We start from the raw sequence: 46,282 nt of genomic DNA on the forward strand, positions 1-46,282 counted from the left end.
CCCACCCGCCACCCCGGGAGCGAGGTGCACATCACCGGGGCCGGCCGGGCCACCCTCGCCGCCCCCGCGCCCCTGCCCCGGCCGACCCCCGAACAGCCCCCGCACCGCCGCCCCAACGCCCACTGATCCGGCCGGGCGGTGCACATCCGCCCGGCCGGCGCCTTCCCGAGCGCGCGCCGGTGGGGCGCGGGTTAACGTGACCTTGTTTCCGACTCTTGACTCTCCGGCTCTCCGACTTGCCGACCTCTCCGGCCCGCCGCCTCCCCGGCCCTCCGGCTCCCGCGCCTGGCCCGGGCCTCGGAACCCGGATCCCGGGCTCCGGCCACGGGCGGCAGGAGCCGAGGACCGAGCGGCCCGCGCGGAGCGGGGTGAGGGGTTGCACGATGGCCGACGGCGCGGACGCCCTGCTCGTCGGCGGCCGGCGGAACGAACCGACGGCGACGTCCGGCAGCACGGGCCGCCTGCGCGCCACCGGTCCGCTCGCGGCGGTGGCCGCCGCCTTCGTCCTCGCCCAACTCCTCCTCGTACCACTCTCGATGGGCCTCGGCTGGGACGAGACGGTGTACGTCAGCCAGGTCACCACCCACCACCCCGCCGCCTTCTTCAGCGCACCGCGCGCCCGCGGCGTCTCCCTGCTGGTGGCGCCCGTCGCCTCCTGGTCGGCCTCCACCGAACTGCTGCGCCTCTACCTCGCCGTACTGTCGGGACTCGGCCTGTATCTCGCGCTGCGCGCCTGGCAGGGCCTGCTGCCCGTCCGGGTCCTGGCCACCGCCGGAGGCTTCTTCGCCACCCTGTGGGTGACCCTCTTCTACGGTCCGCAGGCCATGCCCAACTACTGGGTCGCGATCGGCGCCCTGATCTGCGTGGGCTGCTTCCTGCGCGCCCTGCGGACGCGCCCCGGCCGGCGGGCGCTGTGGGGCGTGGCGGCGGGGGCCGCGCTGATGGCGCTGATGCGGCCCACCGACGCGGTCTGGGTGGCCCTGCCCCTGCTCGTCCTCGCCCCCGTACGCCGCCACTGGCCGCTGCTGGTCGCCCTCGCGGGAGGGCTGGCGGCCGGGGGAGCCGAGTGGGTGATCGAGGCCCACGCCTGGTACGGCGGCCTCGGCGAGCGCCTTGCCCGCGCCTCCGAGATCCAGGGCGGCCTCGGCTGGAACCTCGCCGTCGACGACCAGATGCGCAGCCTGGGCGGACGGGGGCTGTGCCGCCCGTGCACCGGGGCGATGCCGCACCCGGTGGTCACTCTCTGGTGGCTCGTCCTGCCCGTCGCCGCGAGCCTCGGAGTGGTCGTCGCGGTCCGGGCCCGGCGGGCCGCCTGTGCGGCGGTCCCCTTCGCGTGCGCCGTGACGGCCGCGGTGCCCTACCTCTTCATGATCGGCTATGCCGCGCCCCGCTTCCTGCAGCCCGTCTACGCCCTGCTCGCCGTCCCGGTCGCCGTCGCCCTGTGTCACCTCTTCCGCCTGGTCGGGGCGGTACGCGGCCGCCGGCGACCGGCCGTCGCGACGCTGATCGCGCTCGTGCTGGCCGGGCACCTGGCGGTCCAGTTCACCGTCCTGGCGGCCACCGCCGGCCGCACCGTCGACGACCGCCGGGACTGGACCCGCGTCGCCACCGAACTGCACCGGCTCGGCGTCCGCCCGCCCTGCCTGGTCACCGGGCACGAGTCCATCCCGATCGGCTACTACGCCGGCTGCTCCTCCGGGGCGACGGGCGGCAACAACGCGAACACCACCGCTGCCCAGATCGTGTCCACCGCCCGCCGCGTCCCGGTCGCCGACATCACCGGGCCGGACGGCACCCCGCCGGGCTTCGCCCGCGACTGGCGGCCGTACCGCATCACCGACCTGGAGATCCGCGTCGCACCCGCGGGATAGAGATGCCGCACCCGCGGGTTAGAGATCACGTATCTGGAAACGCGAACCGGACAGGGGGACGAGAGAGCCGACGCGAGCGCGAGAGGGAGGCAGCGATGGGCACGGACCCGATGGCCGACGACGCCTACCAGCCCACCGGTACCAACGAGGAGCAGGAGGACGCCGCGCCCCTCGACCTCCAGGACGCCGTCGACGAGCGGACCTACGACGACACCCTCGACGAGGGCTACTCCCCGCCGGAGAAGCCCCTCGGCGTGGACAAGCACGGCACCACGGCCGCCGAGCAGCACGAGGGCGAGACCCTGGACGAACGCCTCGCCGAGGAGAACCCCGACGTCACGGCACCCGACGGCGACGGTGTCGGCGACGAGCCCGACGGCGAGGGCGAACCCGTCGACCCGGAGGCGGGCACCGACCGCGCCGGCCGGCTGGTCGCCCCCGACGAGGGAGCGCACACCGACACGACCAAGGAGACCGTCGCGGAGGACGTCGGCATCGACGGCGGAGCCGCCGGTGCCGAGGAGGCCGCCGTGCACGTCGTGGAGGACGAGACGGAACTGCCGGACCCCCGGAACGGGTGACACCGGGACGACCGGCGGCCGAGGACCGGCGGTCGGCACCCCGCAGCACGGCAGCACGGCACACGGCACCGAGGCAGCGAACCGGATCCGAGGAGCACTGATCATGTCGACGTCACAGCCCGACGCCCCCCTCCCGTCCGACGGGTCGTCCGACGCCCGCGCGGGGGACGACCGCGCCACCCCGGACGACCTGCTCCATGCCCGTACCGGCACGGACGTGTCCCCCGAGGACCTGGTCCTGGCGGCCGGCCGGGACGTCACCCCCGACAACCTCGCATGGGCCAGGCGCAGACTGGCCGAGGACGGCCCCGCGGCCCTGGACAAATTGCTGCCCTGACCGCTGGGGGTGAACGGGTGGACTCCCGGACGGCACGTGCGCAGGAACGTCAACGCCCCGCCGGGGGCACGGGACGCAGGACGAGCATCGTGACGTCGTCCTGCACGTCCGGGCAGAACCGTACGAGATCCGCCCAGACCCGTGCCGGGAGCCCGCCGGTCTCCTCCTGCGCGAAGGCGGCCAGCCGCTCCGCCAGCGGATAGAACGCGCCGTCGGCGTCCCTGGCCTCGACCACCCCGTCGGACGCCAGGAAGAGCCGGTTGCCGGGGCGCAGCTCCACCGTGCACGCCTCGATCGCACCGGTGTCCGCCAGCCCGAGGCCCAGCGGCGTCCACGGCGCGACCTCCACCTCGGCCGCCCTGCCCGCCCGCAGCAGCAGGGGCGGCGGGTTGCCGCAGACGACTACACGTACCTCACGGGCGCCTGCGGAGAACTCCAGCAGCGCCGCTGTCGCGAACAGCTCGGCATGCCGGGCGTCGGCCGAGTCCACCAGGAGCCTGCGGTCCAGCCGCCCCGCCACCGACGCGAGGTCCGGCAGGTCGAGGACCGCCTCCCGGAACGCCCCCAGCAGCGAGGCCACCGTCGACACCGCCGACAGACCGTGCCCCTGCACGTCCCCCATGACGACCCGTACGCCGTAGGGACCGTCCCGCACGTCGAAGAAGTCGCCGCCGACCAGGGTCCCGCGCTGTGCCGCCCGGTACAGCCCGGCGCAGCGCACCGCCCCGACCCGCTCGGGCAGCGGGGGCACGACCGCCCGCTGCGCCGCCTCGGCGACCGTCCGCTCCAGCCCGAGCTGGGCGTCGCGACGGCTGCGCACGAAGGACACGAAGACGCTGAGCACGGCGACGAAGATCAGCGTCAGCAGGTCGGCGTCGCCCGGCCGGTCCAGCCCGAAGACCGGGACGGTCAGCAGCGCGACCACGGCACCGCACAGCACGGCCGTGGCCAGGGGGCCGTAGGACAGGACGGCCAGTGGCGGGATGGCGCCCAGCAGGAAGCCGATGTCGAGCCGGTCGTCGCTGACGAGCGTGGCCACGAGGATCGCCGCGGTGAGCGCCACAGGCAGCACCCGTACCCAGCGGGGCGGCGGAGCCCCCGTCAGCCAGCTCCGCCGGTCCTCGCCCAGATGCAGCAGCGAGCCGGACACCTTGCGCACACGTCCACGCTCCTACGCCGCCCCGCGCCCCGCACGCCGAACCGGTCGCGCGGGGCGGAACACGCACACGCGATCTAGAACGCGCCGAGCGTCAGCCGGAACCCGGTGGGCGCCGTGTCCTGGATGTAGGACGCGAAGTCGGCCACGTCGTCGAAGGCGAAGCCGTACGCCCTGCCGTCCTCGGTGGCCGCGTGCACGGCCTTCGCGTAGTGGTTGGTCAGGTCGGTCCCATAGAAGGACGCCGGGTCGGTCGTGGGCTGCTCGGCGCTGGAGACCAGCGTGGAGCGGTTGAAGCCCGCGCCGAGGACCGCGGCGACGGGGCCGGTCGTGCCGTCGTTGGGCGCGGCGAGGTTGCCGTCGCAGAACAGCACGTCCCGGGTGGACGGCTTGGCGAAGGAGACCTGGGCGGGCCCGTCGAAGGTCAGCCGGTCGCCGCGCACCCGGCCGGTGAAGGTGCCGGCGTTGGTGGTGATCCTGAGATCCTTGCCGGTGTAGGTGCTCCACACCTCGTCGATGTACGGCGCCAGGTAGTCCTTGGGGAACAGCCCCGCGTCCAGGCCGTGCCCGGGCGCGATCACCCGGGTGTCGTCCACGACCAGCGGGGCGAACTCCTCGACCTTGCGCAGCGCGTCGAAGACGGCGGCCCGGCCGCCCGCACGGATGGTGCCGGTCGTCTGGTCCTCGGAGCCGGTCAGGCGGATGCCCAGCGGCACGCTGAACATGTCGACCATGGTGGTGTTGCAGAACATGCCGGAGGAGTTGTACGTGAACTCCGCGCAGTCGTGCAGCACCCCGTAGTTGGGGTCCGACTCGACCCAGCCCGCCGGGTACTGCAGCGCCGCGTTGCCCGCGCCGTCCGCGACGACCTTGAACTTCAGCTTCTCGCCGAGGGACACGTAGATCCGGCCGGAGAGGTACGGCAGGTTCAGCTTGGTGTCGCCGCTGCCCGCGAGGCTGATGGCGTAGTCGGTGAAACCGTCGGCTCCGTTGTCGGAGAGGGCCACCGGGGCGACGGTGCCGTCGGGGGTGACCCGCACCTGTGTGCCGTCCTGGTTGCCCACGATGTAGACGTGGACGTCCGCGTTGCCGAAGGAACCGGTGTTGTTGACGATCGTCAGCGGCAAGGCACCGGCAGCCTTGGTCCCGGAGCCGGAGTCGTCCGAACCGACGCCCGCGAGCGCGTGCGGGGCGACGACGGCGGCGACCGGAGCGGCCACCACCATGCCGCCGAGGGCGACGAGCAGCTTGCGGCGGCCGAGCGGGCGCTGGTGACGAGGGGTCATGTGGGGAGTCTCCAAATGATCGGGGCATGACAGGGCAGAGCAGAACTCGGGAGGGGACCCTGAGAGCGCTCTCACGCCGTGCGGCGATCGTACGCAGCGGGGGTGCCCCGGCCAACCGCCACCAACCACCGCCAAACCCGTTGTACCAGCTGGGACTTGGGGTCACGGGCACTGGCCGGGGCACGCTTAACCGGTGTTTAAGGCGTGCTTAATCCGAGCCGCGCGGTCTCACCTCAACGGCCACGCTGACCGGCCCGCACACCGTGCCAGGTGCGTCGGCCGGACAGCCGGCACCGGACCGTACGCCCCGATCAGCAGCATGAGGGCGGGGACGGTTTGGCGGAGGTACTCGCCGAAGCGAGAGCCACGACGGATGACACGGTCGTCACCACGACTTGACGCGGCGTCATGCTGGTCGACTTGAGCATGTCCAGGCGCGGCGCCGCTCCCGGATGTTGTCGCAGCACTCGGTGTCTTCAACACCGTCCTGCTCGACGTACTGCTAGGCATGCGCCGTCGGGCGTGGTCGGAACTCGCTGAAGTGGGCGTCGGTCCTGTTTACGTCACGGCTCCCGAAGCGGGGTGTGGGCCGACAGGATGGTGGTGCGGTACTGGCTGGGCGGCACTCCCACCGCTGCGCGGAAGGCGCGGCTGAAGTCGGTGAGGCGGGGGAAGCCCCATCGGGCGGCGATGGCCTCGATGGTCAGGTGATGCAGCTCTGGGTCGGCCAGGTCGCGTCGGCATCGGTCCAGGCGCTGGCGTTTGATGTAGGCATTCACCGAGGTGCCGTGGAGCTGGAAGATCCGGTGCAGATAGCGCAGGGAGATCTGGTGGGCTGCGGCGATGGTGGCGGGCCGAAGTTCGGGGGCGGGCAGATGCTGGTTGATGAACGCGGTGATGCGCAGGAACAGCACGCGCTGCGGCGACTGGACCGGCAGAGTCATCTCGTCGTCGAGGTGGTGTCCCAGCACGGCGGTCGCCAGATCGACCGCGGTGTGCCCCAGTCGTGCGGCATCACGCGGAGTGCATTGGAGATGTTCCTCGATCAGGGAGTTCAGGAACTGCGCGTAGAGACGTCCGACGCCCTGTGTACCCGACAACGGCTCCGCCAGGAGGCGCGTGACCTTCTGCTCCGGCAGGGGCAGCATCCACTTCGGGAACTGCAGGACGATCGCCTCGGGGTCGGCCTGATCGGTGTATGTCACGGCATCGAAGGGGCGTGAGCTGTCGTAGAAGACCAGTTGCCCGGGGCCGAGGAGCGTGCGGGTGCGGTTCTGTTCGATGCCTTGGTGGCCGCGGCGGATCAAGGCCATCTGGTAGTGCTCGGGGTCCGACTGCCGGATCAATTTCGGTGTCCGCTGTGAGAACAGCGGGGTGTATGACATCACGGACATGTGCGGGGCCCCCAGAGGCATGGCCTGCAGCCCCGCCCGGCACTCGGCGGGGTTCAGGAACTTGATCCTCGTGGTGATCAGCGCGCGGGCCGTGAGTTCCGCCCAAGCCTCAGCCCGGTCGCCGACGGGCAACTGAGCACTGTCGAACACGTCTTCCAGGAGAGTCCCCATCGGGGCTAAGCGTCTCTCGCGCGCCGTCCGTCGCGGGAGTGCACAATGCGCCAACAACAGTGCACGGACCGCTCACGACAGCAGCCAGTACGACGGGCAGCCTGGACGAAGAACGTCGCGAGACCTGGTGAGCACGGCTTGCGATCGCCCTGAGTACGTGTCGCTGAGCTCCACGGAAGACGACGCGGGACCCGCGCGACTTCCGACACCAGGCCGTGCTCACTACAAGTCCAGCAACCATGCATCGAAAGGCGCTCCAATGAAACGAGTACTGGCCAGTGCGTTCGCCACCGTGGCCCTGGCAGGGGCCGGCCTGGCGACCTCCGCGTCGAGCGTGTCGGCGGCTCCCCAGGATGCGACCGCGCTGTCGTGCCGCGTGGTGTTCGACGACGGGAACACAGCGGGCGTCAGTTGTACGGGCGGAGCCTTCGTGGCTGCGGCGAAGTGCGCGAACGGACGCACTGCCCAAGGCGCGCTCGCGGCTTCCGGCACCACTTCGTACGCCTACTGCACTTCTCTCAACTCACGTCTGGCTACGCCTCGCGATATTCGCGGAATCGCCTGGAACGGTTGAGAACCCCGCCGAAGTGGTGGCCTTGCCTTGCCGTGCGTGGGTCCGGCCCGCGCACGGCAAGGAGTGCGGGCCGACCATGACGCGGGTCTACGGCGAAGGCTTACGGCAGACCTCCATGCCGGCACCTTGGTCGACTGGCGGCTTCATCCATGACTCCATAAGGGGGAAACACGTGTCACGCACAGTCAGGACGAGTTCGGGGACTTGTCATCTCGTCGTGGCCACCGCGCTCGTCTCGGCCCTGCTGGGAGGTGCGGCCGCGGCAGGAACGGGAGCGGCGTCGGCAGCCGAGAAGGCGGTGAGCTCCCCGTCGTCGGCCGAGGCCGTCCACTACTGCGGATACGACGACCGCAGGACCCCGCCCACCATCGCCCGCGGTTCCAAGGGCGACACCGTGCGCGAGGCCCAGTGCCTGCTGACGGACTGGGACTACTACCTCGGCCCGACCGGGGTCGATGGCGACTTCGGCCACTACACCGAAAGGGCCGTCGAGCAGTTCCAGGACGACTTCGGCGTGGCCGGAGGCGTCGACGGCATCGTCGGACCCAAGACCTGGGACGCGCTACGCACCTACTCCGCCCATAAAGGGGCCCGGCTAGTAGTGCTTCACTGCGGTTTCCTGGTTTGCCCGGCACGTTCGTCGGCGGACCGCCGTTTGCAGTGGCTGCGTCGGGCGGTTGCCTGGTGGCGCCTGTGCCAGAGCGGACACCTGCGGCGCGGACGGCTTCCGCGCTTCGGTTCTGCCGGTCGTTGTGGTCCATGTGCGGGATCTTGAGGCCACGAGCAGCCCGTGGCACGCTCATGCCGCATGATCGATGAATTCGCGAAGGACAGCCTGCACGGAAGACTGCGGCGGGACCGCATGGCGCTGCTGTGGAAACTCGACGGCCTGTCCGAGTACGACGCCCGCCGGCCTTTGACAGTGACCGGGACCAACCTCCTCGGCCTGGTCAAGCACGTGGCCGGCGTCGAGGCCAGGTACTTCGGCGAGGTCTTCGACCGGCCGTCCCCGCAACCGCTGCCCCGGTGGCAGGACCACGACGGCAGCGATCTGTGGGCGGCTGCGGACGAAACACGCGATCAGATCATCGAGTTCTACCGGCGCACGTGGGAACACTCGGACGCGACGATCGACGAGCTTGCCCTCGATGCGCCCGGCCGCGTGCCCTGGTGGCCGGAGCCGTATGCCGACACGAACCTGTTCGCCATCCTGGTCCACGTCCTCGGCGAGACCAACCGGCATGCCGGGCACGCCGACATCCTGCGCGAAGGCGTCGACGGCCGAACCGGGATGCGCCCCGAACACGAAATGCGGATCGACGAGGACGCCCGCACCGCCTACTGCGCGAAGATCGAGCAGGCCGCCAGATCGGCCGCATCAGTCAGGGCACAGAAGGCTGTTCCACGTGGCTGGATGTCCGAGCGGAATGGTGCCGGCGGCCGTGAGCGCTGATCTGTCGATGCGCCTTGTTCCTGGTGAACTCCGGAAGCCGGTCTCCTTGTTACTGCCGTCGTTCGCGCTCGACCGTCGCGCTCAGGGGCGCTCCGGCAGGATGTGCTCGGCCTCGGCGAGGATCTCGGTGATGCGCAGGCCGAACGCGGCGTCGCACGGGTGCGGACGCCCGCCGCCCGCTGCGGCCAGCAGTGCGTCCGCGGCCCGTTGCAGCGCGGGCACCGCGCCCTGTGCCGCGTCCGGGAGGAGCGTTACCCCCGACCGGCCCCGCAGTTCCACCGCCGTACCCGCCGCGGCGGGCGGTGCCGTGAGGCTGAGCGTGAGCGTGCTGGACGCTCCGCCGGCGTGGTCGAGTGCCAGGTGGACGGTGTCCCCGGGGCCCGGGGCAGCCGCCGTCACCCGCAGGGCGTCGCCCAGGACGGGCAGGAGGACGGACAGGGCGTGCGGCCCCACGTCCCACAGGGCGCCCTTCTCGCGCCGCCACGGTGAGTCGGCGAACGGGCTGCCGTCGCCGCCGAACACGGACCCGAGCCACTGTGCCCGAGCGGTGAACCAGCCGTCCCCCGCGGCCTGTTCGGCGATCCACGCCTCGGTCTCCGGCTGGAAGCGTGCGGTGAAGAAGACCACGGAGGCCACGCCCGCCGCCCGCGTCGCCTCGAGGACCGCACGCCCCTGCGCCACGGTCGTCGCCAGCGGTTTGTCGAGCAGCAGGTGGCAGCCGGCCCGCGCGGCCCGCACCGCCCACTCCGCCTGTACGCCGGGCGGCAGCGCGACGGCGACGGCCTCCACGTCGGCGAGCAGGGCGTCGGCGTCGTCGTAGGCGCGTGTGCCGTGCCGCTCCGCCAGTGCCTTCGCGGCCTCGGGGCGGCGACCCCACACCCCGACGAAGTCCAGCCCGTCGTGACCGGCCAGGGCCGGGGCGTGTGCCATGTCCGCCCAGGGGCCGGTGCCGAGCAGTCCGATACGCATGCCGCCGCCTCTCCACGGTGCCGGACCCGGCGGGACCGGCCGACGTCCCCGCCCCGGCGGCGAGATGCCGGCGGGGCGACGCCGAGCGTGCCACACCGAGGGGGTGGCACGGCAAGACCGCGACGCCGGACGGCGCGGTGCCGGCGCCCTCCCTCGTGCCCGCGGCTCTCCGTCGTGCCGGTCTCCGTCTCTGCGCCCGTACCCTTCTGCATGCCGGCGCGGCGAAACCGGCCCGGCGGGGTGTCGAAAAGACCGGTGCACGACCCTGGGGACCGACCGGACGGTATGCCATCCTTCGGGGCAGGACGAGTCAGGGGGCAGGCCCGGCGCGGGCGGGACGGTCCGCCGCGGGGCGCCTCCGCAAGCCCTGCCCCGGGGAGGACCGCGATGCAGCACGCCGTACGGTCACGAGCAGCGATCCGCACCGGGCTGACGCCCGTGCCGCGGCCGCGGACACCCGGCGTCACGTCGTTGATCGACGCGGACGCCCTGCGCGTACTCCACCGGGCGGCCCGCTGCCTGCTCGACGACCTGCCCGACCTCACCGACCGGCTGGTCGCCCTGTTGGACGAGCAGGAACCGGCGTACCGCCAGGCCCTCACGAAGGACCCCTCCGCGACCTGGCAGGAGGCCCACCGCTCGCTGCGGCACAGCGTGACCTCGCTGCTGGACCCGCGTGGTGCGCGGGAAGCCGCCCTGCGCTGTTCGTGGCGGATCGGTGCCGTCCGCGCCGAGCAGGGCCTCCCGCTGGACGCGCTGCTGCACGCCTTCCGTCTCGGCGGTTCCCTGGTGTGGCAGCGGCTGGTCGAGGAGACCGCCAGGGCCGCCCCCGAGGACGTACGCCTGCTCGTGCACGTGGCGGCCGACGTGTGGAACTTCGTCGACGAGCACTGCACGCTCGTCGCGGACGCCTACCGCCAGACCGAGTGGCGGATCGGACGCCGCCGGGAGAACCGGGCCCGGGTACTGGCGGCGGGCCTGCTCGACGGCACCGGCCGCATCGCCGACCTGCCCGAGGCCGCCCGGGCGCTGGACCTGCCGGAGCAGGGCCGGTACATGGTGGTCGCCGTCGCCGGAGGGCCTCCCGGCCACCCCGCAGAGGGCCGCCCTTCCGCGGGGCGTCCCGACGCGGGTCGCCCTGCCGTCGGCCGGCCCGCCGCAGGCCGCGCCGCCGCGGTGCCCTCCGGCAGCCGCGTCCACTGGCACGCCGGTCCCGACGTCGACTACGGCATCGTCCTCGTCACCGCCGACGGCGGCCTGCCGGACCCGAACGATCCGGTGTCCGAACCGCGCGCCTCCCTCCCCGGCCTCCGGATCGGCGTCGGCAGCCCGGTCGACGGGCTGGCCGCCGTCGGCGACGCGCGCAGGCTCGCGGACACCGCCCTGGAGATCTGCCCCGAGGCCGGCGGCACGGTGCGGCTGGCCGACCAGCTCCCCGCCGCCCTGGTCGTCTCCAGCCCGGGGCTCGGCCGGGCCCTCGCGGACCGCGTCCTCGGCCCGCTGCTCCGCCTGGAGCCCGCCGACCGCGAGGTCCTGCTGGACACCCTGACGACGTGGCTCGACTGCGACGGATCCGCCCAGCGGGCGGGTGAACGCCTCTACTGCCACCGCAACACCGTCCTCAACCGCCTCCGCCGCTGCGAGCAGCTCACCGGCCGTTCCCTGTCCCGCCCGGCCGACGTCGTCGAGATCAGCCTCTCCTTGACCACCCGCCGCGTCCTGCGCGACTGACCTCCTCCCGGTTCCCCACACCACGCCGGTTCCCCACACCACGCCGGGTCCCCGCTCCGCCCGAACCACCGAAGCCCCAGCCCCTCGGACCGTCCACCGCTGGGCATCCGCACAGACTCGTCGCCCCCGGACTGGGACGCCGCAGCGACCCGGCCCCGACGCCCTGTACGGCCGCTCCCGCCCGTGCTGTCGTGAGCTCCCCCTCACCCGTCACCGTGCCCTTCCGGCCGGTCCCAAGGAGCCGCGATGCCCGCAGTGCCACCGGACGGCGCGCCCGCACTGCACGTCGAGAGCCTCGACGTGACGTACGGGCGTGCGCTGTCCGCCCTCCGCTCCGTGTCCCTGAGCGTCCCGTCCGGCGCCGTCGTCGCACTGCTCGGTGCCAACGGCGCCGGCAAGACGACCCTGCTGCGAGCCGTCTCGGGCACCCTGCGCCTGCACCGGGGAGCGATCACGGCCGGCAGCGTCCGCTACGGCGACACGGTCCTCGACGGCCGGGACCCGGTCGCCGCTGTACGCGCCGGAGTCGTCCAGGTACCCGAAGGCAGGCGGGTGTTCGCCGGTCTCACCGTCGACGAGAACCTGCGGGCCGGCGCGCTCGGCCCGCACCGCCGGACCCCGGACCGGGCGCACGAGGCCCGGGAGCGGGTCCTCACCCTCTTCCCGAGGCTGGCCGAGCGCACCCGCCAGCCGGCCGGCCTGCTGTCCGGCGGCGAGCAGCAGATGCTGGCCATCGGCCGCGCCCTGATGGCCGCGCCCCGCCTGCTCCTGCTGGACGAACCCTCCCTCGGCCTCGCCCCGATGATGGTGGACCGCATCGCCGGGGTCGTCCGCGAGATCAACGCCCAGGGCACCGCCGTACTGCTCGTCGAACAGAACGCCGGCATGGCGCTCTCCCTCGCCGAACACGCCCACGTCCTCGAGGTCGGTGAGCTCCGCCTCTCCGGCGACGCCGCCGAACTGGCGCGGACGGACGCCGTACGGCGCCTCTACCTGGGGGAGACCGCCGACGACGCCGACGCGAGGGGTGCCGCGTGAGCGCCCCCGCCCCCGCCCCCGCCGCCGCGCCGCCCGCGCTCGAAGTCCGGGGCGTGAGTGTGCGCTTCGCCGGACTCCTCGCCCTCGACGACGTCTCCTTCACCGTCGCCCCCGGCACCGTGCACGCCGTCATCGGCCCCAACGGCGCCGGCAAGTCCACCTGTTTCAACGTCCTGTCGGGCCTGTACCGGCCCACCGCCGGCACCGTGCGGCTCGGTGCCGCCCGGCTGACCCGGCTCGCCCCGCACCGGATCGCCACGCTCGGCGTGGCCCGCACCTTCCAGAACATCGTCACCACCGGTGGCACCGTCGCCGACAACCTCATGCTCGGCCGGCACGCCCTGTCCCGGGCCGGGTTCACCGCCACCGCCCTGCGCCTGCCGAGTGCCGTACGGGAACAGCGCGCACACCTCGCCAGGGCCCGCGAGATCGCCGAACTCACGGGACTGGGCAACCACTTCGACACGCCCGTAACCCTGCTGCCCTACGGCGACCGCAAACGCGTCGAACTCGCCCGCGCCCTCTGTCTGGAGCCCCGTGTCCTGCTGCTCGACGAACCCGTGGCCGGCATGAACGCCGCCGAACGAGCCCGCACGGCCGAGGTCGTCCGGGACGTCCGCGCCCGACTCGGCCTGTCCGTCGTGCTGGTCGAGCACGACATGGGCCTGGTCATGCGCCTCGCCGACGAGGTCACCGTCCTCGACTTCGGCCGCGTCGTCGCCCACGGCACCCCCGACGAGGTCCGGCGCGACCCCGAGGTGCTGCGCGCCTACCTCGGCACCGGTACGGGAACCGCCACCGCCACCACCGCCGTGACGAAGGAGGACGCGACGTGAGCGGCTTCCTCGACAACCTTCTGAACGGTCTCGCCCTCGGCGCGGTCTACGCGCTGATCGCCCTCGGCTTCGTCACCATCTTCAAGGCGTCGGGCGTACTGAACTTCGCCCACGGCTCCCTGCTGCTGCTCGGCGGCTACCTCGTCGCCGTCCTCCACGACGACCTCGGCTTCGCCGGAGCGCTGGCCCTCGCGGTCCTCGCGACGGGCGCCGTCGCCGGGCTCCTCGACCGGCTGGTGCTGCAGCGGGTCGGGGGCCACGACCCGCACGCCGCCCATGTGCAGACCATCGTCACCATCGGCATCGACATCGTCCTGGTCACCGACCTCGCCCGCCGTGTCGGCGGCGACCTGCTGCCACTCGGCGACCCGTGGGGCGACGCCGTGTCGGACCTGGGCCCCGTGACCGTCGCCGACAGCCGGCTCGCCGCGATCCTGGTCTCCGCCGCGGCCATCGGCGGCGCCTTCGCGCTGTTCCGGTTCACCGCCTGGGGCCTGTCGCTGCGGGCGGCCGCCGAGGACGCCGAGGCCGCCGCCCTGATGGGCGTACGGCTGACCCGGGTACGCACCGCCGCCTGGTGCCTGGCAGGCGGCCTCGCCGCGCTCGCCGCGGTCTTCCTGGTCGCGTTCCCGGCGCCGGGACTGGAGCGCACCACCGGCCAGATCGCCCTCAAGGCCTTCCCGGCCGCCATCCTCGGCGGCATGGCGTCCCCCGTCGGCGCCCTGGTGGGCAGTCTGCTCATCGGCCTCACCGAGGCCTTCGTCGCCGGGTACCAGTCCGACCTGCACGTCCTCGGCGAGGGCTTCGGCGACGTCGCGCCGTACGCCGTGATGGTGCTGGTCCTCCTGGTGCGCCCCGCCGGGCTCTTCGCGGCGAGGGGAGCGGCCCGTGTCTGACCTCAGGTCCCTCGTCCGCCGCCGCGGCAGCCTCCTGCTGTCCGCCCTCCTGCTGTGCGCCCTGCCCTTCTACCTGGACGCATTCTGGCTGCGCATCGGCCTGTTCTCCATGGCCGCGGCCATCGGCGCCGTCGGCCTCGGCCTGCTCAGCGGCACCGCGGGACAACTCTCCCTCGGGCACGCCTTCTTCCTCGCCACCGGCGCCTACGGCTACGTGTGGCTGGCCGGCGAACCCGGCCCCGGCCTGCCGCCCGCCGTCGCAGCGGTCCTCGCGGTCCTGCTCGCCGGGGCCGCGGGCGGTCTCTTCAGTCCCGTCGCCGGACGCGTGAAGGGCATCTACCTCGGCGTGGCGACCCTCGCCCTCGTCTTCCTCGGCCACCACGTGCTGCTCACCGCGGACTCCGTCACCGGAGGCTTCAACGGACGCTCGGTGCCGCCGCTGGAGGCGGGCGGTTTCGCCTTCGCCGACTCCGGCCCCCGACTGACCGTCCTGGGCGTGCCGTTCGGCGCCGAGGAACGGCTCTGGTACCTGGGCCTGGCGCTGTTCGCGCTCACCTGTTTCACCGCGCGGGGTCTGCTGCGCGGACGCCCCGGGCGGGCCCTGGCGGCGCTGCGCGACAGCGAGACCGCGGCCTCCGTGATGGGCGTGCACGTCGCCCGGTACCGCTCGGCGGCGTTCGTCGTCTCCTCGATGTACGCGGGCCTCGCCGGTGTGCTGCTCGCGCTCTCCTTCCGCCGCGTCGTGCCCGACTACTTCTCCCTCGCCCTCTCCGTCGACTACCTCGCCATGATCGTCATCGGCGGCCTCGGATCGGTGGCCGGCGCCAGTGCCGGCGCCGTCTTCGTCACCGCGCTGCCGCTGCTGATGACGCGCTACGCCGACCAGTTGCCCCTGGTGGCGACGCCGGGTTCGGGTGACGGCGCCATCGGCCCGACCGAGGCATCCCGCTACCTCTACGGCGCCGCGATCGTGGTGATCCTGCTCCGCGCCCCCGACGGACTGAGCGGACTGGCCGGCCGGGCCCGGGCCCGCCTGCGCCGCAGACCGCCCGTCACGGGCCCGCCCGGCGCCGCGTCCGATTCCGAAAGTTCCGAAGAGTCCGGCGCTTCCGGCGCTTCCGGCGCCTCCGACGACTCCGACGACTCCGATCCCTCCGCACGAGCCAAGGAGCACACCCCGTGAACGTCACGCACCCAAGTCCCCGCACCACCCGGCGTTCCACCCCTTCCGCCCGGTCCGCCCGTTCCGTCCGGACCGCCGCGCTGGCCGCGGCGCTGGCCGCCGTGCTGCTCGCGGGCGCCGCCTGCAGCTCCAAGGCGGACGGCGGGAGCACCGACGACGCCGCCGACGGCGTCAAGTCCGGTCCCGGAGTCAGCGACGGGACCGTCAGACTGGGCGCCCTGACCGACCTCACCGGGCCCTATGCCACCCTCGGCAAGAGCATCGTGCAGGCCCAGCAGATGTGGGCGGACGAGACCAACGCCGCGGGCGGCGTCTGCGGGCGCGACGTCGAGATCGTCGTCAAGGACCACGGCTACGACGTACAGAAGGCGGTCACCGCGTACGCCGACATCGCCCCGGACGTCGTCGCGCTGCCCCAGGTCATCGGGTCGCCGGTGGTCGCCGCCCTGCTCGACGACATCGAGCGGGACCACATGCTGACCTTCCCGCAGGCCTGGGCCGCCTCCCTGCTCGGCATGGACCCGGTACAGGTCCTTGGCACCACCTACGACCTCGACATGATCGCCGCCGTGGACTTCCTGACCCGCACTGGGAAGATCGCCGAGGGCGACACGATCGGTCACGTGTACTTCGAGGGGGACTACGGCGCCAACGCGCTGGAGGGCTCGGAGTGGGCCGCCGAGCAGGCCGGGGCCAAGGTGCTGGGGCAGAAGATCAAGGCCACCGACACCGACCTGACCGCGCAGGTCTCCGCGCTGAGCAAGGCCGGAGCGAAGGCCGTTCTGATCAGCGCGGGCCCCGCCCAGACCGCGTCGCTCGCCGGCGTGGCCGCCGCCCGCGGCCTGAAGGCGCCGATCGTCACCAGCGCCCCCGGCTACGCACCGCAGCTGCTGAAGACACCCGCGGCAGCCGCGTTGATCGCCATGGTCCACGTGGTCAGTGCCGCGCCCGCGGTCAGTTCCGACCTGCCGGGCGTCAAGAAGATGGTCGCCGACTACAACGAGAAGTACCCCGGAGAACCCGTCGACTCCGGAGTGCTCTCCGGCTACAACGCCGCCCGGTTGATGGGAGCCGACCTGAAGAAGGCCTGCGAGGACGGCAGTCTCGCCCGCGCCGACGTGGTCGAGGCGCACCGCTCGCAGAAGAACGCCGACACGGGTCTCGGCACCCCGCAGGACTTCACCCTCGTGACCGCGCCGGCCAGCCGGTCCACCTACGTGCTGAAACCCGACGCCGAGGCGGTCGGCGGCCTGGTCGGCGTGGAGGACGCCCACAAGGCGCCGGGGGTGGACGCCTATCTGGCCGCCCGCGGCTGACCGGATGATCGACTGGCCGTCAACTCCACTGTCCGGCAACCGGTTTGACGGTCACTTGATCCACCCCCCCTGGTTCTGCTGACCAGTGGGTCCTTAGGATGTACTGTCTGTCATGCCAGTGCAGTTGGCGCCGTTACGGAGCTGGGGGAACGATGCAAGCCGACAAGCAGCTGTCCACGGAGATCGACGCCAACGTGCCCACCGCCGCGCGTATGTACGACTTCTACCTCGGCGGCAAGGACAACTACGCGGCCGACCGGGACGCCGTCGGTGAACTCGACAAGGTCGTGCCCAGTACGCGTCGTCTCGCGCTGAACAACCGGCGCTTCCTCCAGCGGGTCGTCCGTACGCTGGCCCAGGAATACGGCATCCGCCAGTTTCTCGACCACGGATCCGGCCTGCCCACCCAGGACAACGTGCACCAGATCGCCCAGCGCGTCGCACCCGACTCGCGCGTCGTCTATGTCGACAACGACCCCATGGTCCTGGTCCACGGCCGGGCGCTGCTCGACCAGAACGACCAGACGGCCGTCATCCACGCCGACATGCGCGCGACGGAGGAGATCTTCTCCCACCCCGACACCCGGCGTCTGATCGACTTCTCGCAGCCGGTCGCCGTGCTGTTCAACTCGGTCTTCCACTGCATCCCGGACAGCGACACCGACGGCCCGAAGGCGGTCGTCCGCCGGGTGGTCGAGCGGCTCGCACCCGGCAGCTTCGCCGTGATGTGCCAGCTGGTCAGCGAGGACGCCGAAGTACGGAAGTTCGTCACGGACTTCATGAACCAGGCGACGCAGGGACACTGGGGCCGGGTCCGTGAGCCGAAGGACGTCGAGGACCTCTTCGAGGGCATGGACATCCTGGAGCCCGGCCTCGTGGAGGTCTCCACCTGGCGTCCGGACACCGAGGTGGCGCCCCGTCAGCTCACCGAGGAATGGATCGAGTTCGGCGGTCTGGGCCGCCTGCGCTGACCGACCGGCGCCGGTCCGTGCGCCGACCGGGCGTCCGCCCGTACCACGTCTGAGGGGACCGCGCGCGGCCTGCGCGGTCCCCTCAGACATGTCCTTCATGTCCTTCGTGCATGTCCTTCATGTTCTTTGCCGCGCACGTTCCATGCCGCGTCCACCTCAGGTGGTGCGGCTACTTCTCCGGATAGCGCGTCGCCATCGTCTCGCGCAGCCGCTCCAGCGACGCGCGCGGGGTCAGCGCCTCGTCGGCCAGCCGGTCGAGGGCGACCCGGTACTCCTCGGTCTCGTCCCGGTCCTCCAGGAAGTTGGCGCTCCTGATGTGCTCCAGGTAGACCACGTCGGGCAGGTCGACCCCGCCGAAGCGCAGGTAGGTGACGGGAATCGCGGGCGCCGACGCGTTCGTCACGTCCAGCGGCACTATCTGCAGCGTCACATGGGGCCGTTCGGCCATGGCGACGAGGTGTGCCAGCTGCTCGCGCATCACCTCACGGCTGCCCAGAACGCGCAGCAGCACCGACTCGTCGATGATCGCCCACAGCTGCGGTGCGTCCTTGCGGTGCAGCAGTTCCGCGCGGCGCTTGCGCAGTTCCACGCGTCGACGGATCTCGCCGGCCGGTGCGTTCGGCAGGCCGCGCTCGACCACGGCCCCGGTGTACGCCTCCGTCTGCAGCAGCCCCGGGACGTACTGGATCTCGAAGGTGCGGATGGTGGAGGCGGCCTCCTGGAGGCCGACCAGGCGTTCGAACCACTCCGGCATCAGGCGCTTGTCGTACCGCTGCCACCAGCCCGGCTCGCCCGCGCGCTGCAGCAGCTTGAGCAGCACGGAGGCCTCGTACGGATCGGTGCCGTACCGCTCCAGGAGTGCGCGGACGTCGGTCTCCGTCGGAGGCCTGCGGCCCTTGCCCGACTCGATGCGCGACAGTTTCGCCGCGCTGAACCCGACGTCGCGGGCCGCCTGGTCCTGGGAGAGGCCGGCGTCCTCGCGGAAACCCGCCAGCTGAACGCCGACGAGCATCTTCAGCAGAGTCGGAGCAGGCTCGGTCCGGTCCAGATAGGGTTCGAGGTGGGAGATGCGGGGCGACGCGGCGGACATCCTGACTCCCAGCAGACCGGCAGACTTGAGGAAAAGACTATCGCATCCCACCGGTGCCCGCCGCATCCGCCCATGGAAATCGGGTAGTTGGGCTCCGCTTTCCGTCGCCGGAGGACTCCCCTCCGGTGCGCGGAGGCGTCCTGCCGCCACAACCGCCCCGCCCCGTCCTTCGGTCCACCCCGTGGCATCTCACAGCAGGTGGTCGAACTCGCCCTCCTTGGCGCCGGCCACGAACGCGGCCACCTCGGCCGGGGTGTAGACGAGCGCGGGGCCGTCCGGATCACGGGAGTTGCGCATCGCGATGCCTCCGTCCACGAGGGCGACCTCTATGCAGTTGCCCTCGGCGTTGCTGTGCCGACTCTTCGTCCAGCAGGCTTCCAGCGAACTGGCCTGCACTCCGTTGCGCACTGATGGCACCGCGGTCTCCTTGCCGTTCGGGGGAGCGGACCGAGTTCCTTCGGTCCTCGTGCGCTCCCATCCGATTTTTTTCGCGCAATTTCTCGTGCAATTGCACGCGAGCGCTCTCTGCGTGGATAATAGCCGTGGCGTCAACCCCTCGGTCGACGTCCTGTCTTGAGGCCGCATCAGGGAGAACCTGTGTCGTCACCTGCGCATCCAACGCTCCGGTCGTCCGCCCGGTACGTCGCTCTCGCCGAGGAATGGCGCCGGGTTCCGAGGTTCCCGGCGAGCAAGACGGTCCGGGCCAAGCTGTCGACCCGTCCCCTCATCTGACCCGACTGCCGCGGAAGGGCCCCACACCATGCGCAGCGCTCCGACACCCGAGCCGAGCATCCAGCGCACCGACCGTCACACGCAGCCGTCCGGCGCGCCCCGCGCGGCCGCCCTCCTCGCGGGGCTGGACAGTGTGCCCTGGAGCGAGATCCAGGACTCCAGCGGTTCGGCGGCGGCCATCCCACGGCTGCTGCGCAAGGTCGCCCGCGGGGACGCCGAGACCGCCCGTGCCGCCCTCGGCGACCTGCGCAGGCGCATCTGCCAGTACGGGTTCGTCGTCGAACAGGCGACCGCCGCCACCGTCCCCTTCCTCTGGGAACTGGCGCAGCGACCCCAGGTGAGCTGCCGGGCGCAGATCATCCAGCTGCTCAAGAACATCGCCGACGCGCGTCAGTGGGAGACCACCGCCACCGCCTACCCCAAGCTGCTCAACCACCGGGAGAACCCGGTGGCGTGGGAGCGCGCGGCCCGGCAGGCCGTCCGCGCCCGGCGCGGCGAGCTGGACCGGCTGCTGGCCGAGGACGACAGCGAGGTCGCGCGGGCCACCACCGAACTCGCCCGCACCCTCGGCGACTGACCGCCCCCGAAACCGGACCGCGGCTCGGAGACCGGGACCCGCGCCCTCCACGGGGGAGAAGGCGCGGGTCCCTTCCGAGGCGCGAGTCCTCCCACCGGCCACGTATCACCGGCGGTCACCAAGCACCGGCCGCGAAGCACCTGCCACGGAGCACCGGCCACGAAGCGACAGCATCCGGTCAATCGTGCGCCGGCGCGTGCGCGGTGAGATTGTTCCGAGCGGGTTCGGGCATACGCAGCGAAAATCGAGAGAGGGGCGCTTGTGCTCGAACCGGACCCGAAGGTCGTCAGGGAGTTGCTGACGCGGTACGCGTCGCTGCGGATCGCTCAGGCGGAGAGGGAAACGCCCGCGACGGCGCGGGAACTGGCGGACGCCAGCTACACGCTGTGCGTGATGATGGCGACGACCAGCGTGCACGACGCCGTCCGGAAGGCGGACGCCCTGCTGCTCGCCAAGGGGCGGACCACCCCGGGGGCGGAGCCCGAGGCCGACAGCGGCCTGTCGCTGGCTGTCTGACCCAGCCTTGCCCGGGCCCGCGGCAGGGACCGGCGCGCGAAGGGGCGCGCGGGTCCCTGCCGCGGGCCCGTCGCGTTCCTCCGTGCGCCGGACATGCCTGCTGAGTGCGCTGGTGGAGGCCGTGCAGGGCGCCCGGCCGAGTGCTGGCGAGAACCCGTTGGAAGCTGTCGTTTCCGCCCCTGGGCGGTCACTCGCCGGGTTCCTAGCGTTGCTCCCGAGCACCGCACGTCGCCCCCCTCCAGCCTCCCGGAGCCCCGAACGATGACCAAGATCCTGCTGTCCCTCCACGTCCTCGCCGCCATCGTCGCCGTCGGACCCGTCACCGTGGCCGCCAGCATGTTCCCGGCGGCCGCGCGGAAGGCAGCGGCGGCCCTGCCCGTCGGCGCACCGCGGGAGTCCGGGTCCGTCGGCGTGGCGGCGGCGGACGGACGGGGGGACACGGGCACGGTTCGGCTGCTGCACCGCATCTGCCGGGTGTACTCGGGTCTCGGCATCGCGGTGCCGGTCCTCGGCTTCGCCACGGCGGTGGCGATGGGCGTGCTGCAGGACACCTGGCTCGTGGCGTCCATCACCCTGACCGCCTTCGCCGCCGGACTCCTCGCCGCCTTCGTCCTGCCGCGTCAGGAGGAACTCCTGGAACAGCTCGCCGGAGGGCGGCCCGTCGAGCGCGCCGCGACGGCCCGGCTGGCCATGTTCACCGGCCTGTTCAACCTGCTGTGGGCCACGGTGACGGTCCTCATGATCGTCCGGCCCGGCTCCACGACGGGAGCCTGAGCCGGTCGTCTCCCGGCCGCCGTTCACATCCTGACGGAATGCGCACCGCGGGGTGAATGGACGCCTAGACTGCTCAGTCGCGCCTCCGAGCGGGGGCGGACGACACGAAAGGCACGTTGACGGGTGTACCAGGATTCCCCCATCTACGACCGACTCGTCGCCGAACGCGGTGACGTCCCCGAGCAGGTGCGGCGGGACGCCGAGCGTGTGAGCAGGGAACTGGAGGTGGCCATGCGTCCGTTGCACGCTCCCGGGCAGCTGCCCGGATCCGAACGCCGGCCGTCGCCGGGCGCCGGCTGGCAGCGCACGGCCCTGCTGCCCGGCCCTCGCCCGCGCTGACGGGCCGCCCGCGTCCCGCCCGTCCGCTCGTCCCACGGCCGTCGTGTCGGGACGGCCGGACCGCACGGGGCCCTTCAGCTGACGGCCGTCGTGTCGGGGCGGCCGGACCCCACGGGGTCCTCGGAACGCGGCCGGGCCAGCCACTCGGCGATGGTGCGGGCGATCGGAAGGCCCGTGTCCACCTCCACGAAGCCGAACTGCCCCGACTGGTTGCACTCCAGGAACCACCAGATGCCGTCGCCGTCCTCGGCGAAGTCGAGGGCGCCGTACGCCAGTCCCGCGGCCGTCAGATAGGAGCGGACCGACTCCGCGACCCGCGGCGGCACCTCGGTGGGCCGCCACGGCTCGGCCGACTCCGCGAAGCGCACGTCCACATCGTCGGGGTCCACTTCCGCCGAAGTCGCCTTGCGGGCGGCCAGCAGTTCGTCGCCGACGGCCGTCAGCCGGATGTCGGCACGCTTGGCGATCCGGCGCTGCAGCAGCGTAGGGCCGTGCGCGACGGAGGAGAAGTCGGCCTCGGGGGGAACCCGGCTGGTCGGCACCGCCAGGGGCGGGTCCTGCGGATGCACGCCCGAGACGGGTTTGACCACCAGGTCCGGATAGCGTTCGGCGAACTCCCGTGCGGCCCGCGGGAAGGTCGTGATCAGCGTGGCCGGCACGGGCAGTCCGCACCGCTGGGCGACCCGCAGCTGCCAGGGCTTGTAGCGGGCCCGGTGCGCGGCATCGGGCTGGTTCATCCAGCGTGCCCCGCTGCCGCGGAGCAAGCCGTAGAGCGCCTGGCCCGACTCCTCGGTCAGCCAAGCCGACGGCTCGGCCGCGCGCGTGGCCGGGCCTCCCGGCCGCCGCAGCCAGACGGACCGCAGCCCCCCGATGCTCACCAGGCGGCCACCCGAGGACAGATGGCCCCGGAAGGAGCCGTGCACGAACTCGCCCGAGAGCGCCACCGAGTAGGTCAGGTCCGCCGGGTCCAGCCGGACCACCGGCACCCCCGACGTGTTCAGGTGCACCACCACCATGTCGGCGGTGACGTCCTCGTCATTGGTCAGGATCAGTACGGTCATTCTGCGCGGCCCGTGTTCAGTCGTCGAAGTGGGTTTTGGACCCCGCGGTGGAGGTCGTCGTGCCCAGCTCTCTCAGCAGGGCGTGGTCGCAGGCGGCCACCCGCCCGTCCAACAACACGTTCAACTGCAGCCCGGAGTCATAGACGTACGGAGTGGTTGCTTCCAACTCCACGGCCGGCCGTGCGTAGTTCAGCGCGAACGGTTGCATCGTCTCTCCCTGGTCGGTGCTCCCCGAGGCGGAGGACGGCCGCTTGGCGCCGCCTCCCGGGCCGCCGGTTTTCGTCGGCTCCCAAGGACTTATACGATTCGAACGGGTGGTTGGTTTCCTTACTTTCTGTAACCACCGGAGGGGCATGATCGTCCCTGGCGCAGGTCGACGCCGCCGTTCCGCCCGCCCAACGGGCCGCGCATGGACCGCAGTGCGACGAACAACACACCGACGTCGTCCAGGTAGACCGGATCCGGCAACAGATCCGCCGGAAGCACCAGGTAGAGGACGGCTCCCCAGAAGACCCAGCGCGGCCCCGTGGGGAGTCCGGCCCGCCTGAGGTGCCGTCGGGTGCGGACCAGCCGCACCAGGAGCGCGACGGCCGCCGCCAGGGCGAACGCCGCGAGCAGTACCGCCGCCAGGACCACCACCGCGGTCGTGTCCACCGGAACCCTCCTCGTCGAGGCGCGGCGCGCGCCTCCTGGTGCGGATGCCCGTTCGGGGCGGCGGCAAGACCGGCGGCCGGGGTCTCTCATCCCTGTGGCCCACCCGGAGTGGCACAGGGCCGTGGACGTGCCTAGTAATGGGCAGCACACAGCGCGTGTCGCACGTCGGGGACGCAGGGCGGCCGCACCCCCAACACACGGAGAGATCATGACCACCGGCTCTTCATCACCCCGTTCGCCCGAGTACGCCATATCCGCGCTCGACCTGCCCACAGGGGAGACGAGCACGACGACCGGCACGGCCCGGCCGCCCGGCACGCGGCCGGGGAAGACCCCGCAGCCGGACGGGCAGGACGCCGACGTCTGGGAGACCGACCTGGACGACGACGACCTCCTCGACCTCGAGCCCGACCCCGACCCCGACCTCCGTGAACCCGACTTCGGCGCTCCCGGCTTCACCGGTCACGCGTTCCCCGACACCGACACCGACACCGACACCAAGGCCGGCGCCGACCGCCCCGGCTCCCGTCCGGCGGGCGATGTCCGTGGCACGGACCGACCGCGTGGAGCGGACCGGTCTCGTGGTGCGGAAGGCCCTCGTGGTACGGGCCCTCGTGGTGCCCGGGGCCCCCGTGGTGCGGAAGGCCCTCGTGGTGCGGAAGGCCTCCGTGGTGCGGACCGCCACGGACACCTCGCCGACGACCCGGCGGACCAGGCGTACGGCGACCCCGTCGGTGACCTGGTGCGCGCCGCCGTCGCCGACCGGCCGCTGGAGGAGGTCGTCGACCTCATCACGACGCTGGAGCAGTCACCGCAGTACGCGCAGGCCACCGTCGACGCCCTCCGTGCCGTCGGGGTCAACCGGTCCGTGGAGGACGTGACCCGGCTGGTCGGCCTGCTGACCAGGCCGCCGCGCCACCCGGACAGTGCGGACGAGGCGATCCGGGCCGCGGCGGAGAGCCGCTCCGTGGAGGACGTGACCCGGCTGATGGCCCTGCTGCACCGCACGTCACTGGAACCGCACTGCGGGCACGCGGCCGTGAAGGCCGCGGCCACCGGGCGCCCCGTCGACGAACTCGTCCAACTGATCGGCCGACTCACCCAGGACGGCCACGTGCCCCAGGAGCACCCCGACGCCCGGCAGTTGAGGGCGGCCCGGGAGGCGGCCGAGGCCACCGGCCCGGACGGCGCCGGTGACTCCGACGATCCGTCGGGCCCGCGCACGGGCGTGTTCGCCGCCGCGGCCCGTCGCGGCCGTGAGGGCCGCGGATTCCGGCGCACGGGCCGCCGGAACCCGGGCCGCGAGCGCGGCAGCAGGCGCGCGGCCGACGAGGATTCCACGGCGCGCGACCGGGACCCGAAAGCTACGGAGCGTGACGGTGGCATGAGGCGCGGGGCACGTGACGGTGGCAGGAAAACGACGGTACGACGGTCCGCCCGAGGACCGGCCTGGCCCGCCTGGCTCACCGTCGCCGTGCTCGCCGGATGCGGCATCGCCTTCTTCCCGCTGCACCGTGCCGACGCCTCCGCCCGCGCCTACGGGATCGCCCTCGCTCTGTCGGCGCTCTGCCTGGTGCTGGCGCTGCTGCTGACGGTGCGCCCCGCTGTTCCGCTGCTGGCCGCGGCTGTCGTGGGACCCGCGGCGCTGGCGGCGGCCAAGCTCTACGGCAGTGCGACCCCGGCGGCCCGCGTCTCCCCGGTCACCGACCTCACCCTGGCTCCCGCCTGGGTCGCGGTCGCCGTGGCCGTGGTCACCGCGCTCGTCGCACTGACCGCCCTGTGCATGCGGGTGGCCTCGCAGGATGCCGTACGGCGCCGGCCGGCCCGCCCGGTGGCCGCGGCGGAGTAGCCGCGGCCGGACCCGCGGAGCACGACGTGGTCCGCGCCGGGAAGGAGGGACACCACCCGGCGCGGACCACGTCGTGCCGTGCTCACACCCCCAGCATGCCCGCGGGATGCTCGTGCTCCAGCAGGGCCGTGAGCACCCGGTCGGGTGTGAGCGGCAGTTCACGGAACCGGATGCCGGTCGCGTGGTGGACGGCGTTGCCGACCGCCGCCGCCGAGCCCACGATCCCGATCTCGCCGATCCCCTTGCTGCCCATCGGGTTGAGGTGGTCGTCCGCCTCCTCGACCCAGTGCGCCTCCACGGCCGAGACGTCGGCGTGCGCGGGCATGTGGTAGGCGGCCAGGTCGCGTTGGACGAAGTCGCCGAACTCCGGGTCCATCGTGCTGTCCTCGGTGAGCGCCATGCCGAGGCCCATGGTCATGCCCCCGATGAACTGGGAGCGCGCCGTCCGGGCGTTGAGGATGCGCCCCGCGGCGAACACACCGAGGAGCCGTGTCACCCGTACCTCGCCGGATACGGTGTCCACGCCCACCTCGGCGAAGTGGGCGCCGAACGCATGCCGGGCGTAGGGACTTTCGGCGTCCGCGACCCCGAAGGTGTCGGCCTCGACCACCAGCCCCTCCTCGGGCAGCGGCCCCGAGTGCTCGGCCAGTCGTCCGGACAGCCGGATGCACGCCTCGTGCAGGGCCGAGCCCCAGGACGCCGTGCCCGAGGAGCCGCCCGCCATCGGGGCGAAGCCGATACCGCTGTCGGCGACCTCGATCCGTACCCGCTCCAGCGGGGCGCCGAGGGCGTCGGCCGCGATCTGCGCGAGCACCGTCCGGGCGCCCGTGCCGATGTCGGTGCCGTTGACCCGTACCAGGAAACCGCCGTCGGGCAGGGCCCGCGCCGACGCCACGCACGGCGACACCAGCACCGGGTAGGTGGCCGCGGCCACCCCCGTGCCGATCAGCAGGGGACCGGCCGCCCGGGAGCGGGGCCGCGGGTCGCGCCCCTCCCATCCGAAGCGGCGGGCGCCCTCGCGCAGACACTCCACCAGATGACGGCTGCTGAAGGGCTTCCCGCTGTCGGGCTCGGTCTCCGGTTCGTTGCGGATCCTCAGTTCCACCGGGTCGACGCCGAGTTCCGCGGCCAGTTCGTCCACGGCGGACTCCAGGGCGTACATGCCGGGGCACTCGCCAGGGGCGCGCATCCACGAGGGTGTCGGCACGTCCAGCGCGGCCACGCGGTGGACCGTACGCAGGGCGGGAGCGGCGTACATGACCCGTGCGGGGACCGCCGCCTGCTCCACGAACTCCTTCACCCGCGAGGTGTGCGTCGTCACCTCGTGCACCAGAGCGGTGAGGCGGCCGTCCGCGTCGGCACCGAGCCGCAGCCGGTGCAGGGTCGGCGCGCGGTGCCCGACGACGGCGGGCAGGTAGCGGCGCGGCAGCGCGACGGTCACCCGGCGGCCGGTCTCCCGCGCCGCCATCGCGGCAAGCACCACCTCGGGGCGCGGCGTCCCCTTCGAGCCGAACCCGCCGCCCACGTGCTCCGCCCGCACCGTGATCCGGTCCTCCGGCAGGGCGAACAGGCGCGCCAGCTCCTTCTGCACCGCCGTGGTGCCCTGGCTGGAGGAGTGCACGGTCAGCCGGTACCCGTCCCAGTGCGCCGTGCTGGTGTGCGGCTCCATGGGGTGGTTGTGCAGGGGCGGCACCCGGTACTCGACGTCCAGCCGGGTCGGCGAGGAGGCGAAGGCACCGTCGGCGTCCCCGTGTTCGGTGGCGGCGGGGAAGCCCCCGTTGGCCGACTCGGGGACGTACGCCCCGGAGTGCGAGGCGGTGAGCGTCACGTCGTGGGCCTCGGTCTCGTAGGCCACCCGGACGGCGGCGGCGCCCGCGCGGGCCGCCTCCAGCGTCTCGGCCACCACGAGGCCCACGAACCAGCCCCGGTGCGGGACGTGCGGGCCCTGCAGCACGGACAGGGTGGGGTCGTCGGGATCGCCCAGGCGGGGCGCGTTCTCGTGCGTGAGCACCGTGAGCACGCCCGGCAGCGCCAGCGCCCCCGCGGCGTCGACGCCGGTGACCCGGCCGCGGGCGACCGCCGCCGGCACCGGCCAGGCCTGGGCGCGGCCCGGCGCGTCGAACTCGGCGGCGTACCGGGCGGCGCCGGTGACCTTCTCCCGCCCCTCCCGGCGCTCGACGGGAGCGCCCAGGACGGCATCGCTGGCGGTCATGGAGTCCTCCTCGTGGACGCCGGGTTTCAGATCGTGGCCGGCGGGGCGAGCCGGCCCAGTACGTCCAGGGCGAGCCGGCGGGCCAGCGGCACCTTGTAGGCGTTGTCCCGCAGCGGTTCGGCGGCGGCCAGCTCCAGGTCGAGGGCGTGCTCGAACGCCGCCGTCGTGGGCGCCGCGCCCAGCAGCGCGTCCTCGGCCCGCCGCGCCCGCCAGGGCCGGTGCGCCAGCGCGCCGAAGGCGATGCCGACCCGCTCCACCACCCCGTCCGCCAGGTGCAGCACGACCGCGACGGAGGCCAGCGCGAAGGCGTACGACGCCCGGTCGCGCGCCTTGCGGTACGCCGAGGGGAGCCCGGCGGTGGCGCCCGGCAGGATCACGGCGGTGATCAGCTCGCCGGGGCGGATCTCCGTGTCCCGCTCCGGGTGCGTGCCCGGCAGCCGGTGGAAGTCGGCGGCGGGCACGTTCCGGGTGCCCTCGGGGCCCCGCAGTTCCACGCGCGCGTCGAGGGCGGCCAGCGCCACCGCCATGTCCGAGGGGTGGGTGGCGATGCACTGGTCGGAGTGACCGAGCACCGCGTGGTCCCGGTGCACACCCTCCAGCGCGCCGCAACCGGTGCCCGGCTCCCGCTTGTTGCACGGCTTGGACAGGTCCTGGAAGTACGGGCAGCGGGTGCGCTGGAGCAGATTGCCGCCGGTGGTGGCGGCGTTGCGCAGCTGCCCCGAGGCACCAGCCAGCAGCGCCTGGGACAGCGCGGGGTAGCGGTCGCGGACGACCGGGTGGGCGGCGAGGTCGCTGTTGCGGACCGTCGCGCCGGCCCGCAGGCCGCCGTCGGGCAGCTCCTCCACCCCGTCCAGCGGGAGCCGGGTCACGTCGACGAGGGCCGCCGGGGTCTCCACCCCGAGCTTCATCAGGTCGACGAGATTGGTGCCGCCGCCCAGGTAGCGGGCACCGGGGTGGGCCGCGAAGGCGTCGGTGGCCTCCTCGACGCTGGCGGCGCGTACGTAGGCGAAGGATTTCACGGGATCACGTCCTCGACCGCGTCGGCGATGCGCATGTACGCCCCGCACCGGCACAGGTTGCCGCTCAGCCGCTCCCGGATCTCCTCCCGGTCCAGTGCGACGGGCTCACCGGAGGGCGTCGCCGGGTCGGTGACGTGGGACGGGTGCCCGGCCGCGGCCTCGGCGAGCGCGCCGACGGCCGAGCAGATCTGGCCCGGGGTGCAGTACCCGCACTGGAAGGCGTCGCGGTCCAGGAAGGCCCGCTGCACCGGGTGGAGCTCCTCGCCGTCACCGGCCAGCCCCTCGACGGTGGTGATCTCGCAGCCGTCCAGGGAGACGGCGAACAGCAGGCAGCTGTTCACCCGCCGCCCGTCCACCAGCACCGTGCAGGCACCGCACTGGCCGTGGTCGCAGCCCTTCTTGGCACCCGCGAGCCCCAGATCCTCCCGCAGGAGGTCCAGCAGCACGCGTCGGTGGTCGACGGTGAGGGTGTGGGGTTTGCCGTTGACACGGAGCGTGGTCTGCGAGTGGGACGACTCGGGCGGTGATGCGGGCGCGGCGCCCTCGTGCTGGCTGTCCATGGCGTCGATGACCTTCCGGGACGGGCCGTGCTGCTGTGCCGTTCCGCGTATCCACCTGCCGCCGGATGACACGTGAGGGCACCCTCACCCGCCCCCCCCTACGCCCCCGGCCTCCACCGGTTCGGTTGCTCCCGCCCCTGCTCCCGCCCCGGCGGCACCCGGTGTCACGCTGCTGCGGGAGGTGCGGGAGGTGCGGGAGGTGCGGGAGGTGCGGGAGGTGCGGGCGGCCGGCGGGCGCCCCGACGTTTGCCGCCGAAGCGTGCGCACGCCCCGACGCCTGCCGTTCGGGCTGCCCGGTCCTCGGCGGCGAGTGGGCCACGGGCCCGTGTGCCCGTGGCCGCCACGAGGCCCCGGTGACGCGGGAGGTCCGTGGGCCGACGATTGAGGCCGGAAGGGACGTACCGACCGTGGGCAGCTCGACGACGGCGGCCGTGGCTGCGGCGTTCCCCCGCCGGCAGCGGGCTCCGGGGTTCGGGGGCCGGCCGAGGCGCACCCCGCTCCGGCCGCCGGCGGCGGGCCGTCAGTCGTCGGGCTCGTTCGGGCGCCCGGTGTCCGGGCCGGTCTCCTGCTGGGGGCGCGGTGTGCGGCCTGCTCCTCTGAACCGTTCCAGCGTGCGGGTCAGCCCCCGCAGCGGGGACGGCGACGGAGTCTCCGCGGGCGGGGTGCCCGCGTCCGGGGCCGCCCCGGACGACTCCCGGAGGACGGCCAGGGCCTCCGCCGCGCGTTCGGCGGCCTCCCGGTACAGGTCGCGGGACTGCGTCATGGCCTCCAGGGCCTCGGCGTACATCGCCACCAGCCGGCGCTCGCGCTCCAGCTCCTCCTGGAGCGTCAGCAGCCGCCAGTCCTCGCGCAGGGAGGTGAGGGCCGCCACCGTGTCGTCCGGCAACGGCCTGGGCAGCGCGGCGAAGGACGTCACCGCGGCGATCAGCGCGGTGGGCTCGGAACCGTCCAGGTACACGGTGCGGACCGAGTACTCCGCCGGGTCGTGGTCGGCCGGGGCCGGGGTGCCCGGCAGTACCGTCGCACCGCCCCGCGGCACCTGCACGCCGAAGTCCTCGAGCGCCCAGTTCACCACCCGCAGCTGCTGCGGCGCGGCGCGGTGTTCGACCACCCGGTGCCGCAGGCCGGGCGGCAGCCGCCGGGCCAGCGGCACCCGGCCGCGATGGTCGGGTGTCATGGCCTCGTGCACGACGACGTGGATGTTCCACGGGCTGCGCCCGGCCTCCTTGAGCAGCCGGCGCACGGCCTTGTCGTCGTCCGGCAGGGTGTTGAGGCCGCGCAGCCGCAGCCCCGTCGCGGCGTCCCGGTCCCAGGTGACGTCCGGGTCGTCGGGCCAGAACATGGTGGCGGGGGAGGGCCAGGAGAGGTCCCAGGCCTCCTCGGCCTCGGCGAGCAGTGTCCAGTCCTGCCCGCCCGCCGAGGCGGGTTCCAGGATCAGTCTGGCCCGCACGGTCACGGCCTCCGGCGCCTTCCAGCGTGCCTCGAAGATCCGGGGGGCCGCGGCGGTCGCGTCGGCCGCCGGCTCGTCGGGCGGTTCCAGGAAGTCGTCGAGAACCCGGTCGTCCTTGAGCCGCTGCAGCGTCTGGCGGACGGTGTCCTCGGCCGCGGAGCCGACGTGGCGGCCGCGAGCGGCCCACAGAGTGGGCGGAGTCGTGGGGCGGGCGGTGGAAGAGGTCGGCATGGGTCCATCGGGCAGCAGGGGCACGGACGTAGGCAAGTATCGTCGCCGCAGGTCAGCCGAGAGCACCCGGGGTCCGCCGACCGGGCGGGCCGGGGCCCGGTGCACGGTGCGGTCGGCGGGGACGCGGGTGCGTCGTGGGCGAGGGTGGGCAGAAGTTGTCCGACCGACCGTACGGCACGACAAGGAGTGATCTGATGAACCTCGACCTCGGTGGGCGCACCGCGCTGGTGACGGGCTCCTCGCAGGGCATCGGCGCGGCCGTCGCCGCCGGACTGGCCCGCGCCGGGGCCACCGTCGGCGTCAACGGGCGCCACGCCGGCCGTCTGGAGCAGAGCGTCGCGAAGCTGCGGGCCGAGGTGCCGGACGGCGCGTTCGTGCCGGTGGCGGCCGACCTCGGCACCGAGGAGGGCGCCGAAGCCGCCGTGGCGGCGCTGCCCGACGTCGACATCCTGGTGAACAACCTCGGGGTGTTCGGTGCCGCTCCCGCGCTGGAGATCAGCGACGACGAGTGGCGCCGCTACTTCGAGATCAACGTCCTCGCGGGCGTCAGGCTGACCCGCGCACATCTCCCCCGGATGAGGGACCGCGGCTGGGGCCGGGTGCTGTACATCGCCAGCGACTCGGCGGTCGTGATCCCCGCCGAGATGATCCACTACGGGGTTTCCAAGACGGCCCTGCTCGGCGTCGGCCGCGGCTTCGCCAAGGAGGCGGCGGGCAGCGGGGTGACGGTGAACTGCGTCATCGCCGGACCCACCCACACGGAGGGCGTCGAGGAATTCGTGTACCAGCTGGTCGACCGCGACCTGCCCTGGGACGAGGCCCAGCGGGTCTTCATGCGCGAGCACCGCCCGCAGTCCCTCATCCAGCGGCTGATCGAGCCGGAGGAGATCGCCAACCTCGTGGTGTACCTCAGCTCGCCCCTGGCGTCCGCCACCACCGGCGCGGCCGTCCGCGTGGACGGCGGGTACGTCGACTCGATCCTTCCGTAGTCCCCGAGCCTCCCCCAATCTCCGGGCGGGGCCGGCGACCCCGCCGGTTCAGCAGGGCCCGCGGCCTTCCAGGCTTCCCTCCGGCTTTCCGGCTCACCGCCGTCCCGGCCCGCGGGGTTCACCCGTCCTCGGCCGCGCGCCTCCGGTCCGCCTCGGTCCAGGCGCGGGTGTCGCGCGGCTCCACGTACGGTTCGTCGCCGGGCGGGTGACCGGCGTCGACGACCCGCTGCCGGGCCAGTTCGGCATCGAACTCCAGGCCGAGCAGGATCGCCAGGTTCGTCACCCACAGCCAGACCAGGAAGACGATGACGCCCGCCAGCGTCCCGTACGTCTTGTTGTACGAGCCGAAGTTGGCCACGTAGACCGCGAACCCGGCGGAGGCCGCCAGCCAGATCAGCAGCGCGGCCACGCTGCCCGGCGAGACCCACTTGAAGCCCTTGACGCGGGCGTTCGGCGTGGCCCAGTACAGGATCGCGATCATGCAGACGACCAGCAGCACCAGCACCGGCCACTTGGCGATCGACCAGACCGTGAGCGCGGTGTCGCCGACGCCGAGCGCGGTTCCGGCCTGCCGGGCCAGAGCGCCGGTGAAGACGACGATGAGCGCACTGACCACGGCGAGCACCAGCAGCACCACCGTCAGGGCCACGCGCAGCGGCAGCACCTTCCACACCGGACGGCCCTCGGGCACGTCGTAGACGGCGTTGGCGGCGCGGATGAACGCGGCCACGTAGCCGGACGCCGACCAGACGGCGCCCACCAGACCGACGACCGCCAGGGCGGAGCCGAGCCCCGCCCTGGCCTGCAGCTGCTCGACCGCGTCGGTGATCACGTCCCGGGCGGAGCCGGGCGCGAGCCTCTGCACGTTGTCCAGGACCTCCCGGGTGGCGGACTCCCCGGCGATCCCGAGGAGTGACACCAGCACCAGCAGGGCCGGGAACAGCGACAGGATCCCGTAGTAGGTCAGGGCGGCGGCGCGGTCGGTGAGCTCGTCGTCCTTGAACTCGGCGACCACCCGTCGCAGCAGCGCCGACCACGAGCGCTTCGGCAACTCGGCGGGGGAGTCGGGCGCGGCGTACTCGGCGACGGCGCCGGGTCCGTAGGTCCCGTCCGCGGTCCGGTCCGTCGTCGCGGCCGTTCTGTCGTGTCCGTCGTGAACGCCGCGTGTGTCGCTCATGTCACGCGAGGGCCGGTCGGCCGGGGCGTGCGCCGGTTCGTCCTTCGTGGGCTTCCCGCGACCGGGAAGGTGCAGTCGGGCCATGGCCTGCGGGTTGCCCGTCCCGGCGTACGCACTCCCGGGATACTCCCGGCACGGCCCGAATGCCGCAGTATGCCGCAGCGCGCGCACGTTCCTCTGGAAAATGCCAAAGCGCTCACCAGATGCGTGCACTTTCCGTAGTCTCAGCGTCACGTTCGCGGTACAGCCGTGCAGGGGGAGGGGATCCGGCGTGCCCGGAATCGACGAGAGTCTGCTGGAGGCCATGCGACTGCCCGGTGCGCGCGGCGCGTCACTGGTCGACTGGATCAGCGGACTCGCCCTGGGCGCCGTCGGCGAGGCGCCGGGCGGCGACTGGGAGGCGACAGCGGCGGAGACGGCCGAACTGGCACGGCACGTCGCGGAGAGCGGCTCCCTGTCGGCGGGCGGCTCCGCAGGCGATCCGGAAGCGGCCCCCGGGCCCGGCAAGGCGCCCGAGGTCGAGGACCTGATCGCCACCACCGCCGACGCCTACCACCTGCTGAGGTTCGTCAGCACGCCCTTCGACAGCACCGTCTTCCTGCACCTGTGGCTCGCCCGCCACGACGGAAACCTCGCCCTGGCCCGCATCCGGCTGGCCGAGATGGCAGAGCGACTGGTGCTCGGATGACCGGGGCGGCGACCGGGGCGACGACCACCTGGAGGGCGCACGAGACGATGTCTGCCGCTCTCGGCACTCTCGCGGCCCAGGGCGCGACCGGTGCCCTGTCGGGCGAGCGCGGCATCGTCTACCTCTCGGCCGGACGTGTCGTCCACGTCGAGTCGGCGTTCACCCCCGACCTCGGGGCACTGCTCACCCGCAGCGGAGCCGTCCCCGCTGACGGCTGGTGGGACGCGGTCGACCGGGGCGGGGCCCAGCACCGGGTCGGACGCCGGCTCGTCGACAGCGGGCGGCTCGCGGCCGGCGCGCTGGAAGTCTGCCACCTGGGCGCGTTGTTCGACGCCGCCTACTTCGTGCTCGCCCACGACACGCGCGCACGCCGCTTCCGCCCCGGCGCGGCGCACTGGCTGGGGGCGGTGCGGTCCGTGCCGGTGGACACCGTCGTCCGTGAATCCGGGCGCCGGCGCTCCCTCCTCGACCGCATCTGGCCGGACTCCGCGATCGACACCGTCCCGCTGAGCCGGGTGCCGGGCGCGGGCACCACGGACCTGCCGGCGCGGCGCGTCCGCACCCTGACACAGGTCGACGGCGTCCGCACCGCCGCGCAGATCGCGTCGGCGCTCGCCTGCCGGACGTACCACACCCTCGTCGAGCTGCGCCGCCTGGCCGCCGCCGGTCTCGTCACCGCCGCTGCAACCGCGGCCCCGAGCGCCGCGCCGCCCCCGAGCGCCGCCCCGCCCCCGGCCGGCGTCCCGGATCCGGTCGGCACCGTGTGGGACGACCCGGACACCGCCCTGCTCCGCAGGCTCCGTGACGCCCTGGAGGCCCTGTGATCCGCGCGCGCCGCAGGCGTGACGAAAGGAGACTGCTCATGGCCGTCGAGAGCGACGTCCTGGAGGAACTGCACCGACTGCGCAACCGTGTGCCCCAGCTGACCGGGTCGCTGGCCGCCACCGTGGACGGGCTGGTCCTCGCCCACGACGCGCCGGGCACCGAACCCGAGGGCCTCGCCGCGCTGACCGCCGCCGCCCTCGGCGTCGCCCACCGCACGGCCGACGCAACCGCACGCGGCGGCTTCCGGGAACTGCTGCTGCGCGGCGCTGACGGCTACGTCGCCACGTACGCCGCCGGCGGCTCCGCCGTGCTCACCCTCCTCGCCGACGGCCGGGTCAACGTGGGCCGGCTGCACCTGGAGGGCCGGCGCAGCGGCGCCCGGATCGGCGACCTCGTCGCCACGCGCACCGGCCCCGACCGCGTCGCCTCCGCGGCCGCCGAGCGCGACACGGAGGCCGCCGCGGACCCGGCCCGGCCCATCGGCACCCTGCCGGTGCGCGCCCCGCAGCGGCCCGCCCACCAGCCGGCCCCACGGCCCGGCGGCCATCGCCGCCCCACCTGACCGACCGCCCGACCGATCGCGTACGCACTGAACACATCCGGAAGGAAAAGGAACCCATCATGGCCAACCTGGAGACCTCGCTCAAGGAATGCCTCAGCGCCATCGACGGGGCGACCGCCGCCGCGCTGGTCGACTACACCAGCGGTATGGCCCTCGGCACGCTGGGCGGGACCAAGGAGTTCAACCTGGAGGTCGCCGCCGCGGGCAACACCGACGTCGTGCGGGCCAAGCTGCGCACGATGGAGCACCTCGGTCTGAAGGAGGAGATCGAGGACATCCTCATCACCCTGAGCAGCCAGTACCACATGATCCGTCTGCTCAAGGGCCGCGGCGATCGGTGGCGGCCGGTCGGTCACTGCCGGGCCCCACCGCCGTACGACTCAGGCGCCGCTCTCCCGGAGCATGTCCTCGCGCTCCACGTACTTCACCCGCTCGCGCCCGTGCGGCTCGCCCTGCGCCCGCTCCGCGGCGTCGAGGCGGTACCACCCGTCCCACGTGGTGTAACGGACGTTGCGCTCGGCGAGGAAAGTGTCCACGGCCTCCGGGTCGGGCGAGGCCGGCGTCTGAAGACGCCCGTTCGCGAAGTCGTCCAGCAGGTTGGACACCGTCTCGTTGGCGTCGCCCTTGGTGTGGCCGATCAGGCCGACCGGGCCGCGCCGGATCCAGCCGGTGACGTACGTCGAGTCCAGGTGCTCCCCGGACTCCTGGACGACCCGGCCGCCCACGTCCGGCACGGTGCCCGAGTCGATGTCCCAGGGCAGCTTGGGCAGCTGGTCCGACAGGTACCCGACGGCACGGTAGACGGCCTGGACGTCCCAGTCCTTGAACTCGCCGGTGCCCTTGACGTTGCCGGTGCCGTCCAGCGCGGTGCGCTCGGTGCGCAGCCCGACGACCCTGCCGTCCTCGCCGAGGATCTCGGCGGGGGACTCGAAGAAGTGCAGGAACAGCTTGTGCGGGCGGTCGCCGACGTCGCGGATCGCCCAGTTCTCCAGGGTCTTGGCGACCATGTCGGCCTGCTTGTTGCCGCGCCGCACCGCGATCGAGCCGTCGTCGTAGTCGATGTCCTCAGGGTCGACGATCACCTCGATGTTGGGGGAGTGGTCCAGCTCCCGCAGCTCCATCGGGCTGAACTTCGCCTGGGCCGGCCCGCGGCGGCCGAAGACGTGGACCTCCAGCGCCTTGTTGGCCTTCAGCCCCTCGTAGACGTTCGGCGGGATCTCGGTCGGCAGCAGCTCGTCCGCGGTCTTGGCGAGGACGCGCGCGATGTCCAGGGCGACGTTGCCGACACCGAGGACGGCGACCTTCTCCGCCTCCAGGGGCCAGGTGCGCGGGAAGTCGGGGTGGCCGTCGTACCAGGCGACGAAGTCGGCCGCGCCGTAGGAGCCGTCCAGCTCGATTCCGGGGACCGACAGGTCGCGGTCCGCGGTCGCTCCCGTGGCGAAGATCACACCGTCGTAGAAGGCGCGGAGGTCGTCCAGGCTGATGTCGGTCGGGTAGTTCACGTTGCCGAAGAGGCGGATCTGCGGCTTGTCGAGCACCTGGTGCAGGGCCGTGATGATGCCCTTGATGCGCGGGTGGTCGGGCGCGACGCCGTAACGGATGAGTCCGAACGGGGCGGGCATGCGCTCGAAGATGTCGATGGCCACACCGGGTTCGGCGGCCGCGTCGGACTTCAGCAGGGCGTCGGCGGCGTAGATCCCGGCGGGGCCGGATCCGACGATGGCCACCCGCAGAGGGCGGGGCATGGTGGATTCCCTTCGAGCGGTAACAGATCGACTCCGGAGCAGCCTAAGCTAAGGCAAGCCTAAGTCGGTACGCGGGTCCGGTCTATGACGCCATAAGGGCGGCTTATGGGATGTCATGCCTCGGACTTATGGGCGCCTTCCTGCCGCCAAGGGTGCCACGGGCGCCACGGGCGTCGGCCGAGGGGCCTCTCCGTGCCGGTCGGTCGGGGCCGGCCGGGTTTGAAGCCCGGGTCCCGGGTGACGCAGGCGTGAGGCGCGGCGACCGTTCGTGCCGTCCTGGCGAGGGGAGAGCACGTGCAGCGTCCGGACGACGGCACGGACCCGAACCGGTGGCGGGCCCTCTGGGTCACCCTGGTCGCCGGTTTCATGACCCTGCTGGACGTGACGATCGTCGCCGTCGCGCTGCCGTCCATGCAACAGGGGATGCACGCCTCGGCGGCGGCCGTGCAGTGGGTCGTCTCCGGATACGCGCTCGCCTTCGCCCTGAGCCTGGTGACCGCCGGCCGGATCGGCGACGCGTTCGGCAGGCGCCGGGTCTTCCTGGCCGCCCTGGCCGCCTTCGTGCTCTTCAGCGCCGCGGCGGGCGCCGCACCGGGCATCGGGCTGCTGATCCTCGCCCGGCTCGCCCAGGGAGTGGCCGCGGGCTGCCTGGCCCCGCAGAACTCGGCACTGATCCAGCAGCTGTTCCGCGGCGCCGAACGCGGGCGCGCCTTCGGGCTCTTCGGGGCCACCGTGGGCGTCTCCAGCGCCGTGGGCCCGGTCGTCGGCGGGCTGATCCTCGCGCTGGCCGGGCCCGAGGGCTGGCGGTGGATCTTCTATGTGAACGTACCGGTCGGCGCGGTCGCGCTGCTGCTCGGCCTCCGGCTGCTGCCCCGGGTGGAGCCCGGCGGCCGGGGGCGTCTCGACCCGGTGGGGGTGGTGCTCCTCGGCTGCGGGATCCTCGCCCTGATGCTGCCGCTGGTGCTCGCCGAGGGCGGCGGGCTGACCGAGGTGTGGTGGCTGTTCCCGGTGGGACTCGCCGTCCTCGCCGCCTTCGCGGGCTGGGAGCGCCGGGTCGTCCGCCGGGGCGGCGAGCCGCTCCTCGACCCCCGGCTGCTCACCGAGACCCGCGGTTACGCCACCGGCGCGGGCCTCGCCGCCCTCTACTTCGTCGGGTTCAGCGGGGTGTGGCTGGTGTTCGCGCTCTTCTTCCAGAACGGGCTGGGCTACTCGCCGCTGATGTCCGGCCTGGCGGTGACCCCGTTCGCCGTCGGGGCGGCCGTCGCGGCGGCCGTGGCGGGCCGCCTGGTCGAACGGCTGGGCCGACTGCTCACGGTCTGCGGGCTGGTCGCCGTCATGGCGGGCCTCGGCACGACCGCCCTGCTGCTCTGGCTCGCGCCCGCCGACCGTGCCGCCTGGCTCGCCGTCCCGGCCCTGCTGCTCGGCGGGCTCGGCAGCGGCTGCGTGATCTCCCCGAACATCACCATGACACTGCGCGACGTCCCGGTGCGGATGGCCGGCGCGGCCGGTGGCGCCCTGCAGACGGGGCAGCGCCTGGGCGGGGCAGTGGGCACCGCTGCGCTGCCGGGCCTCTTCTACCTCACCCTGAACGCGACCCACGAGGACTACCAGGAGGCCGTGGCCCTGTCGGTGGGGTCCGGTGTCGCCGCGATGCTCTGCGCGCTGGCCGTCGCGGTCCGCGACTGGCGCCGGGACCGGCCCGGGAACGGGAACGAGGGGGGCGGGGAGCGGGAGGAGGGCGGGGGCTGTCCGCCGGAGAAGTGCCACAGCCACACCCACGCCGAGCAGACCTGACCCGTCCCGGACCGCACTCCCGGACTGGACCTGGATCTACTCCGGCGATCTACCCCGACCTGGACCCGCCCCGGCCCGGACCTGCCCCAGACCGGACAGTCCGGATCTGACCTGCCGCCGGCTCCGGACTCCTGCCGCCGGTTCCGGACCGTCCCGGACCGGCCCCCCAGACCTGACCTGCCGCCAGACCGGACCCGCTCAGCGGCGTTTGCCGAACTTCCGCAGCATCTGCTGCGCCTGCGCGCGGCGGCGCGGGTCCGAGGCCACCCGGCGCGCCTGCTCGGCCGCCCGTCGTCCCTGCGGGCTCCGCGCGAACTGCTTGATCCGGTCCAGTACCGAGGCCATGAATGCTCCTACCGAGTCGACGGCACACCTGCTTCGCCGTCCTCCTACCCCGCGCTCCCGCGGCCACCCCCGGCGCGGTCCGCGGGTTTGAGGTCGCGGTGAACGGCGACCCGCGGGGGCAGTACACCGCAAGCCAACGCCGAGAGGTGAACACTGTGGCCGGCAACCAGAAGTCCAGGGCCAGGGCCGAGCAGGCCAAGGGCAAGGCCAAGGAAGCGCTCGGACGGGCCCTCGGCAACGAGCGGATGACGGCCGAGGGCCGTGCGGAGCAGTCCAAGGGCGACGCCCGGCAGGCCAAGGAGAAGGGCAAGGACGCGTTCCGCCACTGAAGCCACCGGAGCTCCCGAAGGCACCGAAGGCACTGAAGGCGGCGCGCACCCGGCACCGCAACGGGCCGCGGAATCCGGCACACGGCCGGTTCCGCGGCCCGCGTCGTGCCCGGCGGGCCCCTGCGAGGGGGCGGTGGCGGGGTTCGGGGAACGGCTCAGCCGATGTGGTAACTGTCCCCGTAGACCTGCCAGTCCAGCGGCGGTTCGAGGTCGAGGTTGCCCTCCCGCAGGAAGACGCGCTGGGCCGTGTCCACCCGGCTGGTGTCGCTGTGCGCCTCCTCCTGCTGCATCGCCCACACCCGCTCGTCGAGGAAGGCGTCGAGGTAGGCGACCTCGTCACCGCCCTGGGCCGGCGGCAGGGCCCGGCCCAGTGCGCGCCGGCGGATGCTGCCGAAGCTCAGGTCGTCGCCGCCGTTGCCGTGCATGACGATCGCGTCGTAGTACACGAACTGCCCCAGCGTCCGCAGCCCGTCGGCCGTGCCCTGCGCCACGGCCGGGTCGAAGTAGACGCGGTCGCGCTCGTCGTCCTGCGCGCGTTGGAACTCCGGGTCGTCGGCGGCCCGCCGCCAGTCGTCCGGGAAACCGGGGTCGAGGCCCTCGTGCGAGTCGGTGCCGTCGACCGCGCGCAGCGCCGGCAGATAGCCCGCGAGGACGTTGCCGGGACTGCGGTCGGCGTACAGCTGCACCAGATCGAGCATGTCGCCGGTGCCGGAGCAGAAGCCGATGATGCCCGCGGTGTAGCCGCGGCCGTCGCCGATGTCCTCGATGTAGCCGTACTGCGCCTTCCAGTCGAGCGAGGAGTTCTCCGCGCTCGACACCAGTTGCATGGCGATCTCCTTCTTCGCCGGGTCGTCGAGCCCCGCCGCGCGCGCGGGCGCCGCCGCGGCCCGCGAGGGGGTGAACAGGGGAACTGCCGCCAGGGACGCGCACGCCATGGCGAGCACGGTACGGCGCGAGGTGCCTTCGGGGCGCGCCGGGTCGCTGTGGGGGTGCCTCACGGAATCTCCAGACGAGTGTGGGGGGTTGGGAGTGCCGGGCACTGATAGGAAAGTTTCCTACCAGAAAAAGAGCGTGCTGGGCACCCGTCGGGACCGGATTCGGTACGGAACCGGGCCGCCGCCCGCGTCCGTCAGGGCATCGGCTGCTCGGCCCAGATGACCTTGCCGCCCGGCGTGTAGCGGGTGCCCCAGCGCTCGGCGAGCTGCGCGACGAGGAACAGCCCGCGCCCGCCCTCGTCGGTCATGGCCGCGTAGCGCAGGTGCGGCGAGGTGCTGCTGCTGTCGAACACCTCGCAGATCAGGCTGCGGTCGCGCACCACCCGGACGTGCACCGTCTCACCGCCGTACCGGATCGCGTTGGTGACCAGCTCGCTCAGGACCAGCTCCGTGGTGAACGCCAGCTCGTCCAGGCCCCACTCGGCCAGCCGTCCGGTGACCTGGGAGCGCACCTCGCCGACCGCCGCAGGATCGTTCGGCACCTCCCACTCGGCGACCCGGTCGGAACCGAGCGTGCGGGTACGGGCGACGAGGAGCGCGATGTCGTCGCCCGGCCGGTCCGGGAGCCTGGCGTCCAGGACGGTGCGGCAGGTCTCCTCGGGCGTCTCGCCGGCCGTCTCCAGCGCCCGGCGCAGCTGATCGAGACCGACGTCGATGTCGTGCCGCCGGTCCTCGACGAGGCCGTCGGTGTAGAGCACCAGCCGGCTGCCCTCCGCCAGCCGCAGCTCGGTGGTCTCGAAGGGGAGGCCGCCCAGCCCCAGCGGGGGACCGGCGGGCACCTCGGGGAACTCCACCACACCGTCGGGCCGGACCAGCGCCGGCGGCGGATGACCCGCTCGGGCGACGGTACAGGTGCCGGACACCGGGTCGTAGATCGCGTACAGACACGTCGCGCCGGTGACCGGGGCGGTGCCCTCGTCGGTCGGCTCGTCCTGGTCGATGCGGCCGACCAGCTCGTCCAGCAGACCGAGCAGTTCGTCGGGCGGCAGGTCCAGGGCGGTGAAGTTGTGCACCGCCGTCCGCAGCCGCCCCATGGTGGCTGCGGCGTGCAGCCCGTGCCCGACGACGTCGCCGACCACGAGCGCGACCCGGGCCCCGGACAGCGGCAGCACGTCGAACCAGTCACCGCCGACCCCGGCCTGCGCGGGCAGATACCGGTAGGCGACGTCCAGGGCGGTCTGGTCGGGCATCCGTCGGGGCAGCAGACTGCGCTGGAGGGTGACCGCCATGCTGTGCTCGCGGGTGTAGCGGCGCGCGTTGTCGATGGAGACCGCGGCCCGCGCGACCAGCTCCTCGGCGAGCGCCAGTTCGTCCTCGTCGAACGCCTCCGGCTGCCGGGAACGCCAGAAGCAGACCACCCCGAGCACCAGGGTGCCGGCGCGCAGCGGCAGGGCGATGAGCGAGTGGACGCCGTACTCCATCACCTGGGTGGAGCGCTCGAGGTCCTGCGCCTGCCAGCCGGGCGCGTCGACGAGGCGCGGCTCCAGCTGGGGCCGCGCGGTCTCCAGGGCCCTGCTCTGCGGCGAGGACGCCACGAAGCGGATCTGCCGGCCGATCGGGTAGAGCGGTACGTCCCCGGTGATGCCGCCGAGCGCGCAGCGGCGCAGCGGCGTCGCGCCCTCCGGCTGGCCGCCCGCCAGCACGGCGTCGAAGAGGTCGACGCTGACGTAGTCCGCGAAGCGCGGCACGGCCAGCTCCGTCAGCTCCTCGGCGGTGCGGGTCACGTCCAGGCTGGTGCCGATGCGCACACCGGCGGAGTAGAGCATGTCCAGCCGTTCCCGGGCGGTCTCGGCCCGCCCGGACAGGGCCCTCAGCTCCGTGGAGTCGCGCAGCGTGGCCACGCTGCCCGCCGGGCCGCCCCGTACGTCCGTGGGCCGCTGGTTCACGGCCAGCAGCCGGTCCTTGACCAGGTGGACCTCGTCGGTCGCCACCCGTCCCGAGGCCAGCAGCTCGGCCGCGTCGTCCGGCAGCCCGAGACCGGAGACGTGCCGGCCCTCGGCGTCGGCGGGCAGTTCGAGCAGGCGCTGCGCCTCGTCGTTGGCCAGGAGCAGGCGGCCGTCCGGGCCGGTGATGAGGACGCCCTCGCGGACGCTGTGCAGAACCGCGTCGTGGTGTTCGTACATCTGGGTCATCTCGTGCGGGCCCAGGCCGTGCGTCTGCCGCAGCAGCCGCCGGGCGACGAGCGCCGTGCCCGCCGTCGCCGTCGCCAGTGCCAGCCCGCCACCCGCGACGACGAGTACGAGCGGCAGCTGCCGCTCGGCGGCGCCGCCCACGTTCTCGGTGGTGATGCCGGCCGAGACCAGGCCCACGACGGTGCCGTCGGACGCCTTCACCGGCACGATCGCCTGGACCAGCGGACCGATCGTGCCGTCGATCTCCTCGGTCACCGTCTTCCCGGCCAGTGCCGGGCCGATGTCGCCGACGAACGTCTTGCCGATGCGGTCGGACTTGGGATGGGTGTAGCGGATGCCGTCGGTGTCGGTGACGACCACGAAGTCCACGCCGGTGGCCTTGCGCGCCGCCTCCGCCCGCGGCTGGAGCACCGCAGAGGGGTCGGGGCCGCGCAGTGCCTCCTGGAGGCCGGGGGAGACGGCGAACGTCGACGCCACGGCGACGGACCTGTTGCGGGCCTCCACCGTGCTGTCGTGCCGTACCTGGAGCACCAGCGCGACCGCCGCGGCCACCACCAGCAGCAGCACGATGACCACGTTCATGACGAAGACCTGTCCGGCCACACTGCGGCCGGACAGCGCCCAGCGCAGGGCCGAGGCATACCGCCCGGCGCCCGTCCCCCGTCGCGGCCGGTCCGCGTTCCCGCGCTGCCGGGCGTGCGAGCCGCTGGGACGACGGGGTGACCGCTCTCCGGATCGACCCATCAGTCGCACCATGAGCCCATGTCTACACTGCCGGGGCACGGGAGGCGAGGGGCGCCCCCTGCGACGTGGCGGTACGCCGGAGTCCGGCCGGACGGCCCTCTCACCGCGGGCCTCCGGGTCCCGGGCGGCGCGCGGCGAGCAGGAGGGCGATGTCGTCCCGCCGGTCCGCGGTGTGCCGGGCGCTCACGATGAGGCGGTCCGCGACCTCCGCCAGCGCGGGGCTCCCGGGGCGCGGGGCGGGTGCGCCGGCCGCGCCCAGCGCCAGCCGGAGCGCGGTGATGCCCTCGTCGATGTCGGTGCCGGGCCGCTCCACCAGCCCGTCCGTGTACAGGGCGAGGACGGCACCGGGCTGGATCCGGAACTCGGTCAGCGGATAGGACGCGTGGGGATCCACGCCGAGTACCACGCCGCCGGGCAGGTCGAGTGTCCCGGTCCGTCCGTCCGGGTGGCGCAGGAGCGGCGGCGGATGGCCCGCACGGGCCGCGCGGGCCCGTCCGGTGGCCGGGTCGAGCCGGATGTAGCAGCAGCTCGCGAACAGGCCCGGGTCGAGATCGGTCAGCAGGTGGTTGACGCCGTTCATGACCTCGTCGGGCGATCGGTCGCCCAGGGCGAAGGCGCGCACGGCGCTGCGCAGTTGGCCCATCGTCGCCGCAGCCTGCACACCGTGCCCCTGGACGTCCCCGATGACCAGGGCCATCCCGTCCCCGGAGGCGACCACGTCGTACCAGTCGCCGCCCACCTCCATGCCCTGGGTGCCCGGCAGATACCGTCCCGCCGTCTCCAGCAGGGGATGCTCGGGCAGCCGCCGGGGCAGCAGCACCCCCTGCAGTCCCCGGGCGAGCGCCGTCTCGGACTCGTAGCGGCGGGCCTTCTCCATGGCGTGCGCGATCAGACCGGCGAGTGCGGTCAGCACCGAGCGCTCCTCGGCACTGAAGCCGCGGGCGCGGTCGAAGCCGAGGATGCAGGAGCCGACCGGGCGCCCGGAGGCGATCAGCGGCAGGTAGGCGCGGGCGCCCACCGTGGCGTCGAGCGGCATCTCCGGGTAGGCGGCGGCCAGGTCGTGCATCGAGTCGAAGAAGAGCGGCCGGCCGCCGGTCAGGGCCTCGACGCCGGGCAGGCGGGCGTCGAGCGGTACGTCCTGCAGAGCGGCGAGGAACCCGGGCGGGAAGCCCGTCTCCCACGCCAGGTGCATGCGCCGGTCCTGGAGCACGTAGAGGGCGAGCCGGCGGCCGCCGAACGCCGACTGCAGTTCCCGGAAGACCACGGCCGACACCTGGTGCGCGGTGACCGCCTCGGTCAGGGCCACCGCCAGGACGATGGGCCGGTACCTCGGCGAGGTCGACGCGATCGGCGGCCCTGGATCGTCGGGCTCCGGCTCCGTCTCCCCCTCCGGCGTCGCCCGCTCGGCGCCGCGTCCGGCGGAGACGTCGGCCCCCCGGTTGGCCGGGCGGAGCGTGCCGGTCAGGAAGTCCGGGCCCGCGTACAGCGAGGTGACCAGCCAGTCGCCCTCGAAGGGCCGTGGGGCCGTGCGTCGGCCGGTGCCGGGCGGGCGCCGGACATGGAAGCGGACCGGCTCGGGGGAGAGCAGGGCGCCGCGCAGGTGGTCCCCGTAGGCAGGCTGGTCGAGCCAGGGCACGGCCTCCCACAGGGGGCGGCCGAGCAGCTCCGCCCGGGACCGGCCCAGGAGTTCGGCGGCGCGCGGATTGACGTACACAAGCGTGCCCATCCGGTCCAGGCAGAAGATCCCCTCCGGCAGCAGGTCGGCCGCCGCGTCGGCCACGGCGGCGGCGAACGGATCGCGCACGCTGCCGCGTACCGGGCCGCCCACCGGCGGCGCGCCCTGCGGTCGCCACAGCTCCACCAGACGCAGCGACCCGTCCGCCGTCCGGACGTAGAGCGGCAGGTGGGGCGGCCGGCCCGCGGCCGTCTCGCGCAGCGCCGCCGACAGCCGGTGGCCGTCGCCCGGGGCCATGACGGCGGTGAGCGCTCCGAGCGCCACCGTGGGCGCCGCCGCCGGTCCGAGCAGGGTGCGCAGCGGTTCGTCGAGGGTGACGGAATCCGTGTCCGGGTCCCACGCGAAGCTCCCGGCGCGCTGCCGGCGGCGGCCCGAGGCGGGCGGCGGGACGCTCAGGGGCTCGCCCTCCCAGGCGACCGCCGGCTCCTCGCGGCCGGCGTCCAGCCGGTCCAGGGCGGCGCCGAGCTCCTGCGAGATCCGCGCCATCCGGTCGGCACCCTCCAGCAGTTCGGCCGCGTCCGCGACGGCGGGGCGCAGCACGGTCAGCACCCCGTGGGTGCGTTCCGCGCCGGCGACGGGCACGAACAGGGACCCGAACGGGAAGGGAAGTCCCGCCGCGAACTGCGGGTAGCGGCGCATGGTCTCGGCGGCGTCCGGCAGCAGCACGCGCACCCCGCGCCGGAAGGCGTCGGCGACCGGGAACGGGCTGTCGGAGTGCAGGCGCCACCAGGGCCGGAACAGCGGTCCGGGCAGCCCGGCGAGGACGGCCAGCCGCAGCAGACCCGGAGCGCGGGACCGCAGGTAGACGCCGCCCACCCGGCCGTCCGCCGCGCCGATGGACCGGGCACAGGCGTCGAGCAGCAGGGCCGTCAGCCGTTCCGGCGTCCGGCCTCCGTCCTCGGCGCCTGCACTCATCGGCTCCACCTCGTCCGTGCGCCGCCACGCATGCGACACAGCAAGAATGCTCCATTTTGCCCAGATATGCGCACGCGGTCGGCCCGCACGGGTGAGAGCGTGCTCCGCCGCCCGGCGGACGGGGAGTCCGTGACCTCCTGCCCGACGACTGCGTCGGCCTCCGGTCCGCTGCGACAGCGCCTCCGCGGTCCCGCCCGACGGCCGGCGGAACCTCCGGCGCTGCGCCGGCCGGCCGGTGCGAGCCGTGCGGTCGCGTACCCGGGGGCCGCGGACCTGAGCGACGGCTGGGACAGCCGGGAAGGCTGAGACGGCTGAGACGGCTAGGACGCACAGGTCACCGTCACCGCGGGCGTCGGCCCGGTCGGCACCTGGGCCACGACGGACACCCTGCCCCAGTGGCTGCCGGCGGCCCCGCAGTCCTCCGCAGTCCCCAAGGGCCCCCCCCCCCCCCCCCCCCCCCCGCCCCCCCGGGCCCCCCGC

General features: G+C 73.4%; 43 protein-coding genes and 1 pseudogene. 25 read left to right on the forward strand and 19 right to left on the reverse strand.

The window, feature by feature from the left end; translation table 11 throughout:
• The first annotated feature begins 383 nt into the window (after positions 1–383).
• The 3 genes from HZS56_RS22495 (at position 384) to HZS56_RS22505 (ending at position 2,789) form a co-directional block, all read left to right on the forward strand.
• Positions 384–1,871 (forward strand): hypothetical protein, encoded by a 1,488-nt coding sequence (locus HZS56_RS22495; RefSeq protein ID WP_216722578.1) that lies wholly within the window; start codon positions 384–386, stop codon positions 1,869–1,871.
• A 95-nt stretch (positions 1,872–1,966) separates the two neighbouring features.
• Positions 1,967–2,452, forward strand: a complete 486-nt coding sequence (locus tag HZS56_RS22500; protein ID WP_216722579.1) for a DUF5709 domain-containing protein — start codon at positions 1,967–1,969, stop codon at positions 2,450–2,452.
• 103 nt (positions 2,453–2,555) lie between these two features.
• Positions 2,556–2,789 (forward strand): hypothetical protein, encoded by a 234-nt coding sequence (locus tag HZS56_RS22505; protein ID WP_216722580.1) that lies wholly within the window; start codon positions 2,556–2,558, stop codon positions 2,787–2,789.
• Positions 2,790–2,838: 49 nt separating this feature from the next.
• On the opposite strand, the gene HZS56_RS22510 is transcribed toward HZS56_RS22505, so the two are convergent.
• The 3 genes from HZS56_RS22510 to HZS56_RS22520 form a co-directional block, all read right to left on the reverse strand.
• On the reverse strand, positions 2,839–3,948 hold the full coding sequence (locus HZS56_RS22510) for a PP2C family protein-serine/threonine phosphatase (RefSeq protein ID WP_308408133.1): 1,110 nt from the start codon (positions 3,946–3,948) through the stop codon (positions 2,839–2,841).
• Positions 3,949–4,022: 74 nt separating this feature from the next.
• On the reverse strand, positions 4,023–5,231 hold the full coding sequence (locus tag HZS56_RS22515) for a glycoside hydrolase family 64 protein (RefSeq protein ID WP_216722581.1): 1,209 nt from the start codon (positions 5,229–5,231) through the stop codon (positions 4,023–4,025).
• Between the two features lie 563 nt (positions 5,232–5,794).
• Positions 5,795–6,796 (reverse strand): AraC-like ligand-binding domain-containing protein, encoded by a 1,002-nt coding sequence (locus HZS56_RS22520; RefSeq protein WP_216722582.1) that lies wholly within the window; start codon positions 6,794–6,796, stop codon positions 5,795–5,797.
• 259 nt (positions 6,797–7,055) lie between these two features.
• On the opposite strand from HZS56_RS22520, the gene HZS56_RS22525 reads away from it, so the two are divergent.
• From HZS56_RS22525 to HZS56_RS22535, 3 genes are all read left to right on the forward strand, one after another.
• Positions 7,056–7,370 (forward strand): hypothetical protein, encoded by a 315-nt coding sequence (locus tag HZS56_RS22525; RefSeq protein WP_216722583.1) that lies wholly within the window; start codon positions 7,056–7,058, stop codon positions 7,368–7,370.
• 217 nt (positions 7,371–7,587) lie between these two features.
• Positions 7,588–8,145, forward strand: coding sequence for a peptidoglycan-binding domain-containing protein (locus HZS56_RS22530; RefSeq protein WP_308408134.1), 558 nt, complete (start codon positions 7,588–7,590; stop codon positions 8,143–8,145).
• A gap of 33 nt (positions 8,146–8,178) precedes the next feature.
• Positions 8,179–8,823 carry a DinB family protein gene (locus HZS56_RS22535; protein WP_216722584.1) on the forward strand — a complete coding sequence of 215 codons (645 nt, stop codon included), beginning with the start codon at positions 8,179–8,181 and terminating at the stop codon, positions 8,821–8,823.
• An 81-nt stretch (positions 8,824–8,904) separates the two neighbouring features.
• Here HZS56_RS22535 and HZS56_RS22540 read toward each other — a convergent pair whose 3' ends face one another.
• The gene (locus HZS56_RS22540) at positions 8,905–9,792 is read right to left on the reverse strand and encodes a Gfo/Idh/MocA family protein (protein ID WP_216722585.1); all 888 of its coding nucleotides are present in this window, start codon (positions 9,790–9,792) and stop codon (positions 8,905–8,907) included.
• 387 nt (positions 9,793–10,179) lie between these two features.
• On the opposite strand from HZS56_RS22540, the gene HZS56_RS22545 reads away from it, so the two are divergent.
• The 7 genes from HZS56_RS22545 (at position 10,180) to HZS56_RS22575 (ending at position 17,763) form a co-directional block, all read left to right on the forward strand.
• A complete protein-coding gene (locus tag HZS56_RS22545) occupies positions 10,180–11,523 on the forward strand; it encodes a PucR family transcriptional regulator (protein ID WP_216722586.1) in 1,344 nt (447 codons plus the stop codon).
• Positions 11,524–11,769: 246 nt separating this feature from the next.
• Positions 11,770–12,561 carry an ABC transporter ATP-binding protein gene (locus HZS56_RS22550; protein WP_216722587.1) on the forward strand — a complete coding sequence of 264 codons (792 nt, stop codon included), beginning with the start codon at positions 11,770–11,772 and terminating at the stop codon, positions 12,559–12,561.
• Positions 12,558–13,397 carry an ABC transporter ATP-binding protein gene (locus tag HZS56_RS22555; protein WP_216722588.1) on the forward strand — a complete coding sequence of 280 codons (840 nt, stop codon included), beginning with the start codon at positions 12,558–12,560 and terminating at the stop codon, positions 13,395–13,397. Before HZS56_RS22550 ends, HZS56_RS22555 begins: the two co-directional genes overlap by 4 nt.
• A complete protein-coding gene (locus HZS56_RS22560) occupies positions 13,394–14,293 on the forward strand; it encodes a branched-chain amino acid ABC transporter permease (RefSeq protein ID WP_216722589.1) in 900 nt (299 codons plus the stop codon). The genes HZS56_RS22555 and HZS56_RS22560 overlap by 4 nt, the downstream gene beginning before the upstream one ends.
• On the forward strand, positions 14,286–15,476 hold the full coding sequence (locus HZS56_RS22565) for a branched-chain amino acid ABC transporter permease (RefSeq protein ID WP_216722590.1): 1,191 nt from the start codon (positions 14,286–14,288) through the stop codon (positions 15,474–15,476). The genes HZS56_RS22560 and HZS56_RS22565 overlap by 8 nt, the downstream gene beginning before the upstream one ends.
• A complete protein-coding gene (locus HZS56_RS22570; protein ID WP_374201196.1) occupies positions 15,473–16,792 on the forward strand; it encodes an ABC transporter substrate-binding protein in 1,320 nt (439 codons plus the stop codon). Before HZS56_RS22565 ends, HZS56_RS22570 begins: the two co-directional genes overlap by 4 nt.
• A 152-nt stretch (positions 16,793–16,944) precedes the next feature.
• Positions 16,945–17,763, forward strand: a complete 819-nt coding sequence (locus HZS56_RS22575) for an SAM-dependent methyltransferase (protein WP_216722591.1) — start codon at positions 16,945–16,947, stop codon at positions 17,761–17,763.
• A gap of 169 nt (positions 17,764–17,932) precedes the next feature.
• Here the strand turns inward: HZS56_RS22575 and HZS56_RS22580 are convergent, their stop codons facing one another.
• Both HZS56_RS22580 and HZS56_RS22585 read right to left on the reverse strand, forming a co-directional pair.
• Positions 17,933–18,853, reverse strand: a complete 921-nt coding sequence (locus HZS56_RS22580) for a helix-turn-helix domain-containing protein (protein ID WP_216722592.1) — start codon at positions 18,851–18,853, stop codon at positions 17,933–17,935.
• Positions 18,854–19,042: 189 nt separating this feature from the next.
• Positions 19,043–19,270 carry a DUF397 domain-containing protein gene (locus tag HZS56_RS22585; protein ID WP_216722593.1) on the reverse strand — a complete coding sequence of 76 codons (228 nt, stop codon included), beginning with the start codon at positions 19,268–19,270 and terminating at the stop codon, positions 19,043–19,045.
• 343 nt (positions 19,271–19,613) lie between these two features.
• On the opposite strand from HZS56_RS22585, the gene HZS56_RS22590 reads away from it, so the two are divergent.
• From HZS56_RS22590 to HZS56_RS22605, 4 genes are all read left to right on the forward strand, one after another.
• A complete protein-coding gene (locus tag HZS56_RS22590) occupies positions 19,614–20,162 on the forward strand; it encodes a hypothetical protein (protein ID WP_216722594.1) in 549 nt (182 codons plus the stop codon).
• 261 nt (positions 20,163–20,423) lie between these two features.
• Positions 20,424–20,678, forward strand: a complete 255-nt coding sequence (locus tag HZS56_RS22595) for a DUF5133 domain-containing protein (RefSeq protein WP_216722595.1) — start codon at positions 20,424–20,426, stop codon at positions 20,676–20,678.
• Between the two features lie 261 nt (positions 20,679–20,939).
• A complete protein-coding gene (locus HZS56_RS22600) occupies positions 20,940–21,452 on the forward strand; it encodes a hypothetical protein (protein ID WP_216722596.1) in 513 nt (170 codons plus the stop codon).
• Positions 21,453–21,575: 123 nt separating this feature from the next.
• Complete coding sequence (locus HZS56_RS22605; RefSeq protein ID WP_216722597.1) at positions 21,576–21,791, forward strand: hypothetical protein; 216 nt, start codon at positions 21,576–21,578, stop codon at positions 21,789–21,791.
• A gap of 74 nt (positions 21,792–21,865) precedes the next feature.
• Here the strand turns inward: HZS56_RS22605 and tgmB are convergent, their stop codons facing one another.
• The 3 genes from tgmB to HZS56_RS22620 form a co-directional block, all read right to left on the reverse strand.
• Positions 21,866–22,852 carry an ATP-grasp ribosomal peptide maturase gene (tgmB, locus tag HZS56_RS22610; RefSeq protein WP_216722598.1) on the reverse strand — a complete coding sequence of 329 codons (987 nt, stop codon included), beginning with the start codon at positions 22,850–22,852 and terminating at the stop codon, positions 21,866–21,868.
• A gap of 16 nt (positions 22,853–22,868) precedes the next feature.
• On the reverse strand, positions 22,869–23,060 hold the full coding sequence (gene tgmA, locus HZS56_RS22615) for a putative ATP-grasp-modified RiPP (protein WP_003978169.1): 192 nt from the start codon (positions 23,058–23,060) through the stop codon (positions 22,869–22,871).
• 119 nt (positions 23,061–23,179) lie between these two features.
• Complete coding sequence (locus tag HZS56_RS22620) at positions 23,180–23,506, reverse strand: YkvA family protein (protein WP_216722599.1); 327 nt, start codon at positions 23,504–23,506, stop codon at positions 23,180–23,182.
• Positions 23,507–23,714: 208 nt separating this feature from the next.
• Here HZS56_RS22620 and HZS56_RS22625 point away from each other — a divergent pair, with 208 nt between their 5' ends.
• Positions 23,715–25,355 carry a hypothetical protein gene (locus HZS56_RS22625; protein ID WP_216722600.1) on the forward strand — a complete coding sequence of 547 codons (1,641 nt, stop codon included), beginning with the start codon at positions 23,715–23,717 and terminating at the stop codon, positions 25,353–25,355.
• Positions 25,356–25,437: 82 nt separating this feature from the next.
• On the opposite strand, the gene HZS56_RS22630 is transcribed toward HZS56_RS22625, so the two are convergent.
• The 4 genes from HZS56_RS22630 to HZS56_RS22645 form a co-directional block, all read right to left on the reverse strand.
• On the reverse strand, positions 25,438–27,567 hold the full coding sequence (locus HZS56_RS22630) for a xanthine dehydrogenase family protein molybdopterin-binding subunit (protein WP_216722601.1): 2,130 nt from the start codon (positions 27,565–27,567) through the stop codon (positions 25,438–25,440).
• Positions 27,568–27,593: 26 nt separating this feature from the next.
• Complete coding sequence (locus tag HZS56_RS22635; protein ID WP_216722602.1) at positions 27,594–28,586, reverse strand: FAD binding domain-containing protein; 993 nt, start codon at positions 28,584–28,586, stop codon at positions 27,594–27,596.
• Positions 28,583–29,146, reverse strand: a complete 564-nt coding sequence (locus tag HZS56_RS22640) for a (2Fe-2S)-binding protein (RefSeq protein ID WP_216722603.1) — start codon at positions 29,144–29,146, stop codon at positions 28,583–28,585. Before HZS56_RS22640 ends, HZS56_RS22635 begins: the two co-directional genes overlap by 4 nt.
• 520 nt (positions 29,147–29,666) lie before the next feature.
• Entirely contained in the window at positions 29,667–30,827 is a 1,161-nt protein-coding gene (locus HZS56_RS22645; RefSeq protein WP_216722604.1) for a hypothetical protein, read from the reverse strand.
• Positions 30,828–31,021: 194 nt separating this feature from the next.
• Here HZS56_RS22645 and HZS56_RS22650 point away from each other — a divergent pair, with 194 nt between their 5' ends.
• A complete protein-coding gene (locus HZS56_RS22650) occupies positions 31,022–31,816 on the forward strand; it encodes an SDR family NAD(P)-dependent oxidoreductase (protein ID WP_216722605.1) in 795 nt (264 codons plus the stop codon).
• 118 nt (positions 31,817–31,934) lie between these two features.
• Here HZS56_RS22650 and HZS56_RS22655 read toward each other — a convergent pair whose 3' ends face one another.
• Positions 31,935–33,077 (reverse strand): YihY/virulence factor BrkB family protein, encoded by a 1,143-nt coding sequence (locus HZS56_RS22655; RefSeq protein WP_216722606.1) that lies wholly within the window; start codon positions 33,075–33,077, stop codon positions 31,935–31,937.
• 187 nt (positions 33,078–33,264) lie between these two features.
• On the opposite strand from HZS56_RS22655, the gene HZS56_RS22660 reads away from it, so the two are divergent.
• From HZS56_RS22660 to HZS56_RS22675, 4 genes and pseudogenes are all read left to right on the forward strand, one after another.
• Positions 33,265–33,681 carry a hypothetical protein gene (locus HZS56_RS22660; RefSeq protein WP_216722607.1) on the forward strand — a complete coding sequence of 139 codons (417 nt, stop codon included), beginning with the start codon at positions 33,265–33,267 and terminating at the stop codon, positions 33,679–33,681.
• On the forward strand, positions 33,678–34,505 hold the full coding sequence (locus HZS56_RS22665) for a hypothetical protein (protein ID WP_374201197.1): 828 nt from the start codon (positions 33,678–33,680) through the stop codon (positions 34,503–34,505). Before HZS56_RS22660 ends, HZS56_RS22665 begins: the two co-directional genes overlap by 4 nt.
• Positions 34,506–34,543: 38 nt before the next feature.
• Positions 34,544–35,068 (forward strand): roadblock/LC7 domain-containing protein, encoded by a 525-nt coding sequence (locus HZS56_RS22670; RefSeq protein WP_216722609.1) that lies wholly within the window; start codon positions 34,544–34,546, stop codon positions 35,066–35,068.
• A gap of 59 nt (positions 35,069–35,127) precedes the next feature.
• Positions 35,128–35,400: pseudogene (locus HZS56_RS22675) on the forward strand (hypothetical protein); the annotation flags it as partial.
• A 48-nt stretch (positions 35,401–35,448) separates the two neighbouring features.
• On the opposite strand, the gene HZS56_RS22680 reads toward HZS56_RS22675, so the two are convergent.
• A complete protein-coding gene (locus tag HZS56_RS22680; protein ID WP_216722610.1) occupies positions 35,449–36,813 on the reverse strand; it encodes an FAD-dependent oxidoreductase in 1,365 nt (454 codons plus the stop codon).
• Positions 36,814–37,107: 294 nt separating this feature from the next.
• On the opposite strand from HZS56_RS22680, the gene HZS56_RS22685 reads away from it, so the two are divergent.
• On the forward strand, positions 37,108–38,607 hold the full coding sequence (locus tag HZS56_RS22685; protein ID WP_216722611.1) for an MFS transporter: 1,500 nt from the start codon (positions 37,108–37,110) through the stop codon (positions 38,605–38,607).
• Positions 38,608–38,805: 198 nt separating this feature from the next.
• Here the strand turns inward: HZS56_RS22685 and HZS56_RS22690 are convergent, their stop codons facing one another.
• Complete coding sequence (locus HZS56_RS22690; RefSeq protein WP_216722612.1) at positions 38,806–38,952, reverse strand: hypothetical protein; 147 nt, start codon at positions 38,950–38,952, stop codon at positions 38,806–38,808.
• A 155-nt stretch (positions 38,953–39,107) separates the two neighbouring features.
• Between HZS56_RS22690 and HZS56_RS22695 the strand changes: the two genes are divergently transcribed.
• A complete protein-coding gene (locus HZS56_RS22695) occupies positions 39,108–39,281 on the forward strand; it encodes a CsbD family protein (RefSeq protein ID WP_216722613.1) in 174 nt (57 codons plus the stop codon).
• A 155-nt stretch (positions 39,282–39,436) separates the two neighbouring features.
• On the opposite strand, the gene HZS56_RS22700 is transcribed toward HZS56_RS22695, so the two are convergent.
• The 3 genes from HZS56_RS22700 to HZS56_RS22710 all read right to left on the reverse strand — a co-directional run bounded on the left by HZS56_RS22700 (position 39,437) and on the right by HZS56_RS22710 (position 45,802).
• On the reverse strand, positions 39,437–40,279 hold the full coding sequence (locus HZS56_RS22700; protein ID WP_216722614.1) for a chitosanase: 843 nt from the start codon (positions 40,277–40,279) through the stop codon (positions 39,437–39,439).
• Between the two features lie 131 nt (positions 40,280–40,410).
• Positions 40,411–43,152 (reverse strand): SpoIIE family protein phosphatase, encoded by a 2,742-nt coding sequence (locus tag HZS56_RS22705; RefSeq protein ID WP_253914686.1) that lies wholly within the window; start codon positions 43,150–43,152, stop codon positions 40,411–40,413.
• Positions 43,153–43,252: 100 nt separating this feature from the next.
• Positions 43,253–45,802 (reverse strand): SpoIIE family protein phosphatase, encoded by a 2,550-nt coding sequence (locus tag HZS56_RS22710; protein ID WP_216722616.1) that lies wholly within the window; start codon positions 45,800–45,802, stop codon positions 43,253–43,255.
• Between the last annotated feature and the right edge of the window lie 480 nt (positions 45,803–46,282).

It is taken from the genome of Streptomyces mayonensis, assembly GCF_018982965.1.
Lineage (GTDB): Bacteria > Actinomycetota > Actinomycetes > Streptomycetales > Streptomycetaceae > Streptomyces > Streptomyces mayonensis.

What these genes read in the sequence shown, in the direction of transcription:
- HZS56_RS22505 (WP_216722580.1), top strand. Translation starts at nt 2,556, where the DNA reads ATGTCGACGTCACAGCCCGACGCCCCCCTCCCGTCCGACGGGTCGTCC.
- HZS56_RS22520 (WP_216722582.1), bottom strand. Translation starts at nt 6,796, where the DNA reads ATGGGGACTCTCCTGGAAGACGTGTTCGACAGTGCTCAGTTGCCCGTC.
- HZS56_RS22515 (WP_216722581.1), bottom strand. Translation starts at nt 5,231, where the DNA reads ATGACCCCTCGTCACCAGCGCCCGCTCGGCCGCCGCAAGCTGCTCGTC.
- HZS56_RS22665 (WP_374201197.1), top strand. Translation starts at nt 33,678, where the DNA reads ATGACCGGGGCGGCGACCGGGGCGACGACCACCTGGAGGGCGCACGAG.
- HZS56_RS22545 (WP_216722586.1), top strand. Translation starts at nt 10,180, where the DNA reads ATGCAGCACGCCGTACGGTCACGAGCAGCGATCCGCACCGGGCTGACG.
- HZS56_RS22535 (WP_216722584.1), top strand. Translation starts at nt 8,179, where the DNA reads ATGATCGATGAATTCGCGAAGGACAGCCTGCACGGAAGACTGCGGCGG.
- HZS56_RS22495 (WP_216722578.1), top strand. Translation starts at nt 384, where the DNA reads ATGGCCGACGGCGCGGACGCCCTGCTCGTCGGCGGCCGGCGGAACGAA.
- HZS56_RS22710 (WP_216722616.1), bottom strand. Translation starts at nt 45,802, where the DNA reads ATGAGTGCAGGCGCCGAGGACGGAGGCCGGACGCCGGAACGGCTGACG.
- HZS56_RS22655 (WP_216722606.1), bottom strand. Translation starts at nt 33,077, where the DNA reads ATGGCCCGACTGCACCTTCCCGGTCGCGGGAAGCCCACGAAGGACGAA.
- HZS56_RS22590 (WP_216722594.1), top strand. Translation starts at nt 19,614, where the DNA reads ATGCGCAGCGCTCCGACACCCGAGCCGAGCATCCAGCGCACCGACCGT.
- HZS56_RS22540 (WP_216722585.1), bottom strand. Translation starts at nt 9,792, where the DNA reads ATGCGTATCGGACTGCTCGGCACCGGCCCCTGGGCGGACATGGCACAC.
- HZS56_RS22500 (WP_216722579.1), top strand. Translation starts at nt 1,967, where the DNA reads ATGGGCACGGACCCGATGGCCGACGACGCCTACCAGCCCACCGGTACC.
- HZS56_RS22680 (WP_216722610.1), bottom strand. Translation starts at nt 36,813, where the DNA reads ATGCCCCGCCCTCTGCGGGTGGCCATCGTCGGATCCGGCCCCGCCGGG.
- HZS56_RS22625 (WP_216722600.1), top strand. Translation starts at nt 23,715, where the DNA reads ATGACCACCGGCTCTTCATCACCCCGTTCGCCCGAGTACGCCATATCC.
- HZS56_RS22670 (WP_216722609.1), top strand. Translation starts at nt 34,544, where the DNA reads ATGGCCGTCGAGAGCGACGTCCTGGAGGAACTGCACCGACTGCGCAAC.
- HZS56_RS22550 (WP_216722587.1), top strand. Translation starts at nt 11,770, where the DNA reads ATGCCCGCAGTGCCACCGGACGGCGCGCCCGCACTGCACGTCGAGAGC.
- tgmA (WP_003978169.1), bottom strand. Translation starts at nt 23,060, where the DNA reads ATGCAACCGTTCGCGCTGAACTACGCACGGCCGGCCGTGGAGTTGGAA.
- tgmB (WP_216722598.1), bottom strand. Translation starts at nt 22,852, where the DNA reads ATGACCGTACTGATCCTGACCAATGACGAGGACGTCACCGCCGACATG.
- HZS56_RS22650 (WP_216722605.1), top strand. Translation starts at nt 31,022, where the DNA reads ATGAACCTCGACCTCGGTGGGCGCACCGCGCTGGTGACGGGCTCCTCG.
- HZS56_RS22630 (WP_216722601.1), bottom strand. Translation starts at nt 27,567, where the DNA reads ATGACCGCCAGCGATGCCGTCCTGGGCGCTCCCGTCGAGCGCCGGGAG.
- HZS56_RS22640 (WP_216722603.1), bottom strand. Translation starts at nt 29,146, where the DNA reads ATGGACAGCCAGCACGAGGGCGCCGCGCCCGCATCACCGCCCGAGTCG.
- HZS56_RS22525 (WP_216722583.1), top strand. Translation starts at nt 7,056, where the DNA reads ATGAAACGAGTACTGGCCAGTGCGTTCGCCACCGTGGCCCTGGCAGGG.
- HZS56_RS22690 (WP_216722612.1), bottom strand. Translation starts at nt 38,952, where the DNA reads ATGGCCTCGGTACTGGACCGGATCAAGCAGTTCGCGCGGAGCCCGCAG.
- HZS56_RS22645 (WP_216722604.1), bottom strand. Translation starts at nt 30,827, where the DNA reads ATGCCGACCTCTTCCACCGCCCGCCCCACGACTCCGCCCACTCTGTGG.
- HZS56_RS22600 (WP_216722596.1), top strand. Translation starts at nt 20,940, where the DNA reads ATGACCAAGATCCTGCTGTCCCTCCACGTCCTCGCCGCCATCGTCGCC.
- HZS56_RS22575 (WP_216722591.1), top strand. Translation starts at nt 16,945, where the DNA reads ATGCAAGCCGACAAGCAGCTGTCCACGGAGATCGACGCCAACGTGCCC.
- HZS56_RS22580 (WP_216722592.1), bottom strand. Translation starts at nt 18,853, where the DNA reads ATGTCCGCCGCGTCGCCCCGCATCTCCCACCTCGAACCCTATCTGGAC.
- HZS56_RS22705 (WP_253914686.1), bottom strand. Translation starts at nt 43,152, where the DNA reads ATGGGTCGATCCGGAGAGCGGTCACCCCGTCGTCCCAGCGGCTCGCAC.